The organism is Flavobacterium pallidum, from assembly GCF_003097535.1.
Lineage (GTDB): Bacteria > Bacteroidota > Bacteroidia > Flavobacteriales > Flavobacteriaceae > Flavobacterium > Flavobacterium pallidum.
On sequence record NZ_CP029187.1, the window covers coordinates 2,595,215 to 2,652,885 of the forward strand.

The window sequence follows — 57,671 nt, forward strand, 5'->3', positions numbered from 1 at the left end:
ATGGAAAGTATGTAGATGCCGTTTGCATGGTCATGCACCTATGATCACGAATGCAAACCACTGCTTTAAGAATTTATATGCTCTGAAGCAACTGAATAAAAAGAAATAACAATAAATATAAACCACTATGGAATTTACGTTACCAGCATCATTGGAAATCCTGGAAAGGACACCTGCCGTATTGTCCGCAATGCTTACCGGTTTGTCCGATAACTGGGCAAATGGCAACGAGGGGGCAAACACCTGGACACCTAAAGAAGTTATAGCACACCTGATTGTCTGTGAAAACACGAACTGGATGCCAAGGGTAAGGATCATACTATCAGACGAAAGGAACAAAGTGTTTGAGCCGATAGGCATGGATGCACATTTCGAAATTGCAAAAAGCAATTCAACTGATACCCTGCTGACTGAATTTGTGAGGCTGCGTCAAAAAAGTATCACTGAGTTGAGAGGTTTTAACCTGAGTGAAGCCGATTTCGAAAAATCGGCGTTCCACCCAAAGATTGCTGAAGTAAGCCTGGGCCAGCTTATTGCGGCATGGGTAGCGCACGACCTGAGCCACATCACACAGGTATCGCGCACACTCGCTCAACAGTACAAAAACGAAGTGGGCCCATTTACGGAATTCCTTAAAATACTAAAATAACATATTATGAAAAAAATCGGACTAGTGGGTGGTATCAGCTGGACTTCCACCGCAGATTATTACAGGCTCATCAATCAGGAAACAAATAAAAATTTGGGCGGCATCAATTTTGCCGAATGCCTGATATATTCCGTAAACTTCGAACAGTTCGCATCATTTAATGCGCAGCACGATTGGGAGGCGACATGCCAGTTGCTGTCGGCTGCTGCAAATCACTTAAAAGATGCCGGTGCCGATGTAATAATGCTAGGGGCCAATACGGCACACATTGTAGCTGAAAGGGTAGCCGGAAATGTCGGCCTTCCATTGATAGATATTCGGGAAGCTACAGCGGATGCAGTTAAAAGCAGCGGCCTGAGGAAAGTGGGATTACTTGGCACTATATACACCATGGAGCTTGATTTTTACAAAGACAAGCTTACGGAACAAGGCATTGAAGTGATCATTCCCGAAAGTAAAAGTGACAGGGAGTATATAGAAGGAACCCTGGTAAATGAGTTGGGAAAAGGCATTTTACAACCTGAAACCAGGGCAGCCTATCAAAATATCATCGACAGCTTAATTCAGCAGGGCGCCCAGGGAATCGTGTTGGGTTGTACGGAAATCCCGCTACTCATTTCGCAGGAAGATGTAACTGTTCCGGTATTTAATACTACCCTGATCCACGTAAAGGCGGCAGTCAAATTTGCGTTGGAAACAGCAAATGAATAACCGGATACCATGGAACCAGTAAATAAAATTTTAAATGCAGTCGAGAGCGACTTGCCGGTAATCTGTAATCTTTTCGAAAAAGCAATCCAATTTTTGAAAGAGAACAACTACATCGGCTGGAAAAGTTACGACAAGGCGTTCATAGAATCCGATATGGCACGGCGGCTATTGTTTAAGGTTACCATTGGCAACAAAATCGCCTGTATCTTCAGCGTTTGCTACAGCGACCCTATAATATGGCGCGAACGCGAAACGGGCAATGCGATGTACCTGCACCGCATTGTATCAAACCGCATTTTCGCCGGCGAAAAATTGTTTGGCCTGGTACTGGACTGGGCAATAGGCGAGGCAAAAAAACTTAAACTGGATTACATACGGATGGATACATGGGCAGACAATGGAAAGATTATCGCATACTACAAAAGCTACGGCTTTTCATTTATCGAAAATTACACCACGCCGGATACCGACGATTTACCGATACAGCACCGCAACCTCAGCGTAGCCTTATTGCAACTGACGTTGTAAATAAAAATATAAGGGCAAAAAAATATTTATAAGCATTATTGTAATGCCGAAGTTGATAAACTTTACACCATGAAATTTAATTTTGACAATGATATCATTCTTGAAAATGACATATTGATACTGAGGCCGTTATCTTTAGCCGACACCGGCAACCTGCTCCAGGCAGCACTATCTGACAGTTTACTGCTTCAATATTCGCCAAAACAGGTGTATAATGAATCCTTACTAACGGAATATATCCAGAGTGCGATTGACTTAAGGACCAACAGACAAAGATATTCCTTCAGCATATTTTCGAAACGGGATAATCGCTATATTGGCAGTACCGCTTTCCTAAACATTTCGAATACGGATGACCGGCTTGAAATCGGCGCTACCTGGATTGACAAAACCTATCAGGGAACCGGCCTGAACAGCCACTGTAAGTACCTTTTGCTCGAATATGCGTTTGAGGTTATTCACGCGAATAAGGTAGAGTTCAGGACTGATGCGCGAAACATACCATCAAGGAAAGCAATAGAAAAAATAGGAGGGAAGTTTGAGGGCATACTCCGGGAACATTTGCTGATGCCGGATGGATTCAGGCGCAACAGCTGCTGCTACGGCATCGTCCGGAGTGAATGGGAATCGGTGAAACTGCAATTGAAAGAGCTGTTATAATATAAAACCAGGTACAAACAAATGAAATCGACTGCGAAAACCGTGCTGCATATATTTCTCCTGATGGCTTTCACCTTCAGGACGGCGGCACAAACAGAAAGCAAACCGTTAACCATTGGCAGCACTGAGCAGTTTAAGTCGGCAATATTAGCCGAAACAAGGACCATCAACGTTTACCTGCCAGAAGGCTTCAATCCGGCAGACACAATCACTTATCCGCTGATCTGTATTCCTGATGGCGGTATCGAAGAGGATTTTATACACATCACCGGCATTGTGCGTTTCAATACCCAACCCTGGATAAACCGTTTTCCGAAATCGATTGTCATAGGGATTGAAAATACGAACCGCAAAAGGGATTTCACCTTCGCGGTTCCAAATCTTAATTTTTTGGAGAACGTTGGTTATAAAAAAGAGAGCATACCGTTTTATGGAGGCTCCCCGAAATACATTTTGTTCCTTGAAAAGGAGTTACTTCCTTATATCAAAAGCAAATACAAAGCCACAAGGCAACGCACTATAATAGGTGAATCCCTCGCAGGGCTTCTGACTACGGAAATATTATTGAAAAATCCTGATTTATTCGATACGTACATCATTATCAGCCCAAGCCTGTGGTGGGGTGACGAAAAATTGTTGAAGGACGGAGGCAGCCTGCTTAAAACCAACCTGAAAAAGCGTGTCCGCGTCTGCGTGTCTGCACCAAATCAAGAAGAAGATAAGATGATGTACCGTGAAGCAACATCCCTTTATGACTTAATAAAACAGAATCCACATATTACTTCCTTTTTCGACTACCTGCCGGAAGAGTGGCATGCTACTGTGATGCACATGGCGGTGTATAATGCGTTTAAGCTGTTGTATCCTAAAACCGGGTATTGAAAACTAATGCGTCTTATAGTATCATGGAAGGCTTAACAGAATTTTCAGGATATAAGAGAAGCGTATTTCATCTTTTGATGTTCGTGTGAGACGGAATGCAATTCCGCGCTATCGGATGCAATTCTACGCTATCAATCCGCATATCCGCGCCATCAGGTAACATATTATTTACATCTGCTTAATCATTTTTATTGTAGTTTGAAACAAGCTTGTCGCTAAATGGTATTGATTTCAAGAAATCATCAATGAATTTCCAATCTGGCATGTAACCTTCCTCTGAAAAAGTTTTTGATTTATCTATATATAATCCTTTTTCGGTTGTTTTCACTGGCAATTTTATACTAAAATCCTTTTTGATGTGAGAATTTAATTCTCTTCCGAAAGCCAAATATTTAACCTTACATTCATTTCTAATAAGCGTAGCAATAAATAACTTTGTATATATGGACATAGGAGATTTTTCCTGTAAAACAGCAACGTTTTGTGCGGTGTAAAAATCCTTATTTTGAATAAAGCATGAGCCTAAGAAACTTCCACCTAAGGCAACTGTCAATGTGCCCGCCGCAAATGCAACTTCTCCATCGATTTCGTCTACAAACGCTACCACACCATTATTATTACTATTTCTGGAAACATAATTATATTTTGGTGCGAAAGAAGTAGTTTTATTAACATCCAATCCATTTCCCATAGCAATTTTAAAAATCTTGTGTAAATAAAATTCTTTCCAATTATCCGAAACTAACTCGGATTTATTACTTTTTTTAATTTTGGTAGTCAACGGTTTACAGTAAAGTTTTCGTACGAAATCTTCCATGTAGTTCCAATCAGGACTTCCATGAGAATTTACAGGTAACAAAATTTTAGATTGTGCCATTCTCTCTGGCCTCCACTTTCTTCCGTATCCCCATCTATATCGATCCTTCATTATTATTGAAGCTATAAATAGTCCTGTATATCTGTTAAATTTTCTATCCAGTGGGTATAAAGGATTAACGTCGTGGCTGCAAGTAAATTCGTGTTCCTGAAAATAGGCATAGCCAACAGATCCATTATTGGTCACACATACAGCGTTAGCAGGAAAAATCTTTTTCTCTAAAGGCTCATTCATCCCATCGCCAGTTTTGGAAGTATTTTCAATTTCTTCAATTGTATAATACTCCGTAATTCCATTATTACTATCAGTTGCACCAATAAACGGGATACTGCCATTGCCTGACGACTCTGGCTTTTTATTATAGAAACCTTTCCTAATTTCGAAAACCTCCGAGAATTTAAAATTTTTCCAACTGCTAATATCAATCTTCATAGACATTTCCTTCTTTTACTAAATAAGCTAAATGTGAATTAAGTACTTTTTGAAAGTCAGCTGTTTCTAATGCAGAGTAATCAGTTTCCATGTATGCTTCAGCCAGCCATTCATCATTAAAGGTGATTTTTTTCATCACAGACAAGCCCGGAACAGCTTTTCGATTTTTATATAAATCTAACCAAATTTCTTCAGCCTTTGCCCATAAACTGTTTCCGTTGTCATCAGTAAGTTCAATTCTTCCAAGACCCTTCCTTTTCGTGAATTTATCATCACGATAGTAGCCAAAAAAAGTTTCTTTATTAACCTTTTCATGTTTTTGGGACAGGTCAAACACCATGCAAACTGCGACAGCAGCAGCCCCAGGGTAAAATATCTCAACGGGTAATGAGAACACTGCCTCAAGAGTATAATTCTCCAGCATTTTTTTCTTAAATTCCTTTACTTCACCACTATTCCCTATAGCTGCCTGCATAGGAAGCAGAACCGCTAACTTACAATGGGGAGATACATGTCTTGCAACCCATTCCACAAAATGAAAACCTTTAGACGGATCCTCTTTTTTCTTACTATCCCAGTTTTTAGTGTATTCCGGATTACAGAACTTTTTTGTTGCGTTATATGGTGGATTCATAAGTACTCTATTGATATTACTATTCTCAATCCATTTAGCTCGGTTGAAAAGAGAGTCTTGGACTACGTTTGAATTTCCATCTCCATGAATTAGCATATTAGTCGATGACAGGCCAAAAGCACCTTCCTCGTATTCAATTCCGAAAATTTGCTCTCGCTTAACTAATTCCCGTTCATCCTCAGTTTCGCAATCATCCATAGCATCTGTCATTGCTCTGACCAAGAACGCGCCGCTTCCACAGCAGGGATCTAAAACCCTTGAATGCTTATTTACCCCTATCACTTTACTCATGAATCCGCAAATATGATCTGGCGTAAATGCCTGGTTTTTATCGGATTTGCCTACGTATTTATTAAATGTTGTAAAAAATAAATTGAGAAGGTCCTGACCTGCGGTATTTTTATCGTTAATAAAGGGAATTATATTGTTATCAATAAACTTAAGTATATCTGACAATTCTGCGTATGTAAGGCTCTGAATATCTTGATCGTCTAAAACTTTATTATTTAAAACTGCTAACTTACTCGCTTTATTTAAACTCCCACTTTTGGTCAATAAACCTTCAAGAATATTTTTAATTCCGTTTAAAACTACGTCTGCTGATTTTAGTGATTTACCAGTGCTGGCGTTAATGGTTTCTTTTACATTCTCGTAAACAAGGCCATTTTTTAATGCTAATAAACACGTTCCAACAAATTGACTACGCAACTTTTCATTCACCCCGTCGGAGTGAAGTTTTTCATTTAAAATTTTAATGGCATCAATAACCTTTATTTTATCGTTTACTTTGCCAAAACAAATTTCTTCATACTCTTCAAAAGTTTTTAATTTCGTTTCTTCATTAATTCTGTGTTCTTCATCGATAATTACAGACTGACCATACCATACCCATAAATCATCACCTTCTGTTTCAACTAAAATCGCGACTATTTTCTTATCCGAATAAGCTTTCTCAAAACGGACATAGTCTTGTAATTGCTTTTGAATTTTAAACTTATCCCATTTGCTGAATTTGTTTTTACATTCCACTAGTATAGACAGTCGTTCGTTCTCAAATTTAATATCAAGATATTGATGTTGTGAACCTGACGTAGCCTTTTGGTAATCCTTTATGTTTTTACCTATAGATTTAAGTGCTATAGAATAGCTGAACTCACCAGATTCTATATTACCTACGTTATATTTTGCGCCAATTCTGTCTATAATTTCGATTCTTTTCATTTGTATTTGGTCTTTTGTCCAATTAATGTTTCACAACTTATGCTTGTTATATTTAAGGCAAATATGCAAAATTAATCGGCAGCTTAATTGCTAATTAGATCCAAATATATCTTTAAACATAAATAAGGAAAAAACGATTTATTCCACATCGCAATACGGAATAAATGTGGAACATTAGAATTATTTTCCACTGTCCGCTTTAGTCCACTTCTTTTGGATTTTATTTAAAACCTCATTTTTTAATATTTTCAATAGGCTAAACCATTAATGAAAAATCTTTTCCCTCAGAAATGATTGAAAAATTAATGGAATCTAGCTTTACGAGAATTCCAATAAGTCCTTATCTGCTCCCAGATTAAGAAGAAGTGTGGTCTTAGTGATTAAAAATTTGATTTTGTCATAATATTCGGGTTCTGTTCTATTTTCCAAGTACACAAATGGAGTAAAGAGAAATGGAGTAAAGAGAAATGGAGTAAAGAGAAATTATAGGGCTAAAGTCTTCCATATTCAGGCAATTAATTATTTTTTATTACCGGGCAATACTGTTTTGTCAAATTCTTTCTGTGTGTTTTTTTAATTTGCTTTAGAGTAATTTCCTTGTTATGGGAAAGTTGTTGAGTTAGAATACTCCAATTAGTTTTTGCGAGTATTTAGCTTATTAAAATATTACCGACAATTGTAAGCAAAGACTTATATCCAGCTATTGTATCATTTATAATACTTCGCGAGTACTCGGTAGGATCTGATTTATTGTTCTCTTAATTAAATTTGATTAGAAATATAAGCTTTCTTCGCTGCAAAAGTGCAAAGTTTTATTATGCTGCCAGTAGCGGTCCTTCGAAATTCTCAGGATGACAAGCCAACTGCAGGTAATGGTTAGCATTATCACTCTGCAAACAACGGCTGCAGCATCATAACGAGTGTGTTAAAGTCGGAAGGTTTGGTCATGAATCCTGTAGCGCCCAGGGAGTCGGCTTCCGCTTTTATGGATTGCTCAGAGGATCCGGAGAGCATGTAGATTGGTATACTGCCGATATTCATGTCTTTAGCCAGTTTGAGGAAATCAAAACCATTCATCATGCCGTCCATGTGGATGTCAAGGAAAATAATGTCAGGGATGATTTCACCGTTTTGCAATTCAGATAGTGCAGCTTCGGGGTTTACCATAAATATGCAACTGATGTCTGGGTTGATTCTGGTTAATGCTTCCATAAAGAAGGCGATGTCTTCCCAGTCGTCATCGATGATTAGAACGGTATTGTATTTCATGAAGTATATAGCCCGAAATTTAGGTTCTAAGCGTATCCAAATTTCTGAATTGAAAGATTGTTATTGTTACGATTTACCGGAAATACTTATAGCTTTCAATATGTCAACTTTGCAATAGCCGTTAAAGTTTACTGCTGTCATCGGTCGTGGATGTCGATGCCCAGTACGGGCTGTACGGTATCTTTCATAACTGATGATTGGCTTGCCAAATGCTTCTTACCGGCTATTTTTGCGAGTGACAGTTCTTTTGCCTGCGCTTTAGCTATATTCTTAAACCGTTTTACGAGGGTATCATGACTGTAGACCAGTTCCCAGGTGTAGCTATTGGCCGCGCGTGCCAGCACTTCGGTCTTGACACGGTGTGAGGCACTGCTATAATCTGGGCCGGCAAGCTGCTGGATTTTGGTTTCGGCATATCGTGGCTGTGCATAGCTCATTGCGGAAATGAGTGATATCATTATAGGGAAGTATTTCATGGACTGCTTTTAAAAAATTTAATTGCAGGTTAGGTAGTATGCTAATTTACGTTATGCGTGTAATACATGGACTATAGTACTGCTGAGTTTAACAGTGTTTTGTGATACGCAGGCATAACACTCAGAAATATCTTATTAGTTCAAATGTCAAAACGTTACAAGATGTTCATGTTCTGAACGGGTAGTAAACACTGGGGTTTAGCTCAATTCGGTGCACTTTTTTTTGTGATTTGGAAGTGCCCCGAATTGTGCCCCTCGGGTATTGTAAACAAATGCATTATTTTGGTAAGTTGGAAAAGAAAAAACCCCGTAAATCGTGAGATTTCGAGGTTCTTGAAGTGCTTTGTGAAGCATGCTGCGGAGAAAGAGGGATTCGAACCCCCGGACCTGTTACAGTCAACAGTTTTCAAGACTGCCGCAATCGACCACTCTGCCATTTCTCCAATAAGTCTTGCTGTCATTGCTGATAGCGGTTGCAAATATAACATGCTTTTTTGATTTCCAAAACATTTTTGGCGTAAAAACATATTATTTTTTTTATTGCAGTCTAAGGGATTCATTTCCAGAAGTTCAGATAATCCGCAGGTTGTAGTAAAAGAATTAATATTTTACATACTCGGTAATTTCAAGTCCGTAACCGATCATTCCCACACGTTTTGCCTGTTCCGTATTGGAAATAAGCCTGATTTTGGAAATGTCTATATCGTGAAGGATTTGTGCCCCGATACCGAAATCCTTAATGTCCATTTTAATCTGCGGTGCCTTGTAGATGCCTTTTTGCTGCAAATCCTTTAATTCTGTGATACGGCCTAAAAGATCTCCGGGCTGTAATTCCTGGTTGATGAAGATGACGGCGCCCATACCTTCTGCATTGATAAGGTTGAACATGTCGTCTAGTTTTTTATCGGCTTCATTGGTCAGTGTACCGAGGATGTCATTGTTGATGGCAGTTGAATTGACGCGGGTTAATACCGGGTCGCCAATATTCCATGTGCCTTTGGTCAGTGCAATATGGATGTGCTTATTTGTGGTCTGCTGGTAGGCGCGGAATCGGTAGGTACCGAAGCGCGTCTCGATATCAAAATCTTCTTTCTTCACGATCAGGCTGTCGTGCTGCATGCGGTAGGCAACCAAATCTTCTATGGAAACGAGTTTCAGGTCAAATTTCCTGGCCACTTCCACCAACTCCGGCAGCCGCGCCATCGAACCGTCTTCATTCATGATTTCGCAGATGACCCCGGCCGATTTGAATCCGGCGAGGCGTGCAAAATCAATTGCGGCTTCGGTATGCCCTGTACGCCGCAATACGCCACCTTGTTTGGCTATCAAGGGGAAAATATGGCCTGGCCTGGCCAAATCATATGGTTTTGTATCTTCATTAATCAGGGCCAATACGGTTTTAGCACGGTCCAATGCTGAAATTCCGGTTGTCACACCATGTCCTTTCAAGTCCACTGAAACCGTGAATGCCGTTTCCATATGGTCGGTATTATGGGTTACCATGGCACGAAGGTCAAGTTCGGCGCAACGTTTTTCGGTTAAAGGAGTACATATCAGCCCGCGGCCATGTGTTGCCATAAAGTTGATCATTTCCGGCGTTGCCTTTTCTGCGGCAGCGAGAAAATCACCTTCATTTTCACGATCTTCATCGTCAACAACAATGATTATTTTGCCCTGACGGATGTCTTCAATGGCTTCTTCTATGGTATTGAGTCGTATTTTATCTGACACTTTGTAGTTTGTTAAAGGCTGCTTCCAGAAATGGCTTTCCGAAGGGCAACCCGGTTGTAGACATGGAATATTATGTAAAAAGGAAATCCGAGCACCATGACGAGCCAAGGATGTATCCCTACTTTCCTGTGAAGAAGGTTATTGATCTCCTGGTGGCGCTGCCCGGTTTTAAATGCCGCAATATAAAAACAGATGAGTACGAGTACGCCTAAAATCATCAGTTTTACATTTTTGCTGTTGTTCAACACTACGAAAACCATTACGACGGTCATCAGGAAAGTAATGAAGGTCATTTTCGAATTCAGGATATAATTCTCGTTAGCGTCCGCAAGTCTTTCGTATTTCTCATTGAACAGTTTTCCTTGTTGGATGAGGTCGGCCTGAGTGATATTGCGGCTATCCAGTATTTTTAAAGCTTTTATGCGGCGTAATTTCGAATAACCCAGTTTCGCTGAATCGTAAACGGTGTCGATAAGTGAAGCGTCGGACATTTTAAGCAAATCCCGCCATTCTTCATCTTCAGTAAAGCTTATTGTATCAAGATTAATTATTCGGTCTTCAGCTTCAAATGAAGGCCTGATCTTATTGCGGCTGAACATTTTTACAAATGGATCGGTAAGCCAGTCTAAATTGATGGTCATCTGCAAATCGTTTTTGGCACGATAAGTCAACAATATAGCCAATGGCGACAATATAATCGATGACATCCAGGCGCCAAGGAAAGGCGTAATGCCGTTTTCCTGCCCTAATTTCTTGCCAAATGTATTTACGAAATGGAACGTGATGAAAATCAGTATGGCAAAAACAATCGGAAGCCCAAGTCCGCCCTTACGGATAATCGCTCCCAGCGGCGCGCCGATAAAGAACATCAGTATACACGCAAAAGCAATTACGAATTTATCATAAATGGAAAGCCAGTGGCTATTGATATTTTTTTCTTTCATATCAAATTCATCCTTCGTCCCGGCAATGGTAAAAGTGGTGCTGCCGACGTTGCTTTTGGCAATATCAATGAATTTCAGCTTTTTCTGCGGGGGATAAGCATCAAGCAGGTTTTCCGGGACTGTCGTATTGGACGAGTCTTTTTCAGCTTTCATGTTGATGATGCCGGTACGCACGTGGATGTTTTCGGTAAAGGAATTGACCTCCTTTTTATAATCTTTATTCAGGGAATCAAGCGTATAGGTAAGTTCGCTGAGTTTAAGCATGTTGCTCGTACTGGTGACTTTTTCCTCATTGGGGTCCACTTTGTTCAATTTTGACAAATCCATGTTGAGGTTGTATTTTTTGAACTGTGTTTTGGCAAACGGCATTTTTTCGCGTTCGTTGTATTTTTTCGGGATAATGTCTTCAAATTGCGCGCCGTTATACAATACAAGCTGGATGACTTTTGAGTCAGGGCTGCTTTTCAGTTCGCCGCTTTTCGCTTTGATGATGGTGGTGCTTCCCTGCCCGTTTACTGATTTTTTATGGATTGTAATCCCTGAAAGATTGTTTCCGTTAGGACCGGATTTCTTATCCACTTTGATGATGTAACTGCCCACATCACTGAATTGCCCTTCTGCAATGGCCATAGCCGGTTTCAGCTGGGCGATATTGGCCTTGAAGTTGATGAATTTATATTGGGAGTAGGGGATGATGTTATTGGCAAAAATAAACGCTGCAATACTGAGGATAAAAATGAACACGGTCAGGCTCCGCAATGCGCGCATCAGCGAAACACCGGAGGATTTCATTGCGGCAAATTCATAATGCTCTGATAAATCCCCGAAGGTCATGATGGAGGCCAGCAGGATCGTAAGCGGCAAAACCATCGGGACAATACTCGGAAAATAGAACGTAAGGAATTTCACGATCATGAAGAAATCCAGGTCCTTGCCTGCAAGTTCTCCTATAAAAAGCCATACGGCCTGCAGGATGAAGATAAAAAACAGGATTACAAATACCGAGGCAAAAGTAGTCAGGAAGGTTTTAAGTAAGTATCTGTCGAGTATCTTCACCGGAAGCTTAATCTAGTTTATTGATGTAGTAATTCGGGTATTTGCTTTCGACAAAAGTAAACTGATTTTTTCCCAACGTCTGGTTGGTTTTGAAAGAATTAACAACCAATGTGGTTTTGGTGCCGTTCTTTCCGGTTTCGATTACATTGTAAATCTGCTTGGTCGCGGTATCGATACCGACAAGGATTTCCTTCCTTTTGTCTTTCTTATCATCGGGAACGAGTTTGACATATTGTAATTTCCTGCCTTTTACGTTTTGCTGGATGTCCCAATAGAATTTATAACCTTTGTTGAAAAAGGTCAGCATCTTTGAAGGCGTAATCGTGTTTGCATCTTTTTCATCTACTTTGGAAATGCTGATTTCCTCGTCTTCAGGAACAATCGTGTACAGTTTTTTTCCATCATAAAGTTTGGTCATGCCCATGAAATTAAGCACATACTGATTGCCTTTCATCACTACGCTGCCCGAGCTTTCCTGATTGATGTTTTCTTTGTTGTTGTTTAAGGTATACTTGAAATCAATGGAAATGTTGTCGTAGCTTTTTACTTTCTTAGTGACTTCATCAAGCAGGTCTTTGGCCTTTTTATCCTGTGCCGACGCTGTCAGTCCCGTCACTACGAATAATGCGAGTGCAGCATTTTTCAGGTTTTTTGTAAATACATTTGGCATAATCTTTCTCATATTACGAATTGTTTTCTTCATTTCTAAAAAATTGTTCCAGCGAAGCCAGGTCGGTATAATTGACGGAACGTGCTTTGCTTCCTTCAAAAGGCCCCACAATCCCCGCAGCTTCCATCTGATCAATGAGCCTTCCGGCACGGTTGTAACCCAGCTTCAGTTTGCGTTGCAGCAGCGATGCCGAACCTTGCTGCGCCGTGACTACAATCTCGGCAGCTTCCTTAAACAGGCTGTCGCGTTCAGAGATGTCAATGTCAAATTTCATGCCACTTTCATCTTCACCTATAAATTCCGGAAGCAGGTAAGCATTGGCATAAGCTTTCTGGGAGCCGATAAACTCGGTAATGCGTTCCACTTCAGGGGTATCGACAAAGGCACATTGTACACGAACCACATCATTGCCATTGGTATACAACATGTCCCCACGCCCGATAAGCTGGTCGGCGCCCTGGGTGTCCAAAATAGTTCTTGAATCAATTTTTGAGGTTACACGGAACGCAATCCTGGCCGGGAAATTCGCTTTGATGATTCCCGTGATGACATTCACCGACGGCCTTTGTGTAGCGATAATCAAGTGGATCCCGATGGCCCGCGCCAATTGTGCCAGCCTTGCAATCGGGGTTTCAACTTCCTTTCCTGCCGTCATGATCAAATCGGCGAACTCGTCGACTACCAACACGATGTATGGAAGGAAACGGTGACCGTTTTCAGGATTCAGTTTGCGTGATTTGAATTTGTCATTGTATTCCTTGATGTTGCGCACCATAGCTTCTTTCAGCAAAGAATAGCGGTTGTCCATTTCCACGCAAAGTGAATTCAGCGTGTTGATGACTTTGTTATTGTCTGTAATAATCGCATCCTCGGTATCAGGCAATTTTGCTAAATAATGCCTTTCTATTTTATTGAAAAGTGTGAGTTCCACCTTTTTAGGGTCAACCAGTACAAACTTTACTTCAGCCGGATGTTTCTTATAAAGCAACGATGTCAGCACGGCATTCAGTCCGACGGATTTTCCCTGTCCAGTTGCTCCAGCCATCAGTAAGTGCGGCATTTTGGCTAAATCCACCACGAATGTTTCGTTTGAGATGGTTTTGCCCAAAGCAATCGGGAGTTCCATTTCAGCTTCCTGGAACCTTGCCGAAGCGATCACGGTTTTCATCGAAACCATTGTCGGGTTCTTGTTCGGCACTTCAATACCGATGGTTCCTTTGCCCGGAATCGGCGCGATGATACGGATTCCCAAAGCGGAAAGCGACAATGCGATATCATCCTCAAGGCTTTTGATCTTTGAGATGCGGATACCAGCTTCCGGCACGATTTCATATAAAGTGACCGATGGGCCGACCGTTGCCTTGATCTGGGCGATTTCAATCTTATAATTGCGGAGTGTTTCCACAATCCGGTTCTTGTTTTCTTCAAGCTCTTCCTGGTTGATCGTGATGCCGCCAGACGAATAATCCTTCAGCAAATCAATCGTTGGGAATTTATAGTTGGAAAGCTCCAGTGTTGGGTCGAAAAGCCCGAAATCAGCAACGAGTTTTGAAGCCAGGTTTTCAGAAACGATGTCTTCTTCCTCGACTTTTTCAATGACAAAAGTTTCCTCAATCGGCTCTTCGGGAGCCATCGTAACTTCCATTGGCGGCGACACGGTTTTTATCGTCGGTTCAAGAATCAGTTCCGAGGCACTGCTGATGGTCGGCTTTAAAGCTTCCTTATTGATTTCGAATTGCGATGGCTTCTGAACGATCAATTCCGGTTTTTCAATAAGCTCATCTTCCTCAGGTTCTTCTTCAACCGCAAATTCCTCTAAGTTGTACAGGCTGTTGGATTCGGCAACCGGATTGGTATTGAGGGAATCCAGATCTTCGGACATTTCTTTTTTGGTACGTTCGAAAAGTGCCTTGATGGCATCAGGTGAAATTTTGATTTTGAATATCAGGTAAATAATCAACCCAAAAATCAAAACCATCAATGTGCCGGCTTTACCGATGAAATCCTGAAGGAATAAATTCATTTCAAATCCGACGACACCGCCCAATTCCGGCATAAAAGTGGCGAAAAATCCAAGCAAAACCGATACCACGGCCATCGCAAACAAATCCCAGAACCAGACATTTTTTAATTTCTTAATCGGAAGATCCAATACAAGATAGGCACCGGTCAGGAAAAAAAGGCGCACGAAAAGAAATGAAGCAAGGCCGAAACCTTTATAAACGAATATGTCAGCAAGATAGGCACCGAATTTTCCAAGCCAGTTTTCGACTTTGGTACTGCGGTCGGCCAATTCCTGTACGGCACTCTGGTCGTCATGCCCGTAGATGTAAAACGAAATGAAAGACAGCAACAGCGCCACTGAAAACAATACCAGCAAACTTCCGATCAGGATTTTATGCTGCTTGGTAATCCTGAATCCCTTTTTGGTTTCAGCACCAGGATTTTTGGCAGTGGGTTCTTTCTTTGTGGTTTTTGCCATTCGTTTTGGGTTAAGCTATAAAGATAAAAAAATTAACCTCATTTATAACGCCATTAGATACGGAACATATATGATGCAGGCAATCGTCATGGCTGCCAATGCTGCAAAAAATACAGCTCCGGCGGCAATATCCTTTATAAAACCGATTTTGGTATGGAAATCCGGATGAATGAAGTCTGCAATCTTTTCAACAGCCGTATTCAATCCTTCAATACTCAGCACCAATCCGATTGCAAAAACCTGGAACAGCCATTCGGTTTTAGTGATCCCGAAGTAAAATCCTGCTGCGGTCATGATCAGGCCCAAAGAGGATTGCGCCATAATGCTGTGTTCGGTGGTAATAAGCTTATAAGCTCCCGCAAAAGCAAACTTAAAGCTTTTCAGGCGGCCTGTTATAAAGGAATTGTCTGTTTTCATCAATTAAAGTGCATTTAAGGCCGCATCATAATCAGGTTCCTTACCGATTTCCGAAACCAGTTCAGTATATTTGATTTTTCCATCTGCATCGATTACTACAACCGCCCTCGCATGCAATCCGGCCAAAGCGCCTTCTGTCATTTCCAAACCATAATCCTTTCCGAATGTACCATCACGGAAATCGGATAACGTCAATACGTTTAAAATATTTTCAGCACCACAGAAACGCTTTTGGGCAAAAGGGAGGTCGCGCGAAATGCAAAGTACTGCCGTATTGTCAAGGCCTGCCGCTTTTTCGTTGAAATGCCTCACCGATGTGGCACAAACGCCGGTATCGATGCTTGGAAAGATATTAAGGATCAATTGCTTTCCGTCAAAATCTGAAAGCGAGGCAGCAGAAAGATCGTTTTTTATGAGGTTGAAATCCGGTGCTTTTGAACCGACCTGCGGTAGCTCACCGTTAGTATTGATGGCGTTCCCGCCTAAATTTGTTGAAGCCATTAGTGTGTTTTTTTAACAGCGTCAAAAGTATGAAAAAATATGGGAAAGTCGAAAGGTGGAAGTCGAAAGGTGGTGAATGCAGTCTTAAGATCCGTTTTTTGACTCTTTTTTAAGACCACATAAACTGTAATATTGCTTTTCTCCCAAACTTTCGACTTTGAGGCTCTTTCATGGATTCGTTTCCACCTTTGGCTTCCACTTCCTGATAATTGCCTCGATAGAACCTTTAATGATGGGTTTGGTAATGTAATCATTCATTCCTGCGTCAAGGCAGCGGTCGCGTTCCTCCTTTACAATGCCTGCCGTAAGTGCTACAATCGGTACACTGTCACCATGCGCAAGTTTCCTGATTTCTGACGTGGCTTCATAACCATTCATTACCGGCATCTGCACATCCATAAAAATAAGGTCGGGGGTGTCTTGCAGGAACTGTTCTACTGCAATGGCACCATTATTGGCTTCGGTAAGCATGACATTCGGGACAATGTTTTTAATAATGGTCTTGACCAGCAGCATGTTGATATTATTGTCTTCAACGACCAGTATTTTCAGTTTGTCGGATATGGTTTCATATGCAATCGCATCGTCGCTGTTGGTTTCAGGTACGGTATTTATTTTTTCTTTTGAGGTTTTCAGCGTGATATCAAACCAGAAAAAACTTCCTTTTCCGGGCTCGCTCAGCAGTTCAAGCCGGCTGTGCATCAGCCCGAGCAATTGGTTTGAAATGGTAAGCCCCAGGCCGGTGCCGCCGAATTTCCGTGTCGTGGAATTGTCTTCCTGTGAAAAAGCGGTGAATATCTTGGCCTGGTTTTCCTTTAAAATCCCAATGCCGGTATCTTTAACGCAAAACCGCAGCGTACGTTCTGAATCTTGTTTTTTGGAAACTGAAATGACTTCCAGTTCGATTTTGCCACGCTCGGTAAATTTGACCGCGTTGCCCAGCAGATTGAAGAGGATTTGTTTCAGCCTGACCGAGTCTATCCAGACATATTTGTTGATGTCGTCCGATATTTTTAAATGCAGTTCGATGCTTTTCTGGCTTGATTCGAAAGAGATAAGGTCGATTACCTGATCCAATAGTTCACGCAGGTCGTGCTTCTTGATTTCGAGTTCCAGTTTCCCGGCCTCGATTTTTGAAAAGTCCAGTATGTTGTTGATGATTTCCAAAAGCGAATTTGCCGACTGGTTGATCGTGCCCATATATTTTTGCTGGATCAGCTGCAGATCCGTTTGCATCAGCAGGTCTGTAAAACCGATGATGCCGTTTAAAGGCGTACGGATCTCGTGGCTCATATTGGCAAGGAAATCTGACTTTGCCTTATTGGCCGCTTCTGCCACTTCACGCGCTTTGACGGCATTTTCGTTTTCCTTCCTTTCAGTAATATCAATGAAAATCCCTTCCACAAAAGCCACTTCATTTTCAATAATAATGAAATCCCCGAATTCCTCTACCCAAACCAAATCCCCGCTTTTCTTCTGCAGGCGGTATATCACATTGAAAGGTTGTTTGTTCTCCAATGCTTTTTTGATTACCGAAGCGACTTTGGGCTGGTCATCAGCATGGATCAGGCTGGTGTAGCGCACACGGTTTTCAAGGAAATCCGATTTGCTGTAGCCGGTCAGTTTCTTGATCTGGTCGTTGATATACACTTTGGACCAGTTTTCATCATTTTTGAAAAGATATACCGTTCCTGGGATATTATTGGCAAGCAGCCTGAATTTTTCCTCACTTTCATAAATCATGTTCTCATTGATGTTGCGCTCGAGCGCCGCCGAAATATTGTTGGCAAGGGTTTGCAGGATATAAATCTCGTCCTCGGTCCAGTTCCTTTCGAAAGCGCAGTCATCAAAACCTATAAATCCAGTGAATATATTTTTCCTGAAGATCGGGATGATCAGGATGGATTTTATTTCATTGTCAACAAGCAATTTTTTAAAGAAAGTATCCTGCAGTTCGCGGGTGTGGGTGTAAAACGTTTTTTTAATGCGGATGCTGTCCGTGATTTCCCTAAGGTTTTCGTGGGTAAATTTCTGCAAAGTTGTAATCTGCAATTCTACACCCGCTTTTGCCCACTTGATTTGCTGGCTGATAAGATTTGTCTTTAAATCATTCTCATAATAATAAATATGGTCCGCATTAGTGGCTTTGCCGATGATTTCAAATGCCTCGGTGAACATATCGTTCGTGTCGATTTTCAACAGGAATTTATCAGTGCATAAAGCTACCGCCGACAGCAAATCGCTTTTATAAGCCAGTTTCACTTCTGCCTTTTTCCTTTTCTGGGCTTCGATCGCAAGGGATATGATGTCGGAAACCGAGCGGATAAAGTTGATGTCCTCGTTGTCAAAATCCTTTTTATTTGTAGCTTCGAAGCACAATACGCCGGCAATTTTTCCATTGATGATGATCGTGGTATCCAAAAGTGATTTAATCCCTTTTTCTACAAAATAATTATCACGGAATTCTTTGGTTTCCCTGTGGTTATTGACATCAGAAGCCACAATAATCTTGTCGTTTTCAATCGCCCGGAAATAAATTGGCACATTTTTCTTTTCAAAAATGCGGCCTTTTGAAAAGGAATTGGTGTTCAGATCAAAAAGGCAGCTGCATACAATTTTATCGGTCTGGTATTCCCAGAAACTCACCCGTTCGACATTCGTGTCGCGTGCGGCGCTTTTCAGGATCATCTGCAATATGGTGACGAGGTTTTTATGGTTGATATAATTGGTCGTAGAAAGCTTATTGATCGTGGCATTGTATTTTACGATTTTTTCCTGCCTGCGCTGGTTTTCCATTTCGATGTTCTTAAGTGTCGTAATGTTGCGCGCAATGCCCGAATAGCCTAAAATCTGGCCTTCATTGTTTTGGCGCATGATCACTTTTTGGGAAACCCATAGCTCTTCGCCGCTTTTGGTTGTAATCGGGAATTCGATGATCGGGAATTCACCTTCATTTACCGCCAGCGTTTCATAGAATTCTTTCATATTGGACATGTAGTCGGGTCGGATGAATTCAATATAATTGCGTCCGATAATTTCTTCTTTGGCATAGCCCAACAATGAAATCGTGAAGTCATTTATAAATGTAAAATCCCCGTCGTCGTTGACTTCAAAGATGATATCGGTAGCATTTTCAATCAGGTTCCGGTACTGGTTCTGGATTTCAATCTGGCTGGTAACGTCCTGTCCCATCCCGATGATCAGGTTCTCGCTGTACTTTTTGTCTTTCCACTGGATGAATTTGTACTCGCCATTTTTGCATTTCAGTTTTCGGATATACAGCCTTTCATCGATATAATTATCATGGTATTTTTCACCGATGAATTCCGGATCTTCCGTAAGCTTCCAGAAATTCAGGCCCATCACTTCCTTTGGCGAATACCCTAAAATGGAATGGATACTGTCACTGCAATACGACAATTCGCCTTTTACGTTCGTGCCGACAATCAGCGAGTTGCCTTTGTTCACAATCTGGTCTGCAAAAGCAAAACGGTCCTGCGAATTCAGCAGTATGATCTGGCGTATGTAGTGGATTACGATGATAAAGAAGAATGAATACAGCAGTGTCAGCAATATGTTTGTCCCGACGATATTCTTGATGTGAAGCACAAAAAGCATCGCTGCAAACCCAGCGATAAAGGCCCAATAAGATTTCAATGTCTGGAAAATGCTGGGTGCAAAGAAGAAGATAATCAGCAATTCAGCAAAAGTCACCAGCTCAAAAGGGTGGAAAGTAAGCTTGTAAATGACATAAAACGTCAGCGCGATGTAATTTGCGATAAAAATGGTTTTAAGGTGTTTTTTGAGAAACTCTTTTTTGTCGCTGTAATAATAAATGATCAGCAACAGTAGACCCATAAAGGAATTAAACCAAAACTCGCTGTGTTTCCGGACACTGAAAATTTCGAGGAACAATTCGGTGACAGGAAACATGACACCGAAAAACAGCAGGTAAAGCCGGTACTGATTGTTGTCAATATGGTTTTGTAAGGAAGAATGAAATTCGCGTTTTGAAACAGACAATTTTTTAAGTGCCCATAAAAAAACGAAGCTCATGCCTACAAAAATAATCATAATAAACCACCATTCTGATGTGATGGCTTTCGGCGAAATTTCAAAAAAAAGATGGTTTTGAAATGAAGGAAATACCTTCGTTGTGAACAGGAAGCTCAAAGCGATCAGTGTTTTGCTGAAATTTATTTTTTTGAGATTCATGATGTATTCGCTGCCTTTGTAAAAATGTTACTTACAAAAATTTTGGTTACCTGCGATATAGTAAAAATACAAAAAAACCAACGACAGTGAAAAATACGCGCCCATTTATATTGATAAATTGCGAGTTTCTTAATTTATTAACAGCTAAAACCATTCCATTATGCGCTTAATCCACTTCAGCTTTTTGCCATAAGGGGCATAGCGTATTGTAATATCAATCCAGCTTGCTTTTTTCAAAACTGATTTTTTATGGCTGAAGGTATCAAAGCCGTATTTCCCGTGATACATTCCCATTCCGGACTGCCCAACTCCCCCGAAAGGAAGCCTCTTATTCGAAAAATGGACCACAGTGTCGTTAATACAGCCTCCGCCAAAGGAATAATGGCGCAGGATCCGCTTTTCGAATTCCTTATTTTCAGTAAAAAGATATAGAGACAGTGGTTTTTCATACCTTCCCAGTGTCCGGCGGATATCATCCTCGTTTTCATAGGTAAGGATGGGAAGGATTGGCCCGAAAATTTCTCCTTTCATTAAAGCACTTTCTACGTTGAATTCGTCGATAAGGGTAGGGGAAAGGTAACGTTCAGCTTCAACAGATTGCCCACCATACAGGATTTTATAAGGCTCGATCAATGCTGTCAGCCTTTTCCAATGGCCGCTGTTGATGATGCGGGCAAAATCCGGGGAAGCTTCAGGATTTCCACCATAAGCTTGTTCCATTTCGGCTTGCAGCAGAGCAATCAGTTTACCCTTGATTTTGGTATGCACCAAAAGATAATCCGGCGCAATACAGGTTTGCCCTGCGTTCATGAATTTCCCCCAAACGATACGCCTGGCCGCGAGCTTCAGGTTGGCCGTATGATCGACAATGCACGGGTTTTTCCCACCCAGTTCCAGCGTTATGGGCGTGAGGTTTTCGGCAGCAGCTTTTGCAACGATTTTCCCTACAGCAGTACTGCCGGTAAAGAAAATATAATCCCATTTTTTCTTAAGCAGATCAGCAGCAATTGTAGCATCACCCAATACGGCCACCACATGTTTTACATCGAAAGTTTCCCGGATGATTTTTGACACCAAAGCGGATGTTGCCGGAGTAAGCTCAGACGGTTTGAGCACCACCGAATTCCCGGCAGCCACAGCGGCGATCAGTGGCAGGAAGGACAGTTGGAACGGATAATTCCACGGCGATATGACCAGCACTTTGCCGTAAGGCTCGCTGTAAATATAATCGCGCGACGGGAAATTGAGCAGCGAGGCACGAACCTTTTTAGGTCTTGCCCATGACTCCATATTTTTAATGGTATGTTTTAAATCCGAAATCACAATCGAACTTTCGCTCATAATGGTTTCGAAAGCAGGTTTGCGGAAGTCCTTATGCAAAGCCTCCACAATATCGGCCTGGTGGAGCAGGATATTGTGGAGGAGCTTTTGAAGTGTTTCTTTCCTGAAACGTATGTCGTGGCTGAAATGCATCACCCGATATTACAAGAACCCGAAACGGTAACCGAAGTAGGCATCGGCCTGTTTTCCGTCGCCAAGGGCAGTCAGGATGGAGTTCGACCCCAGGTAAAATCCGGACAACCTAAATCCGAAACCTGCCTGTGTCCCTGAAATCTCATTGAATGAAACTGGCAGGAATGCTTCGAAAAACGCCAGGTTTACCCTTGGTGTGATGGCAAAGATGTTTTGTGAAGCGACTTGTTTGTTATCGTCATCCTTATTCATTTTTTGTTGCATGAACAGGGTCACGTTTAGTTTTGAAACGATATTGTAATCGGCATAAAGGTTTAAGACCGTCGGCAATTTTACTTTAAAGTCGCTGGTCTCAGAAGTTTCTGTGAACATCTCCGGATGGCTCAATAACACATCTTCTACATCAGATAAACTTTCGGCATTTTCAAATTCAGATAAATCGAGGGACTGTCCGGCTGACATATCCAATGTATAATTGGTTGACTTATTGTCGTCAGACTTGAACGTCATGCTGCCCATATTTTTGATTGCAGCGCCCACTTTCAATTTATATGTAGAACCTGATTTCCATTGATAGTCAAAACCAATATCGGTAGCCATTCCTTTAAGGTCGCCAAATAACGAACTCGTGTAATCACTTGCATCGGTGAAACTTTCAGCAAAATTTCCCGAATAAGCAATATTGACATTGGCGTGGCCATTCGTTAAAACGGGACTTCCTGTGCCATAGTTGATGTTTCCTGAAAAGTTTCCGGCACCCATGTTGGCGTAAGAACCCGGAAACAATAATTTCAGGGTGATACCTCCACCAAATCGGTGTTTTTCATTTTCATAAATTTTTCGTGCTGCAGAAAAACCGACTTCTCCCCACACAGTAGCGTTTACACGTTGGTTTCCAGAGTTGGTGATGATGGCTGCCGCGGTAGTGGCATCAAGATCGTTATTGGTAACGGCACGTCCAAAATCCGAATTTACATCGATTACGTTTGCCGTGATATGCCCGCTTGCCGAAATACCAAACCCCCATCCAAGGGCTTTAAAAGCAAATCCAGGAAGAGCGATTTCTGCATTCGTGGTAAAATCAACCGGTTCACTTCCTGAAAAAATAAGCGCTTCCAGGTCATCACCGTTAACAATGTCGCTAAACCCGACCTTATTGCTCGAAGCGTTTACGCTAAGCCCGAAAATCTGGACTTCAAAGCGGCTGCCGAGATTGGCGAACTCTGACGGGTTCATATTTCCATTCAGGATTCCCACGCGTTTGGAAGTGGCAAGTCCTGCAAAATGTTCCTGCGCAACAGCAGGGAGTGCTAAAAATGCACAAAATAATAGCGTAATTTTCTTCATAAGTAGATGTTTTTATTGGTCCAAATATATGAAAACTGCTTTTGTTTTTAACAGTTTATTATGAATTTTAGAATCATTTCAGATTGCATTCCAGATTGGGTCATCGGGTGTAGGCGCTTCGATCATCAGAGGTTCCCTGGAAACCGGATGCATAAATTGTAGCTTGCGGGCATGCAGGTGTATGCCACCGTCAGGATTGCTGCGCTCTGCACCATATTTCAGGTCGCCTTTTATGGGCGATCCAATGGCGGATAACTGGGCCCGTATCTGATGATGTCGCCCTGTGTGCAAGGCAATTTCGAGTACGGTATAATGCTGTAATTCTTTAATAATGCTGTAATCGAGGCTCGCTATTTTGCTTTCAGGAACTTCTTTGAGATGGGCTTTGGAGGTATTGTTTTTCTCATTCCGCTTTAAGAAATGAACCAGTTTGTCTTCTTTTTTTGATGGTTTGTTTTTAACGACGGCCCAATACGTTTTATGTGTTTCCCGGTTCTTGAACAATTCATTAAGCCTGGTCAACGCTTTTGAAGTACGTGCAAAGACTACAATTCCCGTAGTTGGGCGGTCCAGCCTGTGCACCACGCCAAGAAATACTTCCCCGGGTTTGTTGTATTTGTCCTTGATATATTCTTTGACCACATCGCTCAGCGGCTTGTCGCCGGTTTTGTCGCCCTGCACGATATCACCTACGCGCTTGTTTATGACAATGAGATGGTTGTCTTCGTGGAGGATTTGGAGATTGTGTTTGGAGGATGTAATTTTTAGATTGTTAGACACGCTGCGCTTTAGATTATTAGACTTCTTGACTTTGTGGAAATATTACTGTAAAGTTGTGCGGAACCTTGATATCATTTTTACAATGGAATCAAGTTGATTTATTAATGTTTCCGAATTTTTATTAGTTATAAACGATAAGTCTGCTGCAATCAATAATTGTGTTTCAATTTCGTAAGCAGAGCCTATTGCAATTTCCAGAAACCTGCAAAAATCCTTATTGGAATTTCTGGAAGAACCTTCAGCTATGTTTGAAGGGATAGAAACCGCGGCACGTCGTAATTGATTAGTTAAACCAAATTTTTCATCTGAAGGAAATAAGGATGTCATCTCGTATACATTTTTGCAAAATTCCCTACTTAGTTTCCAGGCGTGTAATTCTTTAAATCGATGCATAGATATTAATTTAATGGCTTATATTTTTATATTTAGGCGACATAGTCGGATTGCATTTTAAGGACATCTTTATTTTCAAAGTCTAAGAAGTCTAAAAAGTCTAAGAAGTCTCCTAATACTGCTCCTTCTCATTCGGGAAATCCTTCCCTTTCACATCACTCACATATTTCGAAATGGCGCCGGTCATCTGTTCATACAAATCAAGGTACCTCCTCAGGAAACGCGGACTGAATTCATTATTCATCCCCAGCATATCATGGATCACCAAAACCTGCCCGTCTACGCCGCCGCCTGCACCAATCCCGATAACGGGAATGGAAATGCTTTTAGCCACCCTTTCCGCTAAATGTGCCGGAATTTTTTCCAATACCAATGCAAAACATCCCAGTTTTTCAAGCAATATGGCATCTTCAACCAGTTTTTCCGCTTCTTCTTCTTCTTTTGCACGAACGGTATAAGTGCCAAATTTATATATGGACTGCGGTGTCAGTCCGAGGTGTCCCATAACCGGGATGCCCGCATTCAGTATCTTCTTAATGGAGTCCTTGATTTCGCGTCCGCCTTCCAGTTTCACGGCATGCCCGCCACTTTCTTTCATAATCCTTATGGAAGAGCGCAAGGCTTCTTTTGGATCAGACTGGTAACTTCCGAAAGGAAGGTCGACCACTACCAAAGCCCTGTCCACGGCACGGATTACCGATGAGGCGTGGTAAATCATCTGGTCCAGTGTAATCGGTAAGGTGGTTTCGTGCCCCGCCATCACATTCGACGCAGAATCGCCTACGAGGATTACGTCAACCCCAGCAGTGTCCACGATTTTTGCCATTGTAAAGTCGTATGCGGTGAGCATCGAAATCTTCTCGCCATTGGCTTTCATGTCGACCAGCGACTTCGTGGTTATTTTCTTGTAATCTTTTTTGGCTACAGACATATGGTTTTTATTTGGTGTGTAAAAGTAAGGAATATTTTGGATACGCTGCATAAGACAGCTGCGCCCTGGACACGCTGTGCTTTAGATTTTTAGACTTCTTAGATTTAGCAAACATGTTTTCATAATTTTGTCTGAAAAGTCTAAGAACGCCAAAAATCATAAAAATGAAAACAATCATCATCGGGGCGGGAGCAGCCGGAATAATGGCAGCCAATGTATTGTCAATAAAAGGTGTTTCGGTAATCATCCTGGAGTCAGGAAACAGGATTGGCGGGCGCATCCGTACTTTTGTCCCTGATGGTTTTATCAATACGGTTGAAGCTGGTGCTGAATTCATCCACGGAAATTTACCGCTGACATTGAAATTGCTGAAAAAGGCAAAACTACCATACACCCAAGCCTCCATGAATATGCACCGTTTCAAGAACGGTAAGATCTCCAATAGCTTCGGAAACAGCAAGGCTTGGGAAAGTTTTTACGGAAAGTTGTCGCAATTGGAAGCAGATTGTACGCTTGAATCATTCCTTAAAGAACATTTTCCCGGTCCGAAATATACCTTGCTGCGTAAAGAAGTATGCGAAATGGCACAAGGACTGGACCTGGCCAATCCCGCCGAAGTCAGTTTGCTGAGCTTAAAAGAAGAATGGCTGTCCGAAGAAACGCAATACCGGCCGTTGACCGGTTACACCCCTTTACTCGAATATCTTTATAATGAAGCGGCGCAGCGGGATTGCTCGATTATCTTTAACCAAAAAGTAACCGGAATGGAATGGAAAAGCGGCGAAGTGAAAGTGATCACGGAAAATAATTCTTATGAGGCTGATTGCGTCATCGTCACGGCATCTTTAGGGATACTGAAAAATAAGGAAATCACTTTTACGCCCGATATTCCCGAATTGCCAGCCTTATTTAATAAGATCGGTTTTGGCCATGTGATAAAGGTGGCGCTTGAGTTTGAAAAACCGTTTTGGGAACACGATATTCCGGATCTGGGCTTCCTTTTTGCAGGAAAACTTACATTCTGGACGCAATTGGACCAACATTCACCGGTTCTGACGGCTTGGATCGGAAATGATGACGTTCCCTATTATGACGAGCTCACTGACGACGACATTGTCACTTCCTGCCTTGCAGAATTGACCCAGGCGTTCCCCAATACCAATCATTATTTCCGAAATGCCGCTGTTTTTCGATATACCGGGAAAACATCATTCCGCGGCGGCTATTCTTGGCCAAAACCCGAAAGCAAACCTGCCGTAAAGCGAATCAACAAGGGTTTTGGAAATACCATCTGGTTTGCGGGGGAAGCCTTCGACCCGACATTTGAAACTGCCACAGTGGAAGCGGCTTTGGAGAGCGGGAAATTTGCTGCGGGGAAGGTAATCAGAAACGCTACGCTATAGACGGCTGCGCGTTGGACACGCTGCGCTTTTGGATTTGTAGACTTTGAAAAACGGCTTTTTATAATTTCATCAGAAGTCAAGGAAGTCCAAAAATCTTTATAAAATCTTTACACCAACCTTGTCCTTTATTATAAAATACTTACAAACCTTGCCGTAACTTTGTCCCGTAGTTAAAAACTGTGTGATGAACCGTTTCTTAAGACAGACAAAATCCAAAAACCAATATGCCGTCAGCATTGTCTCGGTGACAGCGGTGTCATTACTGTGCCTGCTGATCCGGGATTTGGTGGATTATAAGGTTATCGGGTATCTGTTATTGGTAACTGTTTCACTATTGGCAATTTTCCTTGAAATATTACCGGTATTGATTGCCGCGACATTAAGCGCACTGATACTGGATTTCCTTTTTATAAAACCGTATTACAACCTCCAGATCAACAGCACTGAAGATCTGTTGCTGTTGCTGCTCTTCTTTGTCATTGCGCTGGTGAATGCAGTGCTGACATTCAAAATCCGTCGCGCAGAACAAATCGTACAGGTTCGCGAGGCAAGGCTTAGCACGATGAAATTGTACAATATATTATTGGATTCGCTTTCCCATGAGCTGCGTACGCCGATCGCTACAATTATGGGTGGCGTAGGGGCATTGCAGGAAAAATCCACATCGATGTCAGGTGAAAATACGCAGAAACTGCTTTCGGAAATGGAAAAAGCGTCGCTGCGGTTAAACCATCAGGTGGAAAACTTATTGAATATGTCGCGCCTGGAATCCGGTTACATACAACCCAAACTCGACTGGTGCGATATCAGTGAACTCATTTACAATGTCATTGACAGCCTTAAGGAAGAACTGATGTCTCATAAAATTAATGTGAGCAAACCGGATTATCTCCCACTTTTCCGCCTTGATTACGGACTGACAGAGCAGATCATTTATAATATCGTTTACAATGCGTCCCAATATACGCCTAAAGGTTCTTCCATTCAAATCACCATAGAATACAAACCTGAAGTCGATTTTGAATACCACGAAGACAAACAACTCACCTGCAACATTACCATCGCCGATGATGGTTACGGTTTTCCCGAAGCGGAAATTGCCAAAGCATTTGATCGATTTTACCGCGTAAAGGATTCCAAAACAGGTGGTACCGGCCTTGGACTTTCTATCGTAAAAGGTTTCACCGAAGCGCAGGACGGAAAAATCACTTTGCAGAACCGCGAAGAAGGCGGTGCGATGTTCAAAATCGGTTTTGCAGCCGCAGTCATGCATTTAAAAGGCATCAGCAATGAATAACAACCCTTCCATATTGGTAATTGACGATGAGAGCCAGATCAGGAAACTGCTCGAAATCACTTTGGATTCTGACGGATACCGGACTTTATTCGCTGCCACTGCAAAAGAGGGCATCCTTGCTGCCGCCAACCATCCGCCGGATATGATCTTACTGGATTTGGGCCTGCCTGATGATGATGGGCAAAATGTCCTTATAAAACTGCGCGGCTGGTTCCGCAATCCGATCATCATCCTGACCGTAAAAAACGCAGAAGCTGAAATTGTAAAAGCCCTCGACAATGGCGCGAATGATTACCTGACCAAGCCATTCCGGACACAGGAATTGCTGGCGCGTATCCGGACTGCATTGCGAAACGTAAGCCTTCAGATAAGCGAACCTTTAATTTCATTCGGAGCAGTAACCGTCGATCTCGCAGCGCGTTTGGTCAGGAAAAACGGCGAAACCATCAAGCTTACCGCCACTGAATATTCCTTACTGGCCTTAATGATTAAAAACGAAGGCCGCGTACTCACGCACCAGTCCATACTGAAGGAAGTGTGGGGAAATGCGTATGCCGACCAGACGCAATACCTCCGGGTTTTCGTGGCGCAGCTTCGTAAAAAGCTCGAATCAGATCCAAACCACCCGAAGCATATATTGACCGAATCCGGAATCGGATATCGTTTTAACACGGGATAATACTCTTTTTATTTTATCGCAATCAACGCATCAGAAGTGATAAAACTTTATGATACAGGTTTCCTATGCCTGATTTTTTCAACTATCAATTTCAAATATTTTCAATATGAATGCATCCACTTTTCAGAAAATCAGTGCCGCATCGCTGCTGGTAGCGCTCGGGATTATTTATGGCGACATCGGCACGAGCCCGCTTTATGTCATGAAAGCCGTAGTAGGCGAGCGCCCGATTACCGAATTGCTTGTTTATGGCGGCGTGTCCTGCGTGTTCTGGACGCTTACTTTTCAAACGACTTTCAAATACATTTTCCTGACGCTTTCCGCAGACAACCATGGCGAAGGCGGGATTTTCTCATTATATGCTTTGGTAAAGCGCTTCGGTAAAGGAAAACTGGTGATCCCAGCTATTTTAGGCGCCACCACTTTACTCGCTGACGGCATCATCACGCCACCAATGTCTGTAGCGTCAGCCGTGGAAGGTCTCGAACCCATTGTCCCGAATTTACCTACCATGGCGATCGTCATCGCGATACTTTCCGGGTTGTTCTTTTTCCAGAGGTTCGGTTCGCAAAAAGTCGGGACTATTTTCGGGCCGGTGATGGTCGTATGGTTTTCAATGCTGTTGGTTTTGGGAATTTCACAAATTCTTCACCATCCTGAAATCCTGAAATCTTTAAATCCGATGTATGCATATGAGCTTTTAATGCAATATCCAAAAGGGTTCTGGTTGCTTGGTGGCGTATTCCTTTGCACTACCGGGGCCGAAGCCTTATATTCCGATCTTGGGCATTGTGGGAAAAAGAACATACGAATCACATGGATTTTTGTAAAAATCGCTTTGGTTGCCAATTACCTTGGCCAGGCCGCGTGGCTGATGACTCAGGGCAATCCCGAACTGGCCGGAAGGAATCCGTTTTATGAAATCATGCCGCAATGGTTCCTGATTTCGGGGATTATTATTGCTACAATGGCTACGATTATCGCTTCGCAGGCGCTAATCAGCGGTTCTTATACTTTAATTAATGAAGCGATTTCACTGAATTTCTGGCCGCGCGTTGCCCTGCGCAATCCAACCGACCTGAAAGGACAGATTTACATTCCGTCCATCAATACCATACTTTGGATTGGCTGTGTATTGATGATTTTATACTTCAAGAATTCGACGCATATGGAAGCTGCCTACGGTTTCTCGATCACGATCGCCATGCTGATGACGACGCTTTTGCTGACCTATTATTTATTTTTCATCAAAAAGATGAAAGCCGTCTGGGTGCTGTCGTTGCTCGTATTGTTTACAGTCATTGAAGGCTCGTTCTTTTTGGCCAATATAATTAAGATTAAAGAGCGGTGGATGTTCCTGTTCTTCGAGCTGTTCATTTTCATGGTGATGTACGTATGGTATTATTCCCGAAAGATCAACAACCGTTACCTGAAGTTTATCAACCTGGCCGAACAGGCGCCATTGCTGAAAGAACTCAGTGAAGATGACGCCATCCCGAAATATTCGACACACCTTGTGTATTTATCCAAAGCCGACAAGAATTACGAAATTGAAGAAAAGATCATCAAATCCATTTTTTCAAAAAAGCCGAAGCGTGCCGATGTATATTGGTTTTTCCACATCAACCGTGTTAACGAACCCTATGCTTTGAATTATGATGTCATCGAACTACTGGATGATAAAGTGATCAAGATTGTTTTAAATGTCGGTTTCCGCGTGCAGCCCAGGGTGGAATTGTATTTCAAGAAAATTGTCTTCGACCTGGCGCGCAATAAGGAACTCAACCTCCATATCCGCCCTGATGGTGCTACGAAATACAATCCGGAGCCTGATTATAAATTTGTCATTCTGGAAAAATTCCTGTCGGTTGAAAATGAATTTGCGGTGCGCGATGGGCTGCTATTGAACGCCTATTTCGTATTGAAACACTTATCCATTTCAGATGCAAAGGCTTTTGGCCTGGATAAAAGCGATGTGGCCATTGAGAAAATCCCGATCGTGTACCATCCGGTGAATAAATTGGAATTGGAACGAAAAATTAATTAGAGTTAAGGATTTTAAGACCGCTGCGCTTTAGGACCGCTTCCGCTTTAAGATTTTGAGATTTGTCTTACAGATTTATTTCTATACAATCTTAAAATCCTATAGTCTTAAAATCCTATAGTCTTACAATCCTATAATCAATATAAATAACAATTATGAAAACACTATTGATCGCTGCATTAACAGCACTCACACTTAGCCTTTCGGCACAAAGCGATTCCACAACCGTAAAAATCCCTTTCCAGAACATGGATTTATCCTGGATCAATGGGCAAAACCGGCAGACCGATTTCCCTTTGACATTAAAGGACGGATCCGGCGAAACCATCCTCACCGGCGTTGCTTACCTCGATACATACATCAATTATGACCTCCGAAACCCAATCGATAATACCCATACGATTTCATCCTCGATCGGGCGCAATAATGAGTTTACCTTAAACCTTGCCAGTATTGGCATTGAAACCAATTATAAGAACATCATCGGACGGCTCTGGCTGCAGTATGGGCAGATGGGTTCTATCATACAGGATCTTGATGCTACCGTTGCGCATGGAAGGAATACGTCAATCGATAACTTGAAGAACATCCGCGAAGCGGCTGCAGGATATCACTTTAATACCTGGCACGGAGTGAATGTGGAGATGGGTATCTTCATGAGTTATATTGGGCTGGAGAGCTATATAACACAGGAAAACTGGTCGTACCAGCGCTCGATGGTGTGCGATTTTACGCCGTTTTACTTTTCAGGGGCGCGACTGCAGGCTTTTCCGTCAAAGCATTTCAAAACCGAATTGTGGCTGCTCAACGGTTGGCAATCCTATAACTCATGGAATAAAAGCATCGGAGTGGGGAACTCAAATTATTACCGCCCGAACGAAAACCTGCAACTGGTTGCCAATTTCTATTACGGCAACGACAGCCGGACTTCGGTAAACCGGTTCCACCATGACAATAGTATTGTTATGCGTTATTATAAGGATGCACGGAGCGAGGGAATTTCTCAGGGGGCATTCAGTTTAAATACCCATTATGGATTCCAGCAAGGGGCAGGGGTAAAGGCTTCTGCACAATATATGACAGGCGCTTCGTTAAGCAACCGGTTGTGGTTTTACAAAAATAAATTCGCGGTCACATTACGCGGGGATTTTGTAAAGAATCCCGGGCTCTATCTTGCGTTTTCGCCATCTCCGGTCACGCCGAACGATTTCACTGATGCTATTGCGAATGACTCCAGCCAGGATTTAACCATTTATCAGGGCACCATCACTTTTGATATTATGCCCTCGGATTTTGTGACTTTCCGCCTTGAAGCGCGTTACCGCAAATCCGACAAGCCTTATTTTGCAGGACATGGCGGCACAACATCCCCGGATGGCTGGGTTGATACCCCGGTTGGCAATTGGCGTCCGGATTTGGTGAGGGACGAAGCCGGAATAACTTTGGCAGTGAATTTTAGGTTGTAATGAGACATGTTGCGCCACAAAGACACTTCGCTACAGACAAAATCTAAAGCGAAGCGTGTCCAAAGGCGCAGCCGTTTCTGAAGCGAAGCGTTTTAACAATCCGCCATATTCACAGCGATTGCCAATCCACCTTCAGAAGTTTCCTTATATTTTGAGTTCATGTCTTTAGCCGTCTGCCACATCGTGTTGATGACTTTATCCAAAGGAACCTTGGCGTTCTTTGCATCGGTTTCCATGGCCAGTTCGGCGGCGTTTATGGCCTTGATGGCGCCCATGGTATTTCTTTCAATACAAGGAATCTGGACCAATCCACCGATGGGGTCGCAGGTCAGTCCGAGGTGGTGTTCCATCGCAATCTCTGCGGCCATTAAAACCTGTTCCGGCGTGCCGCCCATGACTTCGGTTAATGCCGCTGCCGCCATAGCCGACGACACCCCGATTTCGGCTTGGCAGCCGCCCATAGCAGCGGATATGGTAGCCCCTTTCTTGAAGATGCTGCCGATTTCTCCGGCCACCATCAGGAACTGCTTGATTTCCTTTTCCCCGGCGTCGTGGTTTTCAATGACGAGATAATACATCAATACAGCAGGGATGACGCCCGCACTGCCGTTTGTAGGTGCTGTGACGACACGTCCTAAAGCGGCATTGACTTCATTGACGGCGAGTGCGAAACAGCTGACCCATTTCAGGATCTGGCGGAATTTGACTTCGGTTTTGCGTATCGATTCAAGCCATTCCTGCGGATTGCTGTAATTGGCCAGCCCGATCAGATTCTGGTGCATGTCGAACGCGCGGCGACGTACGTTGAGTCCGCCCGGTAATATACCTTCCGAATGACAGCCAATGTACATGCATTCGAGCATAGTATGCCATATGCGCAGGAGTTCTTTGTGGATGTCTTCTTCACTGCGCATCGATTTTTCGTTCTCATAGACGATTTCGGAAATGCTGCGGTTTTGCTGTTGGGTATAAATCAGCAATTCTTCTGCATTTTGTATCGGAAAAGGGAAAGCGCACTTGATCTCCATTTTCTTTTTTGCGTTCGGGCGGTCTTCCTTGACTACAAATCCGCCACCAATAGAATAAAATGTGGAAATATATTCGCTGCCATCATTGAGAAAAGCCGTAAACATTAATCCATTGGCATGGAAAGGCAGGAAGTTCTTGTTGAAGACGATGTCCTGCAGGAACCAGAACGGGATGTTGTGTTCACTGCCAAGATGGATCTCGTGATGATCCTCAATCGATTTGATGATGCCGGAAATATTTTCCACCGGAATGTATTCAGGGTCCTGTCCGCTGAGCCCGAGCATTACGGCGAGATCAGTAGCATGTCCTTTACCGGTAAGCGAAAGCGAACCGTAAAGATCCACTTTGACGCGTTCGGTTTCATCGAGAATTCCTTCAGTACGGAGTTCCGCGAGGAATCTTTCTGCGGCGCGCCAAGGGCCAAGTGTATGTGAACTGGATGGGCCAACGCCTATCTTAAGCATATCAAAAACCGAAATACATTCTTCCATGGCAAAATGATGTTAACTACGCAAATATAAACGAAAACGTTTGAAACCGCTATTTAAAAGAGTAGATTGCAAACCGACTTTTCGAAACTGGCTGAGGACTGCGCTGATTATAAATTGACTTGGCTATTTTCATTATTTCAATATATCGCTGTCCGATGTAGGGATATACTGCATTACCTTTGCCGCAGAATTTACGTTATGCGCTTCAATAGATATTACGCTTCGGCACTGACTGCTTTTATAATCTGGGGATTTTTCAGCCTAGTGCTAAAACCCTTACATGATTATCCGTCGATGGACATTTTGTTTTATCGGATTTTCTATTCGGTAGCATTGTTGCTGGGGATTAATTTGATTTTCCGGCGCGAAGTGTTGAAGAAGGATTGGCAGATCTGGAAAGCGATGGGCGGAAGGCAAAAGAAAACTTTGGCTTTTATGACCGTTGCCGGCGGAATGCTGCTCACGGCAAACTGGTTTATCTTTATTTATGCCATCAATCACGTGAGTTTGAAATCGGCTTCATTTGCGTATTTGATCTGCCCGATTTTAACCACGATCCTTGCCTTCTTTATCTTAAAGGAAAAACTGAATAACATGCAATGGGCGGCGATTGGCTTAAGCGTCATCAGTTGTGCCCTTTTGTCCTACGGAAGTTTAAAGGATTTACTGTACAGCCTGGTCATAGCACTCACATTTGCATTGTATCTCATTATCCAAAGAAAATACAACCATTTTGACCGCCTGGTCGTTTTGAGTTTGCAGATTATGATCACGGCCATATTATTATTGCCCTTATTTCCGAAATATGGCGGGCCGTTGCCGACGGAATTTTTATTTTATTTACTGATTGGAATCATTGCGGTGTTCTTTACAATTATCCCGTTATTCTTAAACCTTTATGCATTGAAAGGTATGGATTCCTCACGGGTCGGGATATTAATGTACATCAATCCGATGATTAATTTCCTGCTGGCCTTCTTCTATTTTAAAGAAGAAGTAAATTTGATGCAGGGATTGTCTTATGGATTGATTTTGGTTTCGGTCGTTATCTTCAATTTGAAAGTACCCGCGCGAAGTACGACAAATCCCTAGCCCCGATGGAAGCGGCATCCTTTTTCCGGCTCCTTTAGCCGGTAAAAGATACAGCGGACAGCGGGAAATTGCTCCTAAAAATATCTGTGCCCTGCGCTTTGTATCCTGCACCCAAAATGTCATGTTGTCATATTTTGTCAATCCAACTGACAATTTTCAGACCATTTTTATCATGGCATAAAGATTGTTATATACGGGTCAAGTTCAAAAATGCAAACTCACATAAAATTTAAAACAAATAAAAAAATGGGTAAAATAATCGGAATTGATTTAGGAACAACGAACTCTTGCGTATCTGTAATGGAAGGTAACGAAGCGGTAGTAATCCCTAACTCAGAAGGAAAAAGAACAACGCCGTCCATTATCGGATTCGTAGAAGGCGGTGAAATTAAAGTGGGTGATCCTGCCAAAAGACAGGCGGTGACCAACCCGACAAAAACGATTGCTTCAATCAAGCGTTTCATGGGACACACATTCTCTGAAACTCAGGATGAGGCGAAAAGAGTTCCTTATTCAGTAGTGAAAGGCGATAACAATACACCACGTGTGGACATTGACGGCCGTTTGTATACTGCACAGGAATTGTCAGCAATGACGTTGCAGAAAATGAAAAAGACCGCTGAGGATTATTTGGGGCAGACCGTTTCAGAAGCGGTAATTACTGTTCCTGCTTACTTTAACGATGCACAGCGCCAGGCTACAAAAGAAGCTGGTGAGATTGCAGGTTTGAAAGTAATGCGTATCATCAACGAGCCTACTGCAGCAGCTTTGGCTTATGGTCTGGACAAAAAAGGACAGGATCAGAAGATTGCGGTTTACGATTTGGGTGGAGGTACTTTCGATATCTCGATCCTGGAATTGGGTGATGGCGTTTTCGAAGTATTGTCTACAAATGGTGACACGCACCTTGGTGGAGACGATTTCGACCAGGTCGTAATTGATTGGCTTGCTGACGAATTCAAATCGGAAGAAGGTATCGATCTGCGTCAGGACCCAATGTCATTGCAACGTTTGAAAGAAGCGGCTGAAAAAGCGAAAATCGAATTGTCCTCTTCTGCTGAAACTGAAATCAACCTGCCTTATGTGACCGCTACGGCATCAGGACCTAAGCACCTGGTGAAAAAACTGTCACGTGCTAAATTTGAGCAATTGGCAGATTCATTGGTAAAACGTTCTATGGAACCGGTTGCAAAAGCGTTGAAAGATGCTGGTTTGTCTACTAAAGATATCGATGAGGTAATCCTTGTCGGAGGTTCTACACGTATTCCACGTATTCAGGAAGAAGTAGAGAAGTTCTTCGGAAAGAAAGCCTCTAAAGGCGTAAACCCTGATGAGGTTGTGGCGATCGGAGCTGCAATCCAGGGCGGTGTATTGTCAGGCGATGTTAAAGATGTATTGCTTCTGGACGTAACGCCGTTATCATTGGGTATTGAAACTATGGGCGGGGTTTTGACGAAATTAATTGAATCAAACACCACCATTCCAACTAAAAAATCCCAGGTGTTCTCTACCGCAGCTGATTCACAGCCTAGTGTTGAAATCCACGTGTTGCAGGGAGAACGTGCCATGGCTGCTGATAACAAAACCATCGGGCGCTTCCACTTAGACGGTATCCCGCCTGCGCCAAGAGGTGTTCCGCAGATTGAAGTGACTTTTGATATCGATGCCAATGGTATCATCAAAGTTTCTGCAACTGATAAAGGAACAGGAAAATCACACGACATCCGTATCGAGGCATCTTCAGGCTTGACACAGGAAGAAATCGAAAGGATGAAAAAAGATGCTGAAGCCAATGCTGACGCGGATAAAGTAGCCAAAGAAAGGATTGAAAAACTGAACGAAGCCGATGGAATGATTTTCCAGACTGAAAGTCAGTTGAAAGAGCTTGGCGATAAATTATCTGACGAGCACAAAACGGCTATCGAATATGCTTTAACCGAATTGAGGATGGCACACCAGAATCAGGATTTAGAAGCTATCCAGAAAGGTCTTGACAACATCAACGCTGCGTGGAAAACTGCCACTGAAGCCATGTATGCCCAAGGCGATCAACAAGGCCAGGCACAACCAAACGCGGAGCCACAAGGTGAAGCTGCGGACAATGTACAGGATGTTGATTATGAGGAAGTGAAGTAAGCTGCAGGATTTTAAGACTGTAAGACTTTAAGATAGAAAGCGCGGGAAACAAATGCCGCGCTTTTTTTTATGGTATTAAACCAATATGATGTTCGGTCTTCCGTTTATATTTTTTCGTAAATTCGGGAAGATTAAAAAAAATACGCTATGAAAAAGATTGCCTTGTTGTTGATGTTGACATTGTTTACGGTTTCAGCAAATGCACAGAAAAAGAAAGCCGCTGCAAAACCTGTTGCTAAAGCCGCTAATGTTTTGGCGAAAGCCGACAACCTGACTGCCGAAATCCTCAAAGGTAGTTTCGTGGTCTTTGTAAGCAATGGCAAAGCAAAAGATTCGTTATTTAGCCGGCGGTTTGATGCCGCTAAGACTTTGCCTATGGATGCGAAGATTACGCCGTTCAAAGCCAAAGGCGTGTCCTTACACGCTATAAGCTGGACGCAGAAAAATGTGTCAGAAACGAAATTGAAAAACGAGGAAGCGCTGACGACCTTCACTGAAATCTGGGATGTGGCGGCCAAAAAGCAGATTATCGTAAACAGCCAGATTACTACTAAAGTCAGTGAGATCGTATATCTCGATAAAAATCAAACCGTTTCCGAAACCCAGCAGAAAATGCGCCGGGAAGGTTTTGAACTTACCATTACACCGGAAGGAGATCTCGTGCTGAAGAACAAAACACAGGAAAACAGGATGACATATGATGCGGCACAGCAGAAGTTTGTAAATGTTGCGACGCCAAAAGCTGCACCGAAAAAGAAATAAAAAACGCCGGATATATGTCCGGCGTTTTGTCATTATTTAAGTTGCATCAGTACTTTTGTGTTTTTATTGTCTTTGTCATCAGGATTTGCGGACTCGACAATCTGTATGGATTTAACCCTTCGGAGATCGAGGCCTTCCATGGTTTCGTTTGCATCATCATACCTTACGCCATTAATAATAAGTACAAGGTTACTGTCTGTAAAATCGACTGATGCAGCGCCAGGAACTTTCATTTTTGATTTGCTGAAAAAGACGGCTTCGTCACCATTCTCGAGCGTTATGGTGGTTGGAGCCGATATCTTATTCGGTTCTTCTTTTCCTTTTTTATTGAAAGCAGAGGTGCCGTGGAAGATGAGCACGCCGTCTTTTCCTTTCCGTCCATACCGTTTCAATCCTTCTTCAGGCGACAATTGCTCAATAAATTCGGAAGTCGTGATCACCTGGTCCTTTATCATGTCGGGATAATAATCTTTTCCGTTGATAATGTAAAGCATTTGTTTATTCGCATTGGCGCGTTGCTGTTTATTTTCGGATAACAAATCAGTCGCAGATTGCGCTTCTTTACGGATAGGTGTAGCATAAATGCTGTCTTCCTCGCGCCCGGGATTATGAATCACTAAACCATTGCTATTTTTTGTTGCAGTACTGAAACCAAAATCTTCTTTGCCGTCCGGCGCAACATCTACATAAATCGTAAAAGGGTCAATAGGCATCTTTCCGGACACTTCATATTTTTTAGTGATGCCGTACCTGTTTTTAAGCGTTACCTTCAGTCCGGTAATTTGTTTAAGCGCATTTGCTTTGTATTCTGAAAACTGCAGGGTGGCACCGAATTCATCTTTAAAGAACGCAGTCATTTCGTTCAGGTCTTTTTCTGCGGAAGCGGCGTCCACATGAATTTCGATTTTTGACACTTTGGGATCGTTTGTCATCACTTTCGGTTGCTTGGTCTGCGCTATGACTTTCACCTGAAACTGCAGCATGAATAGCAACAATGCCGGAATTGCGACTCCGTACTTCAATAAATTACTGCTCCTGGATTGTTTTTTGTTTAACATAATAATTCGTTTTTTGATTAATGATTGATAAAAAGGATTGGTAAATGACAGGCAGTTTTCCCTGGCAGTCACTTTTAATAACGTGATTTGGTAATTTTTCCGGTCTGTAATCAGGCGGTTGGCTTCCGCATCGGCTATGAATTCGAGGTTCTGGACGAGTTGCTTTTTATACAGCCAAATGATGGGATTGAACCAGAACAAGATGCACAAAAGCCTCATAAACATCATATCTATCGAATGGTATTGCCGGCAGTGTGTCTTTTCGTGCTCAAGGATATGTGCTGACTCTGTTGCCGTGTAATGCGCGGGATTGTAAACAATATAATTGAAATACGAAAAAGGGGAGAGGTCTTCCCTCGTTTCCACAATGCGGAATTTTCCTTCGCTGCGTATTAAATTTTCCTTCAATACCTTCCGTAACTGTCGATAATCTAAAGCAAACTGCCCGATAAAAAATAAAGCGCCCACCGCATATATTACACCAATAATCATAAGCCAGTTGATGGGTTCATGGGTTTGCGGGACAATTGACTGGGAATCCATAATCATCGGTTTCGCTGTGTTTTGGACAGGCATCGCAATGGCTTCCATCCAAACTATTTTAGTATAAGTAATCCATGGTAAAACTATCGAAACCAACAATCCGCTTAACAGAAAAAAACGGTTCGCACGGAAGAAAGTCTCTTTTCGCAACAACACATGATATGCAATTGAAAAGAACAGGAGCAGGCCGGCAGACTTCAGGGTGTATGTGATCAGTAGGTCCATAATCAGTCTTTTTTATTTTCGCGTTCCACCATTTCCAAAATCTCCCGGAGCTCTTCGGCAGTAATCTTATTTTCTTTTGCAAAAAAGGAGACCATATTTTTATAAGAGCTGTTGAAATAATTCTCAATCGTGACATTCATCGATTTCTTCTTGTATTCCTCTTTCGAAACCAATGGGTAATATTGATATGTTTTCCCAAAGGAATGGTGCGCGACAAAACCTTTGTCCTCCAGTATCCTGACGAATGTGGAAAGCGTGTTGTAATGCTGCTCTCCGGGAATCTCGGCCATGATTTCCTTAATGAAACCTTTTTCAAGCTTCCAGAGCGCCTGCATGATTTCTTCTTCTTTTGTGGTTAACTTCTGCATATTGGTTTTCTTTGAAACAAATATAACTAATTATTTAGTTATAAAACTAATTAGTTAGTTAATTATTTTAATATTTGTAAATAAGCACTTTAGCAGAAGAGGAAAACTGCTTTGGGAATAAGAAAATAAGTTTTGAAAAACAGCTGCGCAATAAACAGGAATTGCAAAAAGTATCAGGCAGCTTCCAGCTTCAGTAGCTTCTGTAGGTAAGCACAACAGAAAACAGCCATGATGCCTAATGTTCCCATAAAAATCCAATTGGCCTGGTATCCGTAAAAATCAATGACCACCATACCGAGTTTGGAACTGCCAATGTGCGCAAGGCTGAAACTCATCGTAAACAAAGCCATATAACGCCCCTCATGTCCTTTAGGCGCACGGCTTAATGCAAATGAATTGGAGAATGGGAAAATAAACATCTCCCCGAAAGTGATGAAAAGGATGTTGATGACAAGCACGCCAACCCATACATTCCAAAGCAAAGCAAAAAAACCTGTTGCCATCATCACCGAACCCCAAAGGATCAATTTGATCTTATGCACATTCTTTCTTTCAAAATAGCTTACGATGGGCATTTCCAAAAGGAAGATCAGGAACCCGTTTAAGGTCATCAGAAGCCCGGTCTGTAACTCAGTCAAACCGTATTGCTCATGATGATATAGCGGCAAAGTGGAAAATATCTGGAAGAAAATCATCGCCGTGGAAAAACTCACAAACAGGAATGCCCAGAAAATCCGGTCCCTGAAAATCGAATCGGCAAAAACTTCGCCGGGATGTTCCTTATCCGTAAAAGCCGACTTTTTCTTTTCCTTTACCAACAATGCAAATGCTGAAATCGCTATAACACACGTCGCTCCGTCAACCCAAAACAGTCCCTGGTATCCAATATTCATGATAATCAACCCACCCAAAGCTGGCCCGGCGGCAAAACCAAGGTTAATTGCCAGGCGGACCAAAGTAAATGCCCGAGCACGATTTTCAGGCTTTGCATAGGTGCCAAGCGAGACAAACATAGCCGGACGAAACATATCGGCAATAGTCATAATAGTAAACATACCGATGCACAATCCCCAAAAGCTGGTGATATATTGCAGAACGAAAAATAACATTCCACTGGTAAACAAACTGAAAATCATGATTCTGTAAAACCCTATCTTATCTGATAGTTTACCTCCAAGAAAAGATCCCAACATCGATCCAAGTCCGAATGCCACCATAATCCAGCCCACCTGTGCATAAGTAAAATGCAGGTTTTCCTTCAGGTATTTCGAAAGGAAAGGCAGTACCATTGTGCCTGCCCTGTTGATGAAAGTAATGATGGTGAGAATCCAGACTTCGCGCGTGAAGCCCTTGAAATTGTTGAAGTAACGCTCTAAACCTTTTCGCAGCATTTGTTTTTGGTATTGGCGTAAAGGTACGGAATGCACGATGATTTTTAAACCGTCACACAGGCATTTCTCACATGATTTATTTATTTTTGTGAAAATTCCAACGATGAGAAATATTGCCTGCTGTATGTTATTTTTGATGGCTTCCTGTGCATTTGGCCAACGTGTTTTTGTTAAGGATTCTTCGGTCGCCTACCAGAAAAACCTCGACAGGGAATATGCAGATAAAAAGGAAAGCCCGCTTACCGCAAAAGACCGGCTCCAGTTTAAAGGGCTGGATTTTTTTCCGGTTGATGGCAAATATTTTGTAACAGCGAAATTTACCAGGACTGAAGGTGAAAAGCCTTTCGGAATGACATCTACCAGCCGAACGCCAATGTATGTGAAGTATGGCGAAGCGGCATTTACCCTCGATGGAAAGCAATGCAAACTGAACATTTACCGAAACATCGATCTTTCGAAAACCGAGCAATACAAAAACTACCTTTTCCTGCCTTTTCTGGACCTGACCTCAGGCGAAGAAAGTTACGGCGGCGGCAGGTATATCGACCTGAGGATTCCTGAAGGCGACACGATCGTTATTGATTTCAACCGTGCCTACAATCCTTATTGTGCTTACAATCCTGTTTATTCCTGCCCCGTTACACCACGTGAAAACACACTGGATGTGGCCATAAAAGCGGGTGTAAAAAAGTTTCACGACTGATGTTTTTCAATCTCCATACACATCACTTTACAGATTCGGGTGTTGTTGAGCTCGTGAACCAGTATCCGGATGAGTTTGATGAAAATATCCCACTTTATTCCATCGGGATCCATCCATGGCGGATTGAAGCGGCTGATGTCGTTACGCAACTCCATTTCATTGAAACCAAGCTCACAGATAGCCATTGCCTTGCCATTGGGGAATGTGGTCTTGACAAGCGTATAGAAACGCCTTTGGAAAAGCAAATCCCGGTTTTTGAAGCCCAATTGCTTTTGGCTGAAAAATATAAAAAACCCGTCATCATCCACTGTGTTGCCGCTTTCCAGGAAGTGATTGAACTGAAAAACAAGCTTGGGATTTCCATACCGATGATCATCCACGGATTTTCAAAAAACATCCAGGTGGCCAGAAGCCTGCTCGACAACGGATTTTACATTTCTTTCGGAAAATATCTGCTCAGGAATCCCGAACTTGCGGCGGTTTTTGCAGCCGTGCCAAATGACAGGTTTTTTCTGGAAACCGATACGATCGAAGAAGGGATTGAGCAGGTTTACGCCGTAGCGGCAAAAGCAAAAGGAATTGAAACCGAAACGCTTCAGGAAATCTTAAATAAGAGTTTTATTGAAGTCTTTCAGCAAACCCGTAATTCGTAATTCATAATTCAAAATATATGGCTGAGTGGACAGAACGCGCCGAATTGTTATTCACAACAGAAGGTCTTGAAAAATTGAAAAATGCCAATATACTCGTTGTAGGGTTGGGCGGTGTAGGATCTTTTGCGGCCGAATTTATAGCGCGTGCCGGTGTCGGCAAGATGACCATCGTTGATGGCGACGTGGTGGATATTACAAACATCAACAGACAGCTCCCAGCGCTGCATTCCACAGTTGGAAAACTCAAAACGGAAGTCGTGGGCGACCGTCTGATGGATATCAATCCCGAATTGCAACTGACGCGCCTCACCGAATTCCTTTCGCCCGAACGTGCCTTTGAAATGGTGTCTCCGGAATTTGATTATGTATTGGATTGCATCGACAGCGTCACGCCAAAACTGAATCTGCTGATTGCCGCCAAAAGAAAGAAGATCAAGGTCATCAGCAGCATGGGAGCAGGAGGGAAGTCATTGGCTTCGAAAGTAAAAGTAGCCGACATCAGCAAAACCGAAAATTGCTTTTTGGCCAAAACGATTAAGAAAAGGCTGCGCCAGGTGAAAATTGATAAAGGGATTAAAGTCGTATATTCATCAGAAATTCAGCAACAAAACAGCCTGCGTAAAACCGACGGCAAAAATTACAAGAAATCTTTTTACGGAACGAACAGCTACATGCCGGGGCTTTTTGGATTATATGCCGCAGAAACGGTCATCAGGCATTTATTGAAATAGCGCTTTCTATTCGACCGGTATAGTCGGAGGCGTTACATAAACAGGAGCAATTGCCGGGGCTGTCTTTACGGGGATCAGAAAAGCGGTTTTCCATTTTGACGGATGACGGTTGTCGAGCGCGCTGATTTCATAGATCTCGATTTCACGGCTCGAACCGCGTTCCATCTTGTTCTCGTTGAAATGCTTCAGTCCTTTACTCCTCGCATCATTCCGATGTGAATAATCTCCGGTAAGTGTTGTTTTCAGTGCGCTGAAAGAGTCAAGGAACTGTACGCTGATATCGCTTTCCTTTGACACGAAAATTTCTTCCTTCAGCGGTCCGCATATAGAAAAACGTACGGTATCACTATCCGCATTGTCGAAGATCACAAATGGCTTCCCATTCATCTGCATATTTGTTTTTTTAAAAAACTGGATGATTTTGGGTAATTGTAAATGCAATTGTCCGAGCATTTCACTTTTGAGGCATACAATGCGTTTCCTTACATAGAATCCCCCAGGTTGTTTTACGATGCCGTTTATTTTTACGTCAAAAGTGTTGATTTCCTTCGTAATCGTTTTATTCAGGTTGTAAAGGCTTTGCTCGAACATATCGCCCATCAGTTTATCTGCACCGCCGGAAAAAGTAGCGTTTACTTTGGTCATAAAATCAACCGAGCCTTTGGCTTTCCACGTGACTTTCGTACCACCGGCAGTATCTTTGAAAATGAAATAGGAATTGTATTGATGGTCTGAAACCTTCGCTTTTTGCGCAATACTGTCGTTCTGCTTTGCAAAAATAGTCGTCATCTTACCGTCACTGCTGCCATCCCACGAATAGGAAGCCCCCGCTCCCACGGTATTTTCAGCATAATTGAATTTCATTGAAGCGTCACCTTCTTTCCACGAACCCCAGTCTTCCCAATTCCTGTAGTCGTTTACATAATTATACACAATGCTTCTCGGGACTTTGACCACAACAGAGCGTGTGATCTCGAATTCGCTTTTCTGCGTAGCCACATACACTGTAATGGCGATAACGGCGAGCAGGATCAGCAGAAAAATATATTTAAGGATTCTCATGATCAGGGGTTATGTGAGGTAAAGTTAATTAAAAAGATTTAGATTTTCTGATTTGGGATTTTAAGACTGTAAGGCGGTAAGATTTTAAGACATAACAGTTCTTACAGTCCCCAAGCGCAGCGGTCTTACAATCCTGTCTGTCCTAACAGGAAATCATTATATTTGCTTTCAATAAAGAATCAACTAAAAATCATTTAATAATGAAAATAAGGACATTTGTAGTCTCTTGTGTTGCCGCTTCCATGGCTGTTTCGTGCCAGAAAGATAAGACCAAATCTGCGGAGGCGAAAAAAACCGACGGTAAATTCGAATATGTAGCAGAACAGTTTGCAGATATTAAAGTGCTGCGTTACCAGATTCCGGGTTGGGAAGACCTGACGCTGAAGGAACAGGAATTGGTGTATTATCTAACGCAGGCCGGACTTGCTGGACGGGATATTTACTGGGACCAGAATTATAAGGACAACCTGAAAATCCGTAAGGCACTCGAGAATATTTACCAGAATTACAAAGGCGATAAAAATGCCGACAACTGGAAGAACTTCGAGATTTACCTGAAAAGGGTATGGTTTTCAAACGGAATCCACCACCATTATTCGATGGATAAAATCAAGCCGGATTTTGATAAAGCGTATCTGGAGCAATTGATGACAGACACGAAAACGACTTTGGCGCCGGAAATCGTAGACGTGCTTTTCAACGATAAAGATGCCAAGAAAGTAAACCTCGATGAGACCAAAGGACTCATCGCAGGATCGGCAGTGAACCTTTATGACAAAGGCATCACTGAAGCTGAAGTGGCCGAATTTTACAAAAAAATGGTCCCAGCCGATAAAGACCGTCCGTTGTCTTACGGATTGAATTCTAAATTGATCCGCAATGCTGCAGGCAAACTGGAAGAAAAAGTATATAAAAGCGGCGGGATGTATGGTGCCGCAATCGATAAAATCATTTACTGGCTGGAAAAGGCGAAAGGTGTTGCAGAAAACAAAAAGCAAGCTGATGCACTTGGTTTGCTGATTGATTTTTACAGGACCGGTGATTTAAAGAAATGGGATGATTACAACATTGCCTGGCTACAGGCTACAGAAGGCAATATCGATTACATCAGCGGCTTTGTTGAAGTTTACAACGACCCGCTGGGCTACCGCGGTTCTTATGAAGGCGTGGTGCAGATCAAGGATTTCGACATGTCGGCGAAGATGGAAAAAATTTCCAAAAACGCGCAATGGTTTGAAGACAATTCGCCGTTAATGCCTGCACATAAAAAGAAAAATGTAGTCGGGGTTTCCTATAAAACCGTGATTGTTGCAGGAGAATCGGGCGATTCCTCGCCAAGTACGCCCATCGGTGTGAACCTTCCCAATGCAGATTGGATCCGTGCTGATTTTGGATCTAAGTCGGTGTCACTTGGAAATATAGTCGATTCTTATAATAATGCAGGCGGTACGGACAAACTAAAGGAATTTGCGAACGACCAGGCCGAAATCGACAATGAGATCAAATACGGTGAACTGGCCGACAAACTCCACACGGCGCTGCATGAAGTCGTCGGTCATGCTTCGGGCCAGATCAATAAAGGTGTTGGCACGCCGAAAGAAACACTGAAAGCTTATGCTTCCACTCTGGAAGAAGGCCGTGCCGATCTTGTAGGATTATATTATTTATACAATCCGAAATTGCAGGAACTGGGCTTGGTTGACAATTGGAAGCAAGTCGGAATTGCGGCTTATGACAATTACATCCGCAACGGACTGATGACCCAATTGATCCGCCTTGAGCCGGGTGCAGATATTGAAGAAGCCCACATGAGGAACCGTCAATGGGTAAGCGCCTGGGTTTTTGAAAAAGGGAAAAAGGACAATGTGATTGAGAAACTGACGCGCAACGGTAAGACGTATTATAACATTACAAATTATGAAAAACTGCATGAATTGTTTGGCGAGTTATTAAAAGAAACACAGCGTATCAAATCAGAAGGCGATTTCAAAGCCGGAAAAGCTCTGGTGGAAAATTATGGTGTGAAAGTAGACCAAAAATTGCATGCTGAAGTTTTGAAAAGAAACGAAAGATTCAAATCTGCACCTTACAGCGGTTTCATCAATCCGGTTTTGGTACCGAAAATGGAGGACGGAAAAATCATCTCGATTGAAGTGACGCAGCCGAAATCATTTGCGGAACAGATGTTGTATTACAGTAAAAACTTTGGGTTCCTGCCAGAGGAGAACTAGTTTTCAGTCGCAGTCTCAGTAGGCAGTAAGTGCTTGTGAATAAAAAATCCCTGCTTCGGCGGGGATTTTTATTTTTTACGTTACGGGATTTGCGAAATCGCAATAAATTAATGTTTCAGGTAAATCTTAATAACAAACAACAAACCGATAAACAGCAGGAATCCGATCAGAATCTTATAATTCCCTTTATAAAAAGTACGGTGCAGCGCAATATCTTTCCTGTAAGCGTATACCATTGCAATAACAAAAACAGCGAAAAAACATACCGCAAAGATAAGCTGCCCCTGCGAAAACATCGGCGCTGGTTTTGTGGCCTGGATTTGTAGTAACATAGTTGATAAGTTTCCGGCAAAAGTACATTTTTTTATAGCGGTGATTGTTATTTTGCAATAACATTTAATACCATCATTATGCAGAAAAGAATCAATTCGGTAAAGGAATTCCATACCGCTTTCGAAATCGGTTACAGCGAAATCCCTCGCGCCGATTTAGGCGAAGCCAAGAACATGCTCAGGTTCAATTTAATGAAAGAAGAAAACGAAGAATACCTCGAAGCTGCCCGCAATAATGACCTTAGAGAAGTAGCCGATGCTTTAGGCGATATGCTTTACATCCTTTGCGGCACCATTATCGAACATGGCCTGCAGGATAAAATTGAGCAGGTTTTTGATGAAATCCAGCGCAGCAATATGAGCAAACTCGGTGCCGACGGAAAACCCGTTTACCGCGAAGACGGGAAGGTGATGAAAGGGCCGAATTACTTTAAGCCGGATTTTTCGGGAATTTTGGGATAAATAATTGGATTATAAGACTGTAAGACTTTAAGATTAAAGACACAATCAATTTCAAATAATAAACCCGGAAGTTATAAATTTCCGGGTTTTATCTTAAAATCTTACAATCCTGAAATCACACTTTCACCGTCCACCCAAAACTATCCTCAGCCATATTATACTGAACCTTAGTCAGCTTGTCCTTCAATTGCAGTGCAATCGAGTTTTCCAGTTTTGGAAGCTCATAGTAAGTGTCCTGGTATGAAAACCCTACAATCGGGTTTACCACTGCGGCGGTACCGGCACCAAAAATTTCTTTTAAGGAGCCGTCTTTTGCGGCATTGATAATTTCATCCACATAAACCGAGCGTTCCTCTACCTTGATGCCTTCATGCTGTGCCAAAGCGATTAAGCTTTTACGGGTGACACCGTCCAGGATCCTTTCACTTACCGGAGCAGTAAATAATGTATCGTTGATTCGGAAAAATACGTTCATCGTGCCAGCTTCCTCAAGTTTAGTGTGTGTCGCATCATCCGTCCAGATGATTTGCTGGAAGCCTTTTTCGTTGGCCAGTTTTGTCGGGTAAAATTGTGCTGAATAATTTCCGGCGGCTTTCGCTGCACCGATACCGCCATTGGCAGCACGGCTGAAATGCTCAGCAATAATTACTTTTACTTCACCTGAATAATATGATTTTGCCGGAGACATGATGATCATAAAACGATATTGCGTTGACGGCGCAGCAATTACACCGCTGCCAATCGCAATCATAAACGGCCTGATATAAAGCGTATTTCCAAGTCCTTTCTTTACCCAGTCGCGTTCGATATCTACAAGTTGTTTCAAACCTTCAAGGAAAATCCAGTCATCGACTTCAGGCATGGCCATCCTCACGGCTGATTTGTTGAAACGATCGAGGTTCTGGTCCGGACGGAACAACCACACTTCGTCATTATCGTCTTTATAGGCTTTCATTCCTTCAAAAATGGCCTGTCCATAATGAAATACTTTTGCCGATGGATCAAGCAAAAACGGTTCATAAGGCTTAATGACAGGCTTGCCCCATTTCCCTTCCCTGAAATCACAAACCAGCATGTGATCTGTAAAGGTGCTTCCGAAACTAAGGGTTTCAAAATCCACACTGTTGATTTTAGACGAAGAAGTCTTGACTATATCGATTTCGTGAGTGTTATTTAAACTCATCAAGATTGTTTTTAAAGATTAGAATCGGTTTTAAATAATTGAAATACAGTTTGTTGTATTGCATTAATAAAAATCTGCCGATAAGAATTTATGTTCGGCTAAATTAGAAAAAATTAACATGTTTTTATGGACAGCAACAAATAATTTTCACTTTTCAATAATCGATGCAGGCTGTCTTAATTTATTGGATATTTGGATGCATTTTGAAGAAAATCAATAATTATTGTAAGTTTCCTGAAATAAACTCATTATTTTTGCCCACAGAAAAATTTACCTTAATAAATATGAAAAACATAGCCATTTTAGCAAGCGCACTCCTGTTTTTTTCAGCTTGTAAAGAGGAAAAAAAAGCACCTGCCGCAGATCCTGTAACGGAAACGCCAGCTGATACTTTGAAGAAGGATACCATTGCTACAGCAGTTTTGCCTGTTGAAGAGACTGTTACAGAAGCCGCTCCGGCTGAAGAAAAAATTGTCGTAAAACCTGAAGAGGGAAAAGAGATTAAAGTGCAGTATGCCACTTTCGGAAGCAAGATTTCGGCTGAAAAAGCGCTGACTCAGGCACAAATGATGAAGAAATATGCCAGTTTGAAAAAAGGGGATACCATCAATGTAAAATTCCGTTCGAAGATTACCGATGTTTGTAAAAAGAAAGGCTGCTGGATGTCGATGGAATTACCGAATTCAAAAGAATCTTTCGTAAGATTTAAGGATTACGGTTTTTTCGTGCCCTTGAATGCTGATAATTCTGAAGCGATCGTAAGTGGAAAAGCATTCCTTGATGTGGTTTCTGTTGATGAACTGAAGCATTATGCAAAAGACGGCGGCAAATCCCAGGAAGAAATCGACAAAATCACTCAGCCTAAAATCACTTATGCTTTTACAGCGGACGGTGTGTTAATTGAGCAATAATGAAAAGGGTTTTCCTGTTTTTAAGCGTTTCTCTATTGTTGTTTTCCTGTGAAAAAAAGCAGGAGAAAGCAGTGGTGAAAAAAGAATCCTGTACCTCTATAAAAAATGATTCAAAAGGCAAAAAGAAATTTGAGATGTACACGATGTCTGAAATGTCTTTGCTGATGGAGCAGATGTACATCGACAATCAAAACCTTAAGGTACGTATACAAAAGGGCGAGAAAATCGGGGAATTCCCGAACCATTTTTTGAAGATTCATAAAGCGGTCATGTCTGACGATAAGGAAAACGACGATTTCTTTAAAAAGCAGGCGGCAAATTTCATTTCGGCACAAGAGCAGATTTATAAGGATCCTAAAAATGCCAAAGCCCATTTTAATAAAGGGATTGATGCCTGCATCCAATGCCATAAGGTAAAATGCGGCGGCCCGATTCCAAGGATTAAGAAGCTTTACATAGAATAGTGAAACGCGAAATCATCAGGACTTCCGATGGCTCTACGACCATACATTTACCGGAATGGGAGGAATCATATCACTCCAAACACGGTGCCATACAGGAAGCTTACCATGTATTCATAAAAAACGGACTTTCCTTATTTGAAGGGAAGTCCGTTTCTGTTTTGGAAATCGGTTTTGGTACGGGTCTTAATGCGTTTATCACGTTCCTGGAATCTGAAAAACATAAACAGCAGATTGATTACACCGGCGTGGAAGCTTATCCTATTTCTGCTGATGAAGTGTTGTCGATGAATTATGTTTCCGAACTTCAGGCGGATGATTTTTCGAATATCTTTGAAAAGATGCACGAATCGGCCTGGGAAGAAAAAACGATGATATCAGATTTATTTTCCTTGACCAAGAGAAAGCAATTCTTCCATGAAATTGAAGATGTGAATGTTTTCGATTTAATTTATTTCGATGCATTCGGATTTCGTGTACAACCGGAATTGTGGAGCCTGGAGATTTTTCAAAAAATGCATAAGGCCTTAAAACTTGGCGGAACGCTGGTTACATATGCAGCGCGTGGTATCATCAAAAAAAATATGCAGGAAGCGGGTTTCCATGTCGAAAAATTGGCTGGCCCTCCCGGGAAAAGGGAAATGTTCAGGGCCACAGCGATATAATTACCCCAGCCTCAACCGTACAAATACGTGCTTAATCCCTCTTTTATCGGATTCCCTTTCGTCAATTTCGAGGATATCCGACAGTGATTTAAGCATGGGAGTGAGTTTGTTGAATCCGAAATTCCTCGGATCGAATTCCGGTTTTTTACGGACAATCAGGTTTCCGACATCGCCAAGGAATGCCCAGCCGTCATCATCGCAGATGTCGTCAATACTGGATTCTATAAGCTGGATGGTCTCTTCATCGATCGTGGCATCGGAATGTACAACAGGCGCTGGCGTGGAGACAGGAATTTCCTCAATCTTTTCAAGAGCTTTTGGTGCTTGTTTCCCTGAAATCTTAACGATAGGTTTCTCGGGAGCTTTTTCTGAAACTTTTTCTACCGGTTTAACCACATTTTTTTTCACGGCAGTCGCGGCAATCCTTTTGGATGCTTTTTTCTGCACTGCCCCTTCGAGTACTTCAAGATAGATAAATTTATCGCAGGCGGCAATCAGAGAAGGCGGGGTTTTCTTTTCCCCGATTCCGATTACGGTCATCCCGGATTCGCGCAGTCGGATGGCCAGTCGGGTGAAATCGGAGTCGCTAGACACGATACAAAAACCATCTACTTTGTCTGTATAAAGTAAATCCATGGCATCAATAATCAAAGCGGAATCCGACGAGTTTTTTCCCTGTGTGTAGCTATATTGTTGCACAGGCGTAATAGCATGGTCTAATAGTACATTCTTCCAGCCTGCGGCGTTTGGGCGGGTCCAGTCGGCGTAGATGCGTTTTGTGGTTGGGGTGCCGTATTTGGCTATTTCTTCCATCATGCCCTTGACATTGCTGTAGGGTACGTTGTCGGCATCGATGAGTACTGCGAGGCGCAGTTCTTTATTATTGGTAAGAGGCATTTATTTCTTTTTGTGTAAATATAATGAATTTTTGCAGGGGCACGCATGCCCGCCCCCGGATTTGCAGAATTGAAAGGGGGGGCAGGCCCCGCCAGTGCATTTAGAAAGATCATGAATTGAAGTCGGTGCTAGCCCCGATCGCAGCGGATATCCTTTTTGTTTTTTCTTTAAAAACAAAAAGATAGTAGCGAAGAGCGGGAATAAGCTCCTGAAATAAAAAACAAATAATGCCCTTTTTTTATCCTATAAATCTTTATTTTTGCACGCGAAACAAAGCGGGAACGGAGCCCGAAACTGACAGATTATGGTAAAAGATTTATTCGAAAGGATACAGGACAACAAAGGCCCTTTAGGCAAATGGGCATCACAGGCGGAAGGCTATTATGTGTTCCCGAAACTCGAAGGCGAATTGGGGCCGCGCATGCAGTTCCACGGAAAGGAAATCCTGAATTGGAGTATTAATGACTATTTGGGACTGGCAAACCATCCGGAAGTGCGCCAGGCCGATATTGATGCGGCGACGCAATACGGTGCAGCGTATCCGATGGGAGCGCGTATGATGAGCGGACAGACGACTGCACATGAGGAACTGGAGCGTGAACTGGCTGAATTTGTAATGAAGGAATCGGCTTACCTGCTGAATTTCGGGTACCAGGGTATGGTGTCGACTATTGACGCTTTGGTGACCAAGAATGATATTATTGTGTATGATGTGGACTCGCATGCGTGCATTATAGACGGTGTCCGTCTTCACATGGGCAAGCGTTTTACGTACCGCCACAACGATGTGGAGAGTATGGAGAAAAACCTGCAGCGTGCTACGAAAATGGCCGAAGAGACCGGAGGCGGCATCCTTTTTATTACGGAAGGTGTTTTCGGGATGCGTGGGCAGCAGGGAAAATTGAAAGAAATTGTTGAATTTAAGAAGAAATATAATTTCCGTCTGCTTGTTGATGATGCACATGGTTTTGGTACTTTGGGCAAGACCGGTGCCGGAGCAGGTGAGGAGCAGGGCGTGCAGGACGGGATTGATGTGTACTTTTCGACTTTCGCCAAATCGATGGCGAATATCGGGGCATTCGTTGCTGCAGATAAGGCAATTATCGATTACCTGAAATACAATTTGCGTTCACAGATGTTTGCGAAGGCGCTGCCGATGATACAGACGATCGGTTCTTTGAAAAGGCTTCGTATGTTGCGTACCATGCCGGAACTGAAGGACAAGCTTTGGGAGAACGTAAATGCGTTGCAGAACGGTTTGAAGGAAAGGGGCTTTGATATTGGTGATACGAATACCTGTGTAACGCCTGTGTATCTGAACGGAAGTATTCCTGAAGCGATGATGCTGGTGAATGATTTGCGTGAGAACTACCATATTTTCCTTTCAATCGTTGTTTATCCGGTAATCCCGAAAGGTATTATTTTGTTGAGGATGATCCCTACGTCTTCTCATACCTTGCGTGATATCACGGAAACCCTTGATGCTTTTGAAGCTGTAAGAGAGAAATTGACTAATGGTACTTATTTGAAACTGGCGGGTGAAAGGACTGTGGATGTTTCGTAAATTAGAAAATGTGATAATTAGACATACATTTAGGAATAAAAAAAAAACCGTCGGCATATCGGCGGTTTTTTTTATTTTAAGGAAATTTTCTAATTTATTTTCCCTAAATTTATAAGTAATCAAAAAATTCACATAATGAAAAAGATTTTATTCGCAGCAGTTTTGTTGGCCATTGTCAGCTGTAAAAAAGAAGAAAAAGTCATTGAAGAAATTACACCGTTGCCTGTTCCTGAAGAAGCCGTGTCAAATACGGAATGCTTTCAGGCAGTGTTAAAAAAAGACACGATCACCTTAAGCATTGATTACAAGGGAAGTGAGGTGCCATCCGGAAAACTGACGTATAATTTTTTTGAAAAGGACAAAAGCGACGGCTCCATCAGCGGGAAAATGCAGGGCGATACGCTATTTGCCAATTATATTTTTTCAGCTGAAGGACAAACCTCACAGCGTGAAGTGGCTTTCCTGAAAAAAGGCGACACGTTGACCGAAGGTTACGGTGACATCACCGATGACGGAAAAGGCAACGTAACGTTTAAAGACAAGAGCAAGCTGAAATTCGACGGGAATACCGTATTGCATAAAATAGCCTGTAAAAAAGAAAGCCTCAAATACTGAGGCTTTTTTTATAAATCTTTACGGAAAGTCGCACGCTTCCTGAAGGTTACAGGATCAAAATTCTTCCAGATGTTATGTATCGCATGGTTGTCGGAAAGTTCCGGTGTACGTATGCAGTCGACAATTCCTTTTTCCCTGAATGTCTTATAATATTCGGAAAAAATGATTGCCGTAACACCTTTATTTTGATATTCGGGTGTGACACCTATAAGGTAGAATAGCGTTTTTTTACTATTTTTCCTCGCTTGCAGCAGATGATAAAATCCAAATGGGAACAGCTTTCCGTTCGCTTTTTGCAAGGCTTCCGCAAAAGAAGGCATGACAATACCGAAAGCCACCATATTTTCGTCCTTGTCAAAAATGAACTTAATGTATTCCGGATTGATGAATCCGATGTATTTCTTTTTGAAATACGCAATCTGGCTTTCATTGATCGCCACAAATGATGACAGGTCGGAATAACTGTTATTGAACAAATCAAACATCTGGTCGACATAGGGCATGATGTCTTTCGTTTTGGTGAAATTCATCGGTGTGAGCTGATACCTACGTTTAATCAGTCCTTCTATCTTCTCAAACATTTCAGGTTTTACATTAGCGAAAGGAAATTTATTTTCCAGGTATTCTTTTTCCATCACATAACCTAACTGCTCCAAATGTTTAGGATAATATGGATAATTATACCAGGTAATCATCGATCCGATTTCGTCGTAACCTTCGGTGATCATCCCCACTTTATCCAGGTTTGAAAACCCAATCGGGCCTTCGGCGTAAGTCAGGTTGTTTTTCCTGCCGAGTTCGTACACTTTTTCGAGCAGGGATTTACTGACTTCAATATCATCAATAAAATCGAACCAGCCGAAGCGTACTTTTTTCTTTTCCTGCTTATTGACTTCATCCCAATTGATGATCGCCGCAATACGGCCAACAGGTACATTGTCTTTGTAAGCGATGTAAAATGTAGCTTCCGCGGTTTCAAAAGCAGGATTTGTATTCCTGTCAAAGCCCGCAAGCTCGTCGTTGATTAATGGCGGGACCCAATAAGGGTCATTTTTGTAAAGTGAAAAAGGGAATTTCACGAATTCCCGCATTAGTTTTGGCGTATTGGCTTCAATAACTGTTATCATTTCGCTGGGGCTTCTACTTCAACCTCGTCTTTACGTTTCTTTTTCTTCTTTTTCTTTTTGTCCTTATCCTTGTCTTTGTCGTCCTTCCCACTGCGGATCAGGACCGGTTTGTAGTTTTTGTCAAAACGCCAGGAAAGCCCGATTCCGCCCGAAAAAATCGATGGGGTATCTTTCATATTGAATGTCACCGACCCGTCAAGCTGGATGTTTTCACGGATTAAGTATGCCGCCCCGCCACGGATTAATGCGTCAGAATAATAGTCGCTTTTATAATTCTGGTTTTCGATAAAGGCCGACCATTTTTCGGTAATGCCTTTGGTCAGTGTCAAAATCAGCCCGTAGCTTGGGAAATCGCTGGTGACTTTATCGGCAATAATATTGGTTACGAAAACGTACCCGCCGGAGAATTGATTCTGAGTAATGACCATGATTTTCGGGCTCACAGAAGGATCGGTCTCAAATGTAAACGGATTATCGAAATTCAGGTTGACACCCGCATACGCCGCAATAGCAGGGATAAACTCCCTCCATTTGAATTTGTGGCTGGCTTTCCAGCTGTAAAGGTTTGGCTTTTCCTCGTAATTTTTGTTCGGATCATAAAAAAGGTATTTTGCCCCGATGGTCGTTTGCCGTAAAGCGCTCCTGTTTTCGCTGCCCAAAGGCGTGTTGTAGGCATCGTACTGGTATTGTATGTCGAACATGAATTCAAGCTGCTCATAAAACAATCCCCAACGCAGGCTCAGGTCCATGTCCATTCCATTCGTATCTGTGGCAAGCAGTTTGTGTTTTTCGACAAAGCCGCTCAGGCCGCCTTCTGCCTGGAAGACGCTTTTGCCTACAGAAAATGCGGAAAGTGATTTCCCGGGACGATTGGAATTGATGACGTCAGTGTATTGTGCCGAAATATTAGCGGCACCAAGTATTGATAACAATAGAACACAAATCCTGATTTTGCTCATGAGCGCTTTATTTGTAGAAAACATTCGTCTCAAAAGTACTATAATTTATTATTTATTTATGAATCAAATTTCAATTTTAATAGAAGTGATTCGTTAAATTTGACAAATTTTATTCCCCATGGAAACAGCCAGTTTTACAAAATTATTGGAAACGATCTTCTACATCATCGTGTTCTATTACGTATTTAAATTCTTTGCGAAACTGTTCCTTCCGGTAGTGGTCAAGAAAGTGGTGCAGAAAGCCGAACAGAATTTTCACCAGCAATACCAGCAGCAACAGCAATATTACAACCAACAGCAAAAACAAAACCAGGACGAGATTATCAATAATTCGAATAAATCCACAAAACCCAGGGAAACCAAAAAAGTAGGTGAGTATGTGGATTATGAAGAAATTGATTAAGTTTGCAACACACAGTTCCTAAGCGCCATCAGCGCGTATTTTCCTGTTTTTCAGGAACGGAATGCAAACTTTAAACCGACTAAATGAAGATTCTCAACAGGTTCTTTCCGCATGCTTTGGCCATTTTCGGCTTTGTCCTTATTTCCCTCGTATATTTTTATCCTGTTTTACAGCAAAAAGCCATCCTGCAGTCCGATATACAGCAGTATACCGGAATGGCAAAGGAGCAGAATGATTTCCGTGCGCAGGAAAATGCGGAACCGTTCTGGACGAATTCTTCTTTCGGCGGCATGCCTACATACCAGCTTGGCGCTAATTATCCACACAATTATGTCAAGAAAATCGATGCAGTGCTGCGGTTCCTGCCTCGTCCGGCGGACTATCTTTTCTTGTATTTCCTCGGTTTTTACGGCCTTTTGCTCGTCATGAAAACCGATCCGCTGAAAGCTTTTTTCGGTGCTTTGGCTTTCGGGTTTTCCACTTATTTTATTGTCATCCTGGGCGTTGGGCATAATGCAAAAGCGCATGCCATTGCGTATATGCCGCTTGTGGTTGCCGGAACGATTTTAGTATTCCGGAAACGGTATATTTATGGAGCACTTTTAACAATGGTAGCCGTGGCGCTTGAAATCAATGCGAACCACTTCCAGATGACGTATTACCTGCTGATTTTACTGTTGGCCATCACCACATATTTTATTTATAAATTCGCCAAAGCTAAAGAATACAGGCCTTTAATGATTTGTTTCGCAAGCCTGGCCGGTGCCGTATTGCTTGCCGTTGGTGCCAACGCCACGGGTTTGCTCGCTACTGCAGAATATACGAGTTTCAGTATGCGGAGCAAAAGCGAGCTTACCTTCAAGCCTGATGGCAATAAACACGAGGAAACCTCGATGCCGCGGGATTACATCACCCAATACAGTTATGGGATTGCCGAAAGTTTTGATCTGATCGCCCCGGGATTATTCGGTGGGTCGAATGGCGAAAAACTGGGTCCGGATTCCAAGGTGGTCCAATATCTGCAAACGCAGCCCGTTGCTGAAGGGCAGTACCTTTCCAGGGACGAGGCTGTAAAATATGCCGCTGATGGTATGCCGGTGTATTGGGGTGACCAGCCTGGTGTAGCCGCTCCTGCTTATATCGGTGCGATTGTATTTTTCCTTTGTGTAATCGGGCTTTTTAACGACAAGCGGAAAATCAAATATGCCTTCCTTGCCGGTGCCATCGTTTCGCTGATGCTGTCCTGGGGGAAGAATTTCCCGGCTTTAACCGATTTCTTTATCGACCACGTCCCGATGTATGATAAATTCCGCGCCGTATCCTCGATACAGGTAGTATTGGAATTGTGCATGCCGGTTTTGGCGGTGATGGGATTGAAAAGCTACTTCGAATCCGATAAGGAAACACAATGGAACTCACTTAAAAAATCGGCCATCGTAAGCCTTGGTC

Annotated in this window: 52 protein-coding genes and 1 tRNA gene (2 of these 53 running past the window's edge); 26 read left to right on the forward strand and 27 right to left on the reverse strand. The window is 42.5% G+C overall.

Annotated elements, in window-relative coordinates; all coding sequences use genetic code 11:
• The 6 genes from HYN49_RS10670 to HYN49_RS10695 form a co-directional block, all read left to right on the forward strand.
• A protein-coding gene (locus HYN49_RS10670) for a GNAT family N-acetyltransferase (protein ID WP_108904104.1) crosses the window boundary here: on the forward strand, positions 1 to 44 show its 3' portion. It extends 484 nt beyond the left edge of the window; only the last 44 of its 528 coding nucleotides appear in the window; its start codon lies beyond the left edge, outside the window; its stop codon occupies positions 42 to 44.
• An 83-nt stretch (positions 45 to 127) separates the two neighbouring features.
• Positions 128 to 649 carry a DinB family protein gene (locus HYN49_RS10675; protein WP_108904105.1) on the forward strand — a complete coding sequence of 174 codons (522 nt, stop codon included), beginning with the start codon at positions 128 to 130 and terminating at the stop codon, positions 647 to 649.
• 6 nt (positions 650 to 655) lie between these two features.
• Positions 656 to 1,360 carry an aspartate/glutamate racemase family protein gene (locus HYN49_RS10680; protein WP_108904106.1) on the forward strand — a complete coding sequence of 235 codons (705 nt, stop codon included), beginning with the start codon at positions 656 to 658 and terminating at the stop codon, positions 1,358 to 1,360.
• 9 nt (positions 1,361 to 1,369) lie between these two features.
• A complete protein-coding gene (locus HYN49_RS10685; RefSeq protein ID WP_108904107.1) occupies positions 1,370 to 1,888 on the forward strand; it encodes an N-acetyltransferase in 519 nt (172 codons plus the stop codon).
• A 69-nt stretch (positions 1,889 to 1,957) separates the two neighbouring features.
• Positions 1,958 to 2,548, forward strand: coding sequence for a GNAT family N-acetyltransferase (locus tag HYN49_RS10690; protein ID WP_108904108.1), 591 nt, complete (start codon positions 1,958 to 1,960; stop codon positions 2,546 to 2,548).
• 21 nt (positions 2,549 to 2,569) lie between these two features.
• Positions 2,570 to 3,430, forward strand: coding sequence for an alpha/beta hydrolase (locus HYN49_RS10695; protein ID WP_108904109.1), 861 nt, complete (start codon positions 2,570 to 2,572; stop codon positions 3,428 to 3,430).
• A 178-nt stretch (positions 3,431 to 3,608) separates the two neighbouring features.
• On the opposite strand, the gene HYN49_RS10700 is transcribed toward HYN49_RS10695, so the two are convergent.
• The 17 genes from HYN49_RS10700 to panB all read right to left on the reverse strand — a co-directional run bounded on the left by HYN49_RS10700 (position 3,609) and on the right by panB (position 25,279).
• A complete protein-coding gene (locus tag HYN49_RS10700; protein ID WP_219928746.1) occupies positions 3,609 to 4,739 on the reverse strand; it encodes a restriction endonuclease subunit S in 1,131 nt (376 codons plus the stop codon).
• Complete coding sequence (locus HYN49_RS10705) at positions 4,729 to 6,594, reverse strand: HsdM family class I SAM-dependent methyltransferase (RefSeq protein WP_108904111.1); 1,866 nt, start codon at positions 6,592 to 6,594, stop codon at positions 4,729 to 4,731. The genes HYN49_RS10700 and HYN49_RS10705 overlap by 11 nt, the downstream gene beginning before the upstream one ends.
• Positions 6,595 to 7,479: 885 nt before the next feature.
• Positions 7,480 to 7,863 carry a response regulator gene (locus HYN49_RS10710; RefSeq protein WP_108904112.1) on the reverse strand — a complete coding sequence of 128 codons (384 nt, stop codon included), beginning with the start codon at positions 7,861 to 7,863 and terminating at the stop codon, positions 7,480 to 7,482.
• A 137-nt stretch (positions 7,864 to 8,000) separates the two neighbouring features.
• Complete coding sequence (locus HYN49_RS10715) at positions 8,001 to 8,339, reverse strand: hypothetical protein (RefSeq protein WP_146185094.1); 339 nt, start codon at positions 8,337 to 8,339, stop codon at positions 8,001 to 8,003.
• A gap of 358 nt (positions 8,340 to 8,697) precedes the next feature.
• A tRNA-Ser gene (locus tag HYN49_RS10720) sits at positions 8,698 to 8,782 on the reverse strand.
• A gap of 157 nt (positions 8,783 to 8,939) precedes the next feature.
• A complete protein-coding gene (gene ribB / locus HYN49_RS10725; RefSeq protein ID WP_108904114.1) occupies positions 8,940 to 10,070 on the reverse strand; it encodes a 3,4-dihydroxy-2-butanone-4-phosphate synthase in 1,131 nt (376 codons plus the stop codon).
• Between the two features lie 11 nt (positions 10,071 to 10,081).
• Positions 10,082 to 12,070 (reverse strand): LptF/LptG family permease, encoded by a 1,989-nt coding sequence (locus HYN49_RS10730; protein WP_108904115.1) that lies wholly within the window; start codon positions 12,068 to 12,070, stop codon positions 10,082 to 10,084.
• A gap of 7 nt (positions 12,071 to 12,077) precedes the next feature.
• Complete coding sequence (locus HYN49_RS10735) at positions 12,078 to 12,752, reverse strand: LolA family protein (RefSeq protein WP_245892162.1); 675 nt, start codon at positions 12,750 to 12,752, stop codon at positions 12,078 to 12,080.
• A gap of 1 nt (position 12,753) precedes the next feature.
• Positions 12,754 to 15,222: a DNA translocase FtsK gene (locus HYN49_RS10740; RefSeq protein ID WP_108904117.1), complete on the reverse strand. Its 2,469-nt coding sequence runs from the start codon at positions 15,220 to 15,222 to the stop codon at positions 12,754 to 12,756.
• 42 nt (positions 15,223 to 15,264) lie between these two features.
• The gene (locus HYN49_RS10745) at positions 15,265 to 15,639 is read right to left on the reverse strand and encodes a diacylglycerol kinase family protein (protein ID WP_108904118.1); all 375 of its coding nucleotides are present in this window, start codon (positions 15,637 to 15,639) and stop codon (positions 15,265 to 15,267) included.
• 3 nt (positions 15,640 to 15,642) lie between these two features.
• Positions 15,643 to 16,140, reverse strand: coding sequence for a thiol peroxidase (gene tpx, locus HYN49_RS10750; protein WP_108904119.1), 498 nt, complete (start codon positions 16,138 to 16,140; stop codon positions 15,643 to 15,645).
• Between the two features lie 168 nt (positions 16,141 to 16,308).
• Positions 16,309 to 20,355, reverse strand: coding sequence for a PAS domain S-box protein (locus tag HYN49_RS10755; protein ID WP_108904120.1), 4,047 nt, complete (start codon positions 20,353 to 20,355; stop codon positions 16,309 to 16,311).
• Between the two features lie 144 nt (positions 20,356 to 20,499).
• Positions 20,500 to 21,828: an aldehyde dehydrogenase gene (locus tag HYN49_RS10760; protein WP_108904121.1), complete on the reverse strand. Its 1,329-nt coding sequence runs from the start codon at positions 21,826 to 21,828 to the stop codon at positions 20,500 to 20,502.
• Between the two features lie 9 nt (positions 21,829 to 21,837).
• Positions 21,838 to 23,175: a hypothetical protein gene (locus tag HYN49_RS10765; protein ID WP_108904122.1), complete on the reverse strand. Its 1,338-nt coding sequence runs from the start codon at positions 23,173 to 23,175 to the stop codon at positions 21,838 to 21,840.
• A gap of 78 nt (positions 23,176 to 23,253) precedes the next feature.
• Positions 23,254 to 23,955 carry an RluA family pseudouridine synthase gene (locus tag HYN49_RS10770; protein ID WP_181368947.1) on the reverse strand — a complete coding sequence of 234 codons (702 nt, stop codon included), beginning with the start codon at positions 23,953 to 23,955 and terminating at the stop codon, positions 23,254 to 23,256.
• A gap of 42 nt (positions 23,956 to 23,997) precedes the next feature.
• Positions 23,998 to 24,348 carry a four helix bundle protein gene (locus tag HYN49_RS10775; RefSeq protein WP_108904123.1) on the reverse strand — a complete coding sequence of 117 codons (351 nt, stop codon included), beginning with the start codon at positions 24,346 to 24,348 and terminating at the stop codon, positions 23,998 to 24,000.
• Positions 24,349 to 24,460: 112 nt separating this feature from the next.
• Positions 24,461 to 25,279, reverse strand: coding sequence for a 3-methyl-2-oxobutanoate hydroxymethyltransferase (panB, locus tag HYN49_RS10780; protein WP_108904124.1), 819 nt, complete (start codon positions 25,277 to 25,279; stop codon positions 24,461 to 24,463).
• Positions 25,280 to 25,443: 164 nt separating this feature from the next.
• Here panB and HYN49_RS10785 point away from each other — a divergent pair, with 164 nt between their 5' ends.
• The 5 genes from HYN49_RS10785 to HYN49_RS10805 all read left to right on the forward strand — a co-directional run bounded on the left by HYN49_RS10785 (position 25,444) and on the right by HYN49_RS10805 (position 32,168).
• Positions 25,444 to 26,682, forward strand: a complete 1,239-nt coding sequence (locus HYN49_RS10785; protein WP_108904125.1) for a flavin monoamine oxidase family protein — start codon at positions 25,444 to 25,446, stop codon at positions 26,680 to 26,682.
• A 184-nt stretch (positions 26,683 to 26,866) separates the two neighbouring features.
• A complete protein-coding gene (locus tag HYN49_RS10790; protein ID WP_108904126.1) occupies positions 26,867 to 27,979 on the forward strand; it encodes a sensor histidine kinase in 1,113 nt (370 codons plus the stop codon).
• Complete coding sequence (locus tag HYN49_RS10795) at positions 27,972 to 28,658, forward strand: response regulator (RefSeq protein WP_108904127.1); 687 nt, start codon at positions 27,972 to 27,974, stop codon at positions 28,656 to 28,658. The genes HYN49_RS10790 and HYN49_RS10795 overlap by 8 nt, the downstream gene beginning before the upstream one ends.
• Before the next feature lie 106 nt (positions 28,659 to 28,764).
• Entirely contained in the window at positions 28,765 to 30,705 is a 1,941-nt protein-coding gene (locus tag HYN49_RS10800; protein ID WP_108904128.1) for a KUP/HAK/KT family potassium transporter, read from the forward strand.
• Positions 30,706 to 30,857: 152 nt separating this feature from the next.
• On the forward strand, positions 30,858 to 32,168 hold the full coding sequence (locus HYN49_RS10805; protein ID WP_108904129.1) for an outer membrane beta-barrel protein: 1,311 nt from the start codon (positions 30,858 to 30,860) through the stop codon (positions 32,166 to 32,168).
• A gap of 92 nt (positions 32,169 to 32,260) precedes the next feature.
• On the opposite strand, the gene HYN49_RS10810 is transcribed toward HYN49_RS10805, so the two are convergent.
• Positions 32,261 to 33,688, reverse strand: a complete 1,428-nt coding sequence (locus HYN49_RS10810) for an L-serine ammonia-lyase (protein ID WP_108904130.1) — start codon at positions 33,686 to 33,688, stop codon at positions 32,261 to 32,263.
• Positions 33,689 to 33,886: 198 nt separating this feature from the next.
• On the opposite strand from HYN49_RS10810, the gene HYN49_RS10815 reads away from it, so the two are divergent.
• From HYN49_RS10815 to HYN49_RS10825, 3 genes are all read left to right on the forward strand, one after another.
• Positions 33,887 to 34,780 (forward strand): EamA family transporter, encoded by an 894-nt coding sequence (locus tag HYN49_RS10815; RefSeq protein WP_108904131.1) that lies wholly within the window; start codon positions 33,887 to 33,889, stop codon positions 34,778 to 34,780.
• 246 nt (positions 34,781 to 35,026) lie between these two features.
• A complete protein-coding gene (gene dnaK / locus HYN49_RS10820; RefSeq protein ID WP_108904132.1) occupies positions 35,027 to 36,916 on the forward strand; it encodes a molecular chaperone DnaK in 1,890 nt (629 codons plus the stop codon).
• A gap of 147 nt (positions 36,917 to 37,063) precedes the next feature.
• Positions 37,064 to 37,678 (forward strand): hypothetical protein, encoded by a 615-nt coding sequence (locus HYN49_RS10825; RefSeq protein WP_108904133.1) that lies wholly within the window; start codon positions 37,064 to 37,066, stop codon positions 37,676 to 37,678.
• A gap of 32 nt (positions 37,679 to 37,710) precedes the next feature.
• On the opposite strand, the gene HYN49_RS10830 is transcribed toward HYN49_RS10825, so the two are convergent.
• The 3 genes from HYN49_RS10830 to HYN49_RS10840 form a co-directional block, all read right to left on the reverse strand.
• A complete protein-coding gene (locus tag HYN49_RS10830; RefSeq protein ID WP_108904134.1) occupies positions 37,711 to 39,504 on the reverse strand; it encodes a M56 family metallopeptidase in 1,794 nt (597 codons plus the stop codon).
• A gap of 2 nt (positions 39,505 to 39,506) precedes the next feature.
• Positions 39,507 to 39,872, reverse strand: a complete 366-nt coding sequence (locus tag HYN49_RS10835; RefSeq protein WP_108904135.1) for a BlaI/MecI/CopY family transcriptional regulator — start codon at positions 39,870 to 39,872, stop codon at positions 39,507 to 39,509.
• A 173-nt stretch (positions 39,873 to 40,045) separates the two neighbouring features.
• Positions 40,046 to 41,263 carry an MDR family MFS transporter gene (locus HYN49_RS10840; RefSeq protein WP_108904136.1) on the reverse strand — a complete coding sequence of 406 codons (1,218 nt, stop codon included), beginning with the start codon at positions 41,261 to 41,263 and terminating at the stop codon, positions 40,046 to 40,048.
• A gap of 103 nt (positions 41,264 to 41,366) precedes the next feature.
• Between HYN49_RS10840 and HYN49_RS10845 the strand changes: the two genes are divergently transcribed.
• The 3 genes from HYN49_RS10845 to HYN49_RS10855 are packed head-to-tail and all read left to right on the forward strand — an operon-like array spanning position 41,367 to position 43,350.
• Positions 41,367 to 41,966: a DUF1684 domain-containing protein gene (locus tag HYN49_RS10845; protein WP_108905036.1), complete on the forward strand. Its 600-nt coding sequence runs from the start codon at positions 41,367 to 41,369 to the stop codon at positions 41,964 to 41,966.
• Entirely contained in the window at positions 41,963 to 42,619 is a 657-nt protein-coding gene (locus HYN49_RS10850; RefSeq protein ID WP_108904137.1) for a TatD family hydrolase, read from the forward strand. The genes HYN49_RS10845 and HYN49_RS10850 overlap by 4 nt, the downstream gene beginning before the upstream one ends.
• A 17-nt stretch (positions 42,620 to 42,636) precedes the next feature.
• Positions 42,637 to 43,350, forward strand: a complete 714-nt coding sequence (locus HYN49_RS10855; RefSeq protein WP_108904138.1) for a tRNA threonylcarbamoyladenosine dehydratase — start codon at positions 42,637 to 42,639, stop codon at positions 43,348 to 43,350.
• Positions 43,351 to 43,356: 6 nt separating this feature from the next.
• Here the strand turns inward: HYN49_RS10855 and HYN49_RS10860 are convergent, their stop codons facing one another.
• Complete coding sequence (locus HYN49_RS10860) at positions 43,357 to 44,412, reverse strand: SRPBCC family protein (RefSeq protein WP_108904139.1); 1,056 nt, start codon at positions 44,410 to 44,412, stop codon at positions 43,357 to 43,359.
• 200 nt (positions 44,413 to 44,612) lie between these two features.
• On the opposite strand from HYN49_RS10860, the gene HYN49_RS10865 reads away from it, so the two are divergent.
• On the forward strand, positions 44,613 to 46,643 hold the full coding sequence (locus HYN49_RS10865) for a dipeptidyl-peptidase 3 family protein (protein ID WP_108904140.1): 2,031 nt from the start codon (positions 44,613 to 44,615) through the stop codon (positions 46,641 to 46,643).
• A gap of 107 nt (positions 46,644 to 46,750) precedes the next feature.
• On the opposite strand, the gene HYN49_RS10870 is transcribed toward HYN49_RS10865, so the two are convergent.
• Positions 46,751 to 46,939, reverse strand: a complete 189-nt coding sequence (locus HYN49_RS10870) for a hypothetical protein (RefSeq protein ID WP_108905037.1) — start codon at positions 46,937 to 46,939, stop codon at positions 46,751 to 46,753.
• A gap of 114 nt (positions 46,940 to 47,053) precedes the next feature.
• Here HYN49_RS10870 and HYN49_RS10875 point away from each other — a divergent pair, with 114 nt between their 5' ends.
• A complete protein-coding gene (locus tag HYN49_RS10875; protein WP_108904141.1) occupies positions 47,054 to 47,437 on the forward strand; it encodes a pyrophosphohydrolase domain-containing protein in 384 nt (127 codons plus the stop codon).
• 115 nt (positions 47,438 to 47,552) lie between these two features.
• Here the strand turns inward: HYN49_RS10875 and HYN49_RS10880 are convergent, their stop codons facing one another.
• Positions 47,553 to 48,620 (reverse strand): branched-chain amino acid aminotransferase, encoded by a 1,068-nt coding sequence (locus tag HYN49_RS10880; RefSeq protein WP_108904142.1) that lies wholly within the window; start codon positions 48,618 to 48,620, stop codon positions 47,553 to 47,555.
• A 284-nt stretch (positions 48,621 to 48,904) separates the two neighbouring features.
• On the opposite strand from HYN49_RS10880, the gene HYN49_RS15250 reads away from it, so the two are divergent.
• Genes HYN49_RS15250 through mnmD form a run of 3 tightly spaced genes read left to right on the forward strand, consistent with a single transcriptional unit; the run spans position 48,905 to position 50,657 of the window.
• The gene (locus HYN49_RS15250) at positions 48,905 to 49,531 is read left to right on the forward strand and encodes a DUF4920 domain-containing protein (protein WP_245892163.1); all 627 of its coding nucleotides are present in this window, start codon (positions 48,905 to 48,907) and stop codon (positions 49,529 to 49,531) included.
• Positions 49,531 to 49,995, forward strand: coding sequence for a hypothetical protein (locus tag HYN49_RS10890; protein ID WP_108904143.1), 465 nt, complete (start codon positions 49,531 to 49,533; stop codon positions 49,993 to 49,995). The genes HYN49_RS15250 and HYN49_RS10890 overlap by 1 nt, the downstream gene beginning before the upstream one ends.
• Positions 49,995 to 50,657, forward strand: coding sequence for a tRNA (5-methylaminomethyl-2-thiouridine)(34)-methyltransferase MnmD (gene mnmD / locus HYN49_RS10895; RefSeq protein WP_108904144.1), 663 nt, complete (start codon positions 49,995 to 49,997; stop codon positions 50,655 to 50,657). Before HYN49_RS10890 ends, mnmD begins: the two co-directional genes overlap by 1 nt.
• Here mnmD and HYN49_RS10900 read toward each other — a convergent pair whose 3' ends face one another.
• Entirely contained in the window at positions 50,658 to 51,554 is an 897-nt protein-coding gene (locus tag HYN49_RS10900) for an NYN domain-containing protein (protein WP_108904145.1), read from the reverse strand.
• A gap of 304 nt (positions 51,555 to 51,858) precedes the next feature.
• Here HYN49_RS10900 and HYN49_RS10905 point away from each other — a divergent pair, with 304 nt between their 5' ends.
• Together HYN49_RS10905 and HYN49_RS10910 are read left to right on the forward strand one after the other, a co-directional pair.
• The gene (locus tag HYN49_RS10905) at positions 51,859 to 53,118 is read left to right on the forward strand and encodes an aminotransferase class I/II-fold pyridoxal phosphate-dependent enzyme (protein ID WP_108904146.1); all 1,260 of its coding nucleotides are present in this window, start codon (positions 51,859 to 51,861) and stop codon (positions 53,116 to 53,118) included.
• A 135-nt stretch (positions 53,119 to 53,253) separates the two neighbouring features.
• Positions 53,254 to 53,733, forward strand: coding sequence for a hypothetical protein (locus tag HYN49_RS10910; RefSeq protein ID WP_108904147.1), 480 nt, complete (start codon positions 53,254 to 53,256; stop codon positions 53,731 to 53,733).
• A gap of 8 nt (positions 53,734 to 53,741) precedes the next feature.
• Here the strand turns inward: HYN49_RS10910 and HYN49_RS10915 are convergent, their stop codons facing one another.
• Complete coding sequence (locus HYN49_RS10915) at positions 53,742 to 54,860, reverse strand: GTP cyclohydrolase (RefSeq protein ID WP_108904148.1); 1,119 nt, start codon at positions 54,858 to 54,860, stop codon at positions 53,742 to 53,744.
• Complete coding sequence (locus tag HYN49_RS10920) at positions 54,857 to 55,819, reverse strand: transporter (protein ID WP_108905039.1); 963 nt, start codon at positions 55,817 to 55,819, stop codon at positions 54,857 to 54,859. The genes HYN49_RS10915 and HYN49_RS10920 overlap by 4 nt, the downstream gene beginning before the upstream one ends.
• A gap of 118 nt (positions 55,820 to 55,937) precedes the next feature.
• On the opposite strand from HYN49_RS10920, the gene HYN49_RS10925 reads away from it, so the two are divergent.
• Together HYN49_RS10925 and HYN49_RS10930 are read left to right on the forward strand one after the other, a co-directional pair.
• Positions 55,938 to 56,222 carry a DUF4834 family protein gene (locus HYN49_RS10925; RefSeq protein WP_108904149.1) on the forward strand — a complete coding sequence of 95 codons (285 nt, stop codon included), beginning with the start codon at positions 55,938 to 55,940 and terminating at the stop codon, positions 56,220 to 56,222.
• A gap of 83 nt (positions 56,223 to 56,305) precedes the next feature.
• On the forward strand, positions 56,306 to 57,671 hold the 5' portion of the coding sequence (locus HYN49_RS10930) for a YfhO family protein (RefSeq protein WP_108904150.1). Its footprint extends 1,106 nt past the window's final position; the window shows 1,366 of its 2,472 coding nt (coding positions 1-1,366); it begins with the start codon at positions 56,306 to 56,308; its stop codon lies off the right edge, out of view.

What these genes read in the sequence shown, in the direction of transcription:
- HYN49_RS10915 (WP_108904148.1), bottom strand. Translation starts at nt 54,860, where the DNA reads ATGATAACAGTTATTGAAGCCAATACGCCAAAACTAATGCGGGAATTC.
- HYN49_RS10755 (WP_108904120.1), bottom strand. Translation starts at nt 20,355, where the DNA reads ATGAATCTCAAAAAAATAAATTTCAGCAAAACACTGATCGCTTTGAGC.
- HYN49_RS10910 (WP_108904147.1), top strand. Translation starts at nt 53,254, where the DNA reads ATGAAAAAGATTTTATTCGCAGCAGTTTTGTTGGCCATTGTCAGCTGT.
- HYN49_RS10675 (WP_108904105.1), top strand. Translation starts at nt 128, where the DNA reads ATGGAATTTACGTTACCAGCATCATTGGAAATCCTGGAAAGGACACCT.
- HYN49_RS10795 (WP_108904127.1), top strand. Translation starts at nt 27,972, where the DNA reads ATGAATAACAACCCTTCCATATTGGTAATTGACGATGAGAGCCAGATC.
- tpx (WP_108904119.1), bottom strand. Translation starts at nt 16,140, where the DNA reads ATGGCTTCAACAAATTTAGGCGGGAACGCCATCAATACTAACGGTGAG.
- HYN49_RS10845 (WP_108905036.1), top strand. Translation starts at nt 41,367, where the DNA reads ATGAGAAATATTGCCTGCTGTATGTTATTTTTGATGGCTTCCTGTGCA.
- HYN49_RS10865 (WP_108904140.1), top strand. Translation starts at nt 44,613, where the DNA reads ATGAAAATAAGGACATTTGTAGTCTCTTGTGTTGCCGCTTCCATGGCT.
- HYN49_RS10680 (WP_108904106.1), top strand. Translation starts at nt 656, where the DNA reads ATGAAAAAAATCGGACTAGTGGGTGGTATCAGCTGGACTTCCACCGCA.
- HYN49_RS10920 (WP_108905039.1), bottom strand. Translation starts at nt 55,819, where the DNA reads ATGAGCAAAATCAGGATTTGTGTTCTATTGTTATCAATACTTGGTGCC.
- HYN49_RS10735 (WP_245892162.1), bottom strand. Translation starts at nt 12,752, where the DNA reads ATGAGAAAGATTATGCCAAATGTATTTACAAAAAACCTGAAAAATGCT.
- HYN49_RS15250 (WP_245892163.1), top strand. Translation starts at nt 48,905, where the DNA reads ATGAAAAACATAGCCATTTTAGCAAGCGCACTCCTGTTTTTTTCAGCT.
- HYN49_RS10740 (WP_108904117.1), bottom strand. Translation starts at nt 15,222, where the DNA reads ATGGCAAAAACCACAAAGAAAGAACCCACTGCCAAAAATCCTGGTGCT.
- HYN49_RS10715 (WP_146185094.1), bottom strand. Translation starts at nt 8,339, where the DNA reads ATGAAATACTTCCCTATAATGATATCACTCATTTCCGCAATGAGCTAT.
- HYN49_RS10855 (WP_108904138.1), top strand. Translation starts at nt 42,637, where the DNA reads ATGGCTGAGTGGACAGAACGCGCCGAATTGTTATTCACAACAGAAGGT.
- HYN49_RS10810 (WP_108904130.1), bottom strand. Translation starts at nt 33,688, where the DNA reads ATGGAAGAATGTATTTCGGTTTTTGATATGCTTAAGATAGGCGTTGGC.
- dnaK (WP_108904132.1), top strand. Translation starts at nt 35,027, where the DNA reads ATGGGTAAAATAATCGGAATTGATTTAGGAACAACGAACTCTTGCGTA.
- HYN49_RS10710 (WP_108904112.1), bottom strand. Translation starts at nt 7,863, where the DNA reads ATGAAATACAATACCGTTCTAATCATCGATGACGACTGGGAAGACATC.
- panB (WP_108904124.1), bottom strand. Translation starts at nt 25,279, where the DNA reads ATGTCTGTAGCCAAAAAAGATTACAAGAAAATAACCACGAAGTCGCTG.
- HYN49_RS10790 (WP_108904126.1), top strand. Translation starts at nt 26,867, where the DNA reads ATGAACCGTTTCTTAAGACAGACAAAATCCAAAAACCAATATGCCGTC.
- HYN49_RS10765 (WP_108904122.1), bottom strand. Translation starts at nt 23,175, where the DNA reads ATGAAGAAAATTACGCTATTATTTTGTGCATTTTTAGCACTCCCTGCT.
- HYN49_RS10775 (WP_108904123.1), bottom strand. Translation starts at nt 24,348, where the DNA reads ATGCATCGATTTAAAGAATTACACGCCTGGAAACTAAGTAGGGAATTT.
- HYN49_RS10705 (WP_108904111.1), bottom strand. Translation starts at nt 6,594, where the DNA reads ATGAAAAGAATCGAAATTATAGACAGAATTGGCGCAAAATATAACGTA.
- HYN49_RS10925 (WP_108904149.1), top strand. Translation starts at nt 55,938, where the DNA reads ATGGAAACAGCCAGTTTTACAAAATTATTGGAAACGATCTTCTACATC.
- HYN49_RS10875 (WP_108904141.1), top strand. Translation starts at nt 47,054, where the DNA reads ATGCAGAAAAGAATCAATTCGGTAAAGGAATTCCATACCGCTTTCGAA.
- HYN49_RS10835 (WP_108904135.1), bottom strand. Translation starts at nt 39,872, where the DNA reads ATGCAGAAGTTAACCACAAAAGAAGAAGAAATCATGCAGGCGCTCTGG.
- HYN49_RS10690 (WP_108904108.1), top strand. Translation starts at nt 1,958, where the DNA reads ATGAAATTTAATTTTGACAATGATATCATTCTTGAAAATGACATATTG.
- HYN49_RS10745 (WP_108904118.1), bottom strand. Translation starts at nt 15,639, where the DNA reads ATGAAAACAGACAATTCCTTTATAACAGGCCGCCTGAAAAGCTTTAAG.
- HYN49_RS10760 (WP_108904121.1), bottom strand. Translation starts at nt 21,828, where the DNA reads ATGCATTTCAGCCACGACATACGTTTCAGGAAAGAAACACTTCAAAAG.
- HYN49_RS10880 (WP_108904142.1), bottom strand. Translation starts at nt 48,620, where the DNA reads ATGAGTTTAAATAACACTCACGAAATCGATATAGTCAAGACTTCTTCG.
- HYN49_RS10805 (WP_108904129.1), top strand. Translation starts at nt 30,858, where the DNA reads ATGAAAACACTATTGATCGCTGCATTAACAGCACTCACACTTAGCCTT.
- HYN49_RS10700 (WP_219928746.1), bottom strand. Translation starts at nt 4,739, where the DNA reads ATGAAGATTGATATTAGCAGTTGGAAAAATTTTAAATTCTCGGAGGTT.
- HYN49_RS10800 (WP_108904128.1), top strand. Translation starts at nt 28,765, where the DNA reads ATGAATGCATCCACTTTTCAGAAAATCAGTGCCGCATCGCTGCTGGTA.
- HYN49_RS10785 (WP_108904125.1), top strand. Translation starts at nt 25,444, where the DNA reads ATGAAAACAATCATCATCGGGGCGGGAGCAGCCGGAATAATGGCAGCC.
- HYN49_RS10840 (WP_108904136.1), bottom strand. Translation starts at nt 41,263, where the DNA reads ATGCTGCGAAAAGGTTTAGAGCGTTACTTCAACAATTTCAAGGGCTTC.
- HYN49_RS10890 (WP_108904143.1), top strand. Translation starts at nt 49,531, where the DNA reads ATGAAAAGGGTTTTCCTGTTTTTAAGCGTTTCTCTATTGTTGTTTTCC.
- HYN49_RS10815 (WP_108904131.1), top strand. Translation starts at nt 33,887, where the DNA reads ATGCGCTTCAATAGATATTACGCTTCGGCACTGACTGCTTTTATAATC.
- HYN49_RS10830 (WP_108904134.1), bottom strand. Translation starts at nt 39,504, where the DNA reads ATGGACCTACTGATCACATACACCCTGAAGTCTGCCGGCCTGCTCCTG.
- HYN49_RS10870 (WP_108905037.1), bottom strand. Translation starts at nt 46,939, where the DNA reads ATGTTTTCGCAGGGGCAGCTTATCTTTGCGGTATGTTTTTTCGCTGTT.
- HYN49_RS10860 (WP_108904139.1), bottom strand. Translation starts at nt 44,412, where the DNA reads ATGAGAATCCTTAAATATATTTTTCTGCTGATCCTGCTCGCCGTTATC.
- HYN49_RS10900 (WP_108904145.1), bottom strand. Translation starts at nt 51,554, where the DNA reads ATGCCTCTTACCAATAATAAAGAACTGCGCCTCGCAGTACTCATCGAT.
- HYN49_RS10695 (WP_108904109.1), top strand. Translation starts at nt 2,570, where the DNA reads ATGAAATCGACTGCGAAAACCGTGCTGCATATATTTCTCCTGATGGCT.
- HYN49_RS10685 (WP_108904107.1), top strand. Translation starts at nt 1,370, where the DNA reads ATGGAACCAGTAAATAAAATTTTAAATGCAGTCGAGAGCGACTTGCCG.
- HYN49_RS10905 (WP_108904146.1), top strand. Translation starts at nt 51,859, where the DNA reads ATGGTAAAAGATTTATTCGAAAGGATACAGGACAACAAAGGCCCTTTA.
- HYN49_RS10825 (WP_108904133.1), top strand. Translation starts at nt 37,064, where the DNA reads ATGAAAAAGATTGCCTTGTTGTTGATGTTGACATTGTTTACGGTTTCA.